The 57,671-nt window shown below is 36.7% G+C and carries 51 protein-coding genes and 1 rRNA gene; 22 read left to right on the top strand and 30 right to left on the bottom strand.

The genetic code is table 11. The features are described from left to right. Window positions 1–333: 333 nt before the first annotated feature. Genes ACQKNX_RS23430 through ACQKNX_RS23400 form a run of 7 tightly spaced genes read right to left on the bottom strand, consistent with a single transcriptional unit; the run spans window position 334 to window position 6,103 of the window. Window positions 334–696, bottom strand: coding sequence for a Na+/H+ antiporter subunit G (locus ACQKNX_RS23430; RefSeq protein WP_427430954.1), 363 nt, complete (start codon window positions 694–696; stop codon window positions 334–336). After that, on the bottom strand, window positions 674–958 hold the full coding sequence (locus ACQKNX_RS23425) for a Na(+)/H(+) antiporter subunit F1 (protein WP_427430953.1): 285 nt from the start codon (window positions 956–958) through the stop codon (window positions 674–676). Before ACQKNX_RS23425 ends, ACQKNX_RS23430 begins: the two co-directional genes overlap by 23 nt. Then, the gene (locus ACQKNX_RS23420) at window positions 958–1,440 is read right to left on the bottom strand and encodes a Na+/H+ antiporter subunit E (protein ID WP_340821373.1); all 483 of its coding nucleotides are present in this window, start codon (window positions 1,438–1,440) and stop codon (window positions 958–960) included. The genes ACQKNX_RS23425 and ACQKNX_RS23420 overlap by 1 nt, the downstream gene beginning before the upstream one ends. After that, window positions 1,440–2,945, bottom strand: coding sequence for a Na+/H+ antiporter subunit D (locus ACQKNX_RS23415; protein ID WP_427430952.1), 1,506 nt, complete (start codon window positions 2,943–2,945; stop codon window positions 1,440–1,442). Before ACQKNX_RS23415 ends, ACQKNX_RS23420 begins: the two co-directional genes overlap by 1 nt. Then, on the bottom strand, window positions 2,938–3,276 hold the full coding sequence (locus tag ACQKNX_RS23410; RefSeq protein WP_139860092.1) for a Na(+)/H(+) antiporter subunit C: 339 nt from the start codon (window positions 3,274–3,276) through the stop codon (window positions 2,938–2,940). The genes ACQKNX_RS23415 and ACQKNX_RS23410 overlap by 8 nt, the downstream gene beginning before the upstream one ends. Before the next feature lie 3 nt (window positions 3,277–3,279). Next, window positions 3,280–3,702: a Na(+)/H(+) antiporter subunit B gene (locus ACQKNX_RS23405; protein WP_340821375.1), complete on the bottom strand. Its 423-nt coding sequence runs from the start codon at window positions 3,700–3,702 to the stop codon at window positions 3,280–3,282. Beyond that, window positions 3,692–6,103, bottom strand: a complete 2,412-nt coding sequence (locus ACQKNX_RS23400; protein WP_427430951.1) for a Na+/H+ antiporter subunit A — start codon at window positions 6,101–6,103, stop codon at window positions 3,692–3,694. The genes ACQKNX_RS23405 and ACQKNX_RS23400 overlap by 11 nt, the downstream gene beginning before the upstream one ends. A 647-nt stretch (window positions 6,104–6,750) precedes the next feature. On the opposite strand from ACQKNX_RS23400, the gene ACQKNX_RS23395 reads away from it, so the two are divergent. Next, complete coding sequence (locus ACQKNX_RS23395; protein ID WP_427430950.1) at window positions 6,751–7,437, top strand: histidine kinase; 687 nt, start codon at window positions 6,751–6,753, stop codon at window positions 7,435–7,437. A 158-nt stretch (window positions 7,438–7,595) separates the two neighbouring features. On the opposite strand, the gene ACQKNX_RS23390 is transcribed toward ACQKNX_RS23395, so the two are convergent. Beyond that, window positions 7,596–8,801, bottom strand: a complete 1,206-nt coding sequence (locus tag ACQKNX_RS23390; RefSeq protein WP_427430949.1) for an MFS transporter — start codon at window positions 8,799–8,801, stop codon at window positions 7,596–7,598. Between the two features lie 117 nt (window positions 8,802–8,918). Between ACQKNX_RS23390 and ACQKNX_RS23385 the strand changes: the two genes are divergently transcribed. Then, complete coding sequence (locus ACQKNX_RS23385) at window positions 8,919–9,644, top strand: DUF421 domain-containing protein (RefSeq protein ID WP_427430948.1); 726 nt, start codon at window positions 8,919–8,921, stop codon at window positions 9,642–9,644. A gap of 18 nt (window positions 9,645–9,662) precedes the next feature. Here ACQKNX_RS23385 and ACQKNX_RS23380 read toward each other — a convergent pair whose 3' ends face one another. The 6 genes from ACQKNX_RS23380 to ACQKNX_RS23355 all read right to left on the bottom strand — a co-directional run bounded on the left by ACQKNX_RS23380 (window position 9,663) and on the right by ACQKNX_RS23355 (window position 14,560). Further along, window positions 9,663–10,376: a CBS domain-containing protein gene (locus ACQKNX_RS23380; RefSeq protein ID WP_427430947.1), complete on the bottom strand. Its 714-nt coding sequence runs from the start codon at window positions 10,374–10,376 to the stop codon at window positions 9,663–9,665. Between the two features lie 557 nt (window positions 10,377–10,933). Continuing rightward, window positions 10,934–11,716 (bottom strand): ABC transporter permease, encoded by a 783-nt coding sequence (locus ACQKNX_RS23375; protein WP_427430946.1) that lies wholly within the window; start codon window positions 11,714–11,716, stop codon window positions 10,934–10,936. Continuing rightward, window positions 11,713–12,606 (bottom strand): ATP-binding cassette domain-containing protein, encoded by an 894-nt coding sequence (locus ACQKNX_RS23370; protein WP_427430945.1) that lies wholly within the window; start codon window positions 12,604–12,606, stop codon window positions 11,713–11,715. The genes ACQKNX_RS23375 and ACQKNX_RS23370 overlap by 4 nt, the downstream gene beginning before the upstream one ends. Next, window positions 12,603–12,803 (bottom strand): PLD nuclease N-terminal domain-containing protein, encoded by a 201-nt coding sequence (locus tag ACQKNX_RS23365; RefSeq protein ID WP_340821383.1) that lies wholly within the window; start codon window positions 12,801–12,803, stop codon window positions 12,603–12,605. Before ACQKNX_RS23365 ends, ACQKNX_RS23370 begins: the two co-directional genes overlap by 4 nt. Window positions 12,804–13,154: 351 nt before the next feature. Then, complete coding sequence (locus ACQKNX_RS23360; RefSeq protein ID WP_427430944.1) at window positions 13,155–13,592, bottom strand: protein-tyrosine phosphatase family protein; 438 nt, start codon at window positions 13,590–13,592, stop codon at window positions 13,155–13,157. A gap of 17 nt (window positions 13,593–13,609) precedes the next feature. Continuing rightward, window positions 13,610–14,560, bottom strand: a complete 951-nt coding sequence (locus tag ACQKNX_RS23355; RefSeq protein WP_427430943.1) for a carbohydrate kinase family protein — start codon at window positions 14,558–14,560, stop codon at window positions 13,610–13,612. A gap of 507 nt (window positions 14,561–15,067) precedes the next feature. Between ACQKNX_RS23355 and ACQKNX_RS23350 the strand changes: the two genes are divergently transcribed. The 14 genes from ACQKNX_RS23350 to ACQKNX_RS23285 all read left to right on the top strand — a co-directional run bounded on the left by ACQKNX_RS23350 (window position 15,068) and on the right by ACQKNX_RS23285 (window position 33,487). Next, window positions 15,068–15,631, top strand: coding sequence for a GNAT family N-acetyltransferase (locus tag ACQKNX_RS23350; protein WP_427430942.1), 564 nt, complete (start codon window positions 15,068–15,070; stop codon window positions 15,629–15,631). An 18-nt stretch (window positions 15,632–15,649) separates the two neighbouring features. After that, window positions 15,650–16,546: an EamA family transporter gene (locus ACQKNX_RS23345; protein WP_427430941.1), complete on the top strand. Its 897-nt coding sequence runs from the start codon at window positions 15,650–15,652 to the stop codon at window positions 16,544–16,546. A gap of 182 nt (window positions 16,547–16,728) precedes the next feature. Further along, the gene (locus ACQKNX_RS23340; protein WP_427430940.1) at window positions 16,729–17,835 is read left to right on the top strand and encodes an extracellular solute-binding protein; all 1,107 of its coding nucleotides are present in this window, start codon (window positions 16,729–16,731) and stop codon (window positions 17,833–17,835) included. Window positions 17,836–18,133: 298 nt separating this feature from the next. After that, complete coding sequence (locus ACQKNX_RS23335) at window positions 18,134–18,799, top strand: hypothetical protein (protein WP_427430939.1); 666 nt, start codon at window positions 18,134–18,136, stop codon at window positions 18,797–18,799. A gap of 321 nt (window positions 18,800–19,120) precedes the next feature. After that, the gene (locus ACQKNX_RS23330; protein ID WP_427430938.1) at window positions 19,121–20,908 is read left to right on the top strand and encodes an ABC transporter ATP-binding protein; all 1,788 of its coding nucleotides are present in this window, start codon (window positions 19,121–19,123) and stop codon (window positions 20,906–20,908) included. A 67-nt stretch (window positions 20,909–20,975) separates the two neighbouring features. Then, complete coding sequence (locus ACQKNX_RS23325) at window positions 20,976–22,046, top strand: ABC transporter ATP-binding protein (protein WP_427430937.1); 1,071 nt, start codon at window positions 20,976–20,978, stop codon at window positions 22,044–22,046. A 12-nt stretch (window positions 22,047–22,058) separates the two neighbouring features. Next, on the top strand, window positions 22,059–23,780 hold the full coding sequence (locus ACQKNX_RS23320) for an ABC transporter permease (protein WP_427430936.1): 1,722 nt from the start codon (window positions 22,059–22,061) through the stop codon (window positions 23,778–23,780). A 26-nt stretch (window positions 23,781–23,806) separates the two neighbouring features. Then, complete coding sequence (gene argH, locus ACQKNX_RS23315) at window positions 23,807–25,321, top strand: argininosuccinate lyase (protein ID WP_427430935.1); 1,515 nt, start codon at window positions 23,807–23,809, stop codon at window positions 25,319–25,321. Further along, a complete protein-coding gene (locus tag ACQKNX_RS23310) occupies window positions 25,318–26,277 on the top strand; it encodes an N-acetylglucosamine kinase (RefSeq protein ID WP_427430934.1) in 960 nt (319 codons plus the stop codon). The genes argH and ACQKNX_RS23310 overlap by 4 nt, the downstream gene beginning before the upstream one ends. 132 nt (window positions 26,278–26,409) lie before the next feature. After that, window positions 26,410–27,897, top strand: coding sequence for a gamma-mobile-trio recombinase GmtY (gene gmtY / locus ACQKNX_RS23305; protein WP_427430933.1), 1,488 nt, complete (start codon window positions 26,410–26,412; stop codon window positions 27,895–27,897). Beyond that, window positions 27,898–30,612, top strand: coding sequence for a gamma-mobile-trio integrase GmtZ (gene gmtZ / locus ACQKNX_RS23300; RefSeq protein WP_427430932.1), 2,715 nt, complete (start codon window positions 27,898–27,900; stop codon window positions 30,610–30,612). Between the two features lie 47 nt (window positions 30,613–30,659). Beyond that, entirely contained in the window at window positions 30,660–31,304 is a 645-nt protein-coding gene (gene gmtX, locus ACQKNX_RS23295) for a gamma-mobile-trio protein GmtX (protein WP_427430931.1), read from the top strand. Window positions 31,305–31,596: 292 nt separating this feature from the next. Next, complete coding sequence (locus ACQKNX_RS23290; RefSeq protein WP_169778100.1) at window positions 31,597–31,770, top strand: hypothetical protein; 174 nt, start codon at window positions 31,597–31,599, stop codon at window positions 31,768–31,770. A gap of 436 nt (window positions 31,771–32,206) precedes the next feature. Beyond that, window positions 32,207–33,487, top strand: coding sequence for an oligosaccharide repeat unit polymerase (locus ACQKNX_RS23285; RefSeq protein WP_427430930.1), 1,281 nt, complete (start codon window positions 32,207–32,209; stop codon window positions 33,485–33,487). Between the two features lie 621 nt (window positions 33,488–34,108). Here the strand turns inward: ACQKNX_RS23285 and ACQKNX_RS23280 are convergent. Next, window positions 34,109–34,612: a GNAT family N-acetyltransferase gene (locus ACQKNX_RS23280; protein ID WP_427430929.1), complete on the bottom strand. Its 504-nt coding sequence runs from the start codon at window positions 34,610–34,612 to the stop codon at window positions 34,109–34,111. Between the two features lie 700 nt (window positions 34,613–35,312). Here ACQKNX_RS23280 and ACQKNX_RS23275 point away from each other — a divergent pair. Together ACQKNX_RS23275 and ACQKNX_RS23270 are read left to right on the top strand one after the other, a co-directional pair. Next, window positions 35,313–35,765, top strand: a complete 453-nt coding sequence (locus tag ACQKNX_RS23275) for a hypothetical protein (protein WP_427430928.1) — start codon at window positions 35,313–35,315, stop codon at window positions 35,763–35,765. Window positions 35,766–36,108: 343 nt separating this feature from the next. Continuing rightward, the gene (locus tag ACQKNX_RS23270; RefSeq protein ID WP_427430927.1) at window positions 36,109–36,996 is read left to right on the top strand and encodes a hypothetical protein; all 888 of its coding nucleotides are present in this window, start codon (window positions 36,109–36,111) and stop codon (window positions 36,994–36,996) included. A 517-nt stretch (window positions 36,997–37,513) separates the two neighbouring features. Here ACQKNX_RS23270 and ACQKNX_RS23265 read toward each other — a convergent pair. Both ACQKNX_RS23265 and ACQKNX_RS23260 read right to left on the bottom strand, forming a co-directional pair. Next, window positions 37,514–38,683: an MFS transporter gene (locus ACQKNX_RS23265; protein WP_427430926.1), complete on the bottom strand. Its 1,170-nt coding sequence runs from the start codon at window positions 38,681–38,683 to the stop codon at window positions 37,514–37,516. Window positions 38,684–38,757: 74 nt separating this feature from the next. Continuing rightward, complete coding sequence (locus ACQKNX_RS23260) at window positions 38,758–39,498, bottom strand: SDR family oxidoreductase (RefSeq protein ID WP_427430925.1); 741 nt, start codon at window positions 39,496–39,498, stop codon at window positions 38,758–38,760. 209 nt (window positions 39,499–39,707) lie between these two features. Between ACQKNX_RS23260 and ACQKNX_RS23255 the strand changes: the two genes are divergently transcribed. Then, the gene (locus ACQKNX_RS23255) at window positions 39,708–40,247 is read left to right on the top strand and encodes a TetR/AcrR family transcriptional regulator (RefSeq protein ID WP_427430924.1); all 540 of its coding nucleotides are present in this window, start codon (window positions 39,708–39,710) and stop codon (window positions 40,245–40,247) included. Between the two features lie 585 nt (window positions 40,248–40,832). Here ACQKNX_RS23255 and ACQKNX_RS23250 read toward each other — a convergent pair. From ACQKNX_RS23250 to ACQKNX_RS23235, 4 genes are all read right to left on the bottom strand, one after another. Further along, window positions 40,833–42,125, bottom strand: coding sequence for a transglutaminase domain-containing protein (locus tag ACQKNX_RS23250; protein WP_427430923.1), 1,293 nt, complete (start codon window positions 42,123–42,125; stop codon window positions 40,833–40,835). A gap of 141 nt (window positions 42,126–42,266) precedes the next feature. After that, the gene (locus ACQKNX_RS23245) at window positions 42,267–43,412 is read right to left on the bottom strand and encodes a transglutaminase domain-containing protein (RefSeq protein ID WP_427430922.1); all 1,146 of its coding nucleotides are present in this window, start codon (window positions 43,410–43,412) and stop codon (window positions 42,267–42,269) included. 366 nt (window positions 43,413–43,778) lie between these two features. Continuing rightward, window positions 43,779–44,039: a metal-sensitive transcriptional regulator gene (locus ACQKNX_RS23240; RefSeq protein ID WP_427430921.1), complete on the bottom strand. Its 261-nt coding sequence runs from the start codon at window positions 44,037–44,039 to the stop codon at window positions 43,779–43,781. Window positions 44,040–44,139: 100 nt separating this feature from the next. After that, window positions 44,140–44,838, bottom strand: coding sequence for a glycosyltransferase family 2 protein (locus ACQKNX_RS23235; protein ID WP_427430920.1), 699 nt, complete (start codon window positions 44,836–44,838; stop codon window positions 44,140–44,142). A 153-nt stretch (window positions 44,839–44,991) separates the two neighbouring features. On the opposite strand from ACQKNX_RS23235, the gene ACQKNX_RS23230 reads away from it, so the two are divergent. Beyond that, entirely contained in the window at window positions 44,992–46,929 is a 1,938-nt protein-coding gene (locus ACQKNX_RS23230; RefSeq protein ID WP_427430919.1) for an SEL1-like repeat protein, read from the top strand. A 154-nt stretch (window positions 46,930–47,083) separates the two neighbouring features. Here the strand turns inward: ACQKNX_RS23230 and ACQKNX_RS23225 are convergent, their stop codons facing one another. The 6 genes from ACQKNX_RS23225 to ACQKNX_RS23200 all read right to left on the bottom strand — a co-directional run bounded on the left by ACQKNX_RS23225 (window position 47,084) and on the right by ACQKNX_RS23200 (window position 52,430). After that, entirely contained in the window at window positions 47,084–47,488 is a 405-nt protein-coding gene (locus ACQKNX_RS23225; RefSeq protein ID WP_340821402.1) for a hypothetical protein, read from the bottom strand. Between the two features lie 72 nt (window positions 47,489–47,560). Beyond that, a complete protein-coding gene (locus ACQKNX_RS23220; protein WP_427430918.1) occupies window positions 47,561–48,931 on the bottom strand; it encodes an ATP-binding protein in 1,371 nt (456 codons plus the stop codon). Continuing rightward, a complete protein-coding gene (locus ACQKNX_RS23215) occupies window positions 48,928–49,602 on the bottom strand; it encodes a response regulator transcription factor (RefSeq protein ID WP_427430917.1) in 675 nt (224 codons plus the stop codon). The genes ACQKNX_RS23220 and ACQKNX_RS23215 overlap by 4 nt, the downstream gene beginning before the upstream one ends. Before the next feature lie 350 nt (window positions 49,603–49,952). Further along, window positions 49,953–51,050: a DUF1648 domain-containing protein gene (locus ACQKNX_RS23210; RefSeq protein ID WP_427430916.1), complete on the bottom strand. Its 1,098-nt coding sequence runs from the start codon at window positions 51,048–51,050 to the stop codon at window positions 49,953–49,955. 1 nt (window position 51,051) lies between these two features. Beyond that, window positions 51,052–51,447 (bottom strand): GntR family transcriptional regulator, encoded by a 396-nt coding sequence (locus ACQKNX_RS23205; protein ID WP_340821407.1) that lies wholly within the window; start codon window positions 51,445–51,447, stop codon window positions 51,052–51,054. Window positions 51,448–51,542: 95 nt separating this feature from the next. Beyond that, window positions 51,543–52,430 (bottom strand): LysR family transcriptional regulator, encoded by an 888-nt coding sequence (locus tag ACQKNX_RS23200; protein ID WP_427430915.1) that lies wholly within the window; start codon window positions 52,428–52,430, stop codon window positions 51,543–51,545. Between the two features lie 122 nt (window positions 52,431–52,552). Here ACQKNX_RS23200 and ACQKNX_RS23195 point away from each other — a divergent pair, with 122 nt between their 5' ends. Further along, window positions 52,553–53,218: an O-methyltransferase gene (locus tag ACQKNX_RS23195; RefSeq protein WP_427430914.1), complete on the top strand. Its 666-nt coding sequence runs from the start codon at window positions 52,553–52,555 to the stop codon at window positions 53,216–53,218. A gap of 291 nt (window positions 53,219–53,509) precedes the next feature. On the opposite strand, the gene aceB is transcribed toward ACQKNX_RS23195, so the two are convergent. Both aceB and aceA read right to left on the bottom strand, forming a co-directional pair. After that, complete coding sequence (aceB, locus tag ACQKNX_RS23190) at window positions 53,510–55,108, bottom strand: malate synthase A (protein ID WP_427430913.1); 1,599 nt, start codon at window positions 55,106–55,108, stop codon at window positions 53,510–53,512. 99 nt (window positions 55,109–55,207) lie between these two features. Beyond that, on the bottom strand, window positions 55,208–56,491 hold the full coding sequence (aceA, locus tag ACQKNX_RS23185; RefSeq protein WP_427430912.1) for an isocitrate lyase: 1,284 nt from the start codon (window positions 56,489–56,491) through the stop codon (window positions 55,208–55,210). A 215-nt stretch (window positions 56,492–56,706) separates the two neighbouring features. On the opposite strand from aceA, the gene ACQKNX_RS23180 reads away from it, so the two are divergent. Further along, window positions 56,707–57,378 (top strand): LytTR family DNA-binding domain-containing protein, encoded by a 672-nt coding sequence (locus tag ACQKNX_RS23180; RefSeq protein ID WP_427430911.1) that lies wholly within the window; start codon window positions 56,707–56,709, stop codon window positions 57,376–57,378. Between the two features lie 199 nt (window positions 57,379–57,577). On the opposite strand, the gene rrf is transcribed toward ACQKNX_RS23180, so the two are convergent. Further along, window positions 57,578–57,671 (bottom strand): 5S ribosomal RNA (gene rrf, locus ACQKNX_RS23175); the annotation flags it as partial.

Below are 57,671 nucleotides of genomic sequence, written 5' to 3'. Positions count from 1 at the left end.
CTGGAACGTGTTACTTTACTATTTTCATTCTTGTCATCATTTATGCCTGTAAAACATAGGACATCTGTCTAAATGAATACATATTGACAAAGAGGCTGGGCAACATAAAAAAGTGTTAGATTGATTGTAGTCAATCTAACACTTTTCACTTTGTCGTTGATGTCCTAAGGCATTTGCTTTCGCGGGAGTCACCGTCGTCATAACCATCAACTAATGTCATCTTCTTCATTTATCCAAATGAAAGAATAGCTAAGTTCTTCACCATAATTATTTGAAAGAATTACCCTGTTCCTAAAGTAACGTCTTAGCCACCTTACGAAACCGCTTCACTATTTATTCGTCTTTGTCGATAAATAGCTTTGCTTTTAATTCATCTTCTCCCGAGCCTTCTGCTAAAGGCACACGAGATCGATATGCAGCACGACATATTAAATGGCCAGCTACTGGTGCCGTTACAAATACAAAGAGAATCCCTAAAATTAATCGAACGCTCACATAGCCGTCGTGTATCCAAAAGTAGACAAATGCACCTAACAGGCAGCTTAATACAGACAATGTTGAACTTTTCGTCGCTGCATGTGACCGTGTATAGACATCAGGCAAGCGAATCATACCAAACGCACTAATAACACTAACGATAGAACCGACAAGTATTAGGATGACTGCCGCCCACTCAATCATTTGATTTACGTTCAACAATCACACCTCTTTCAATATATTTGGTAAAGGCAATTGTACCGATAAACGCCAATATACCCAAAATTAATATTGCTTCTAAATACGCCTTTGTTTTTAACACGATGGATACGATAGCTATTGCAGAAAGTAGATTGATACCTATCGTATCCAGCGCTATCGCACGATCAGGCATAGATGGGCCTTTTATGACACGATATAGCGACAACGCAATCGACATACTAAATAACGCAAGTGCTACTAGTAAAACTTTTTCTACCATTAGCGTGTCACCTCCATAATCGCTTTTTCAAATTTCCCTATGGAGCGAACTACGGCGTCTTTTGATTGCTCAATATCCATTGCATGGATATAAAACAAATCTCCATCCTCAGAAACCTCCATCACAACTGAACCAGGTGTCAGCGTTAACAATATTGCAAGCGCTGTAATTTCCCAATCTCCATTAAGTTCTGTTTTATACGTAAAAATACCCGGTGTAATATTCAACTTAGGTGTTGTTATTTGTTTTAACACATTGTAGCTGGAGAGTAATAGCTCCCAGTTAAAAAGCCATAGTAGTTTAATAATAGAGAAAACACGGCGCAAATAAAATTGAGTACCGTAAAAACGATGCATTGCATACAAAATTCCAATACCAACGATAAAGCCCATTAAAAATGTGGAAAACTGGGGTGTGATTTCATCCTGTAGCAATAACCATAAAGTGGCAATAAATAAATTTAATATAAACTGCATAGCCATTACTTATTCACCTCACCTTGCCATTGTTCGCCGTTCAACACTGCGTCAATATAAATAGAGGGTGTGTGAAGCGTTTCTGCCGCATCCTTAACATACGGTGACATCCACTCAGCACCAATGCCTAAACCGATTGTGCAAACTGTTAGTAAAGTCAATGGTAACACTACCCGCTTCGGTAGTGGTTTTTCATCCTCAATACTAATAATGGTTTCACCAAAAAAGGAAGAAAGGAAAATACGTAGTAGAGAGTAGAGAACTATTAAGCTAGATAGGAAACCTAATGCTAGTAGCACAAAATTCCCTCCTTCAATGGCCCCTTGTCCAATTAAAACTTTGCCTAAAAATCCACTTAATGGTGGAATTCCAGCGAGCGAACACATCATTATAAAGAATAGCCATCCGAAAAAGGGATAATTCCGTATAAGTCCACTCATTTTATCGATAATGGTTTCACCAGTTACGTAAATCATCATCCCTACAGCTAAAAACAGCATAGCTTTTACTACCATATCGTGCATTAAATAATACGTTACACCTTGCAGGGCAGATTCCGTACCGATAGCAAGTCCGGCAACAATAAAACCTACACCAATTAGGACATTGTATGACGCAATTGTCCTTACATCTCTTCCGGCAAGTGCACCCATGCAACCAGCAATTATAGTTAATCCTGCCATTACACTGAGGATTGTATGTGTTACTTCGGTATTCGTTGTAAATAATAATGTAAATGTGCGAACAAGTGCATATATGCCAACTTTAGTTAAGAGAGCGGCAAATAATGCAGCAATGGCTGTTGGTGGCGCACTATATGAACCTGGCAACCAGAAGAATAGAAGTAAACCTGCTTTTAAGCTAAAAACAATCAGGAACACAAGCCCTACTGTTGTAATGAGTGGGTCAGCTCCAGCTTCCATAACACGTAAGGAAATATGGGCCATATTTAACGTCCCGATAGTTCCATATAAAAATGCTAATGCCACTAAAAAGATCCATGAAGCAACAATATTAATAAGTACATATTTCAGCGCTTCTCGCAGCTGTATCTTCCCACCACCTAAGCTAATAAGTGCATAAGAGGCGAGTAGCATCACTTCAAAGCATACAAATAAATTAAAAATATCTCCTGTTAGAAACGACCCATTTACCCCCGCTACCATCAAGAGCACAAAAGGATAAAAATACATTTTTTCGTAGTGCTCGCCTATTGTGAAGATAGCGTATAATAAACAAATTGCTGCGACAATATTCGCTACTAAAACAAGTAATACCGCAAAAGAATCGGCAACAAATAATATCCCGAATGGCGGTAACCAGCCACTAAAATCAATACGCATCACACCTTGTTGATGAACCTCTAACAAAAGTACGACGCTTATGATTACAACGAAGCCAAACGTACACAGGCTAAGAATGCGTTGTAACAAAACATGTTCTCTTAAAAATACTAGCAAAATGGCCGTAATAACCGGCACGATTAATGGTAAAACGATTATATTACTCATCAGACGTACCTCTCAATTCATCAAATTCCCCGGTGCCATTAGTTTTATAGGCACGATAGCCGAGAACTAGCACAAATGCTGTCACTGCAAAGCTAATCACGATAGCCGTTAAAATTAATGCTTGTGGAAGCGCATCTGCGTATGGACCTGGCGATTCACCAATGAGTGGCACATCCCCTTTTTTCAGGCCCCCCATCGTTAAAATAAGTAAATGCGCAGCATGTGACAGTACTGCTGTTCCAAGAATCACACGTAATAATTGCTTTGAGAGGATTAGGTACGTCGCCACAGCAACTAACACACCAATTAATATTAGAATTAAAGACTCCATTGGCTATTCATCCTCACTTATACTTAAAATAATTGTCACAACAACACCAACAACCGTTAACGCCACGCCAGCTTCAAAAATAGTAACAGTCGAGAAGCCCATTTTTCCAAAAATCGGAACATCAATATACGTATATGCTTGTGATAAAAATGGTACATCAAAAAACAGGGAACCGATGGCCGTACCTGTCGCTAATAATACGCCCAGTGCTGCTACCTTTTTAAAATCAAACGGCATCCCTTTGTGCACTGTTTCAATATCGTAAGCTAAATATAGCAGTACTATTGCGGAAGCAAGCACGAGACCACCTATAAAACCTCCACCCGGAGCATGGTGTCCTGCAAAGAATAAGTAAATACCAAGCGTTAAAATAATGAATACGACAGCCTTCGTAATAGTACGTAAAATAACGTCATTAATTTTCATGGTCTGCCTCCTTCTTTCGTGGCTTGAGCTTTGTCAGCGTGTACACGCCTAAGCCAGCAATTAAAAGAACGACAACCTCTAACATCGTATCAAACGCACGAAAATCCCCTAAAATAGTGTTAACAATATTTGATCCGCCAGCTAAGTCATACGCATCATTAAAGTACAGCGCGACAGTCTCAAAGCGGTCATAGTGCACGACAGCTAAACCAACTAACGTTACCGTTGCACCTACAAAAATGGCGATAACAGCATTTGACAACTTCACTCTTTTGCGTGAGGTTTCAGGCATTAAATCCGGTAAAAATTTAAAACACAACAGAAACAATGCTGTTGTCACAGATTCAACAACTAGTTGCGTAAGTGCCAAATCAGGTGCTCGGAAAATTACGAAGAAGAATGCGATTGAATAGCCAAGAACACCGTTCAATAACATAGCCGTGATTCGTCCCTTTGCGAAAATCATCCATATTGCAGCAAACATCATAACAAACACTAAAATGAGCTCATAGGACTCTACTGGTGAATCCTTTGCAAAATCAAATACCATGGCATCAGACCATATAAAATATCCAGCAATAAGCGCGACAAAAAACACATAGATATAGACAAAATAATGCGTTAAATTGCCTGACATATAACGATTAGTGAACTTCATAGAGCCTTTTTCACTAAACTCTATAAAGCGATTATAGTAGGTGTTAAACGTATAGTTTTGTGAAAAAACACGATATAGAGGCTTCCAGCTTTTTAATGTTTTAAATAAAATAATGCCGATAATTATTACGCCAATGGTCATTAACAATTCAGGATTAACACCATGCCATGCATAAATATGTGGTGTTAATTCACTAGCAGATGGGAATGTTGGATAAATACTAGCCATTGCAGGCTCTAAAATATAATGGCCAAGGACGTTTGGAAAGAAGAAAATTGCAACTACTAATAAACAAAGTACTATTGGCGAAATGAGCATCCCAATCGGGGCTTCATGTGGTTTTTTATCCAATTTAGCGGGTTGCAATTTACCAAAAAATGTATTAACAATTAAAATCATGCTGTAAACAAACGTAAAAATACTTGCGACCCATGCCACGATAGGGAATATAACACCCCAACTATCCATAGAAAAGATATTGACCTCACGAATTTGTAACACTGCAGTGAAGAACATCTCCTTACTTAAGAAACCATTAAATGGAGGTAATCCAGCCATTGATAATCCGCCTATTACAGCTATCGTAAATGTCACCGGCATTAACGCCATTAAACCACCGAGACGACGTATATCACGTGTTCCAACTTCATGGTCAACAATACCGACCATCATGAATAACGCCCCTTTAAATGTGGAGTGATTAATAAGGTGGAACAATGCGGCAAAACTCGCTTGTGTGTATATTATTGAACTTTCAGCATATCCAAAATAATGCCCTACGGAACCAAGACCAAATAAACTCATAATTAACCCAAGCTGACTAACTGTTGAAAACGCTAGTAACGCTTTTAAGTCTGTTTGACGTACTGCATTGAACGAGCCCCAGAACAATGTTAAAAGGCCAATTCCACTAACTAACCAGAACCAAATAGCCTCACCACCAAATACTGGAGAAAAACGTGCAACTAAATAAATCCCAGCTTTCACCATAGTAGCCGAGTGGAGGTAGGCACTAACTGGAGTTGGGGCCTCCATCGCATCAGGCAACCAAATATGAAAAGGAAATTGTGCGGATTTAGTAAAAGCACCTACTAAAATTAGCAATAGCGCTGGAACAAATAGTGAATGTTCCCGTATTACCTCTACGTTAGCTACTATGTCGCGAATACTAAATGTTCCTGAAGCTACATATAGCATTAGGAAACCCGCAAGCATGGAAAGACCACCGAAAACAGTAATAGTCATTGCTTTTCGTGCACCGGCACGTGAAGCTTTACGATGATGCCAGAATGCAATTAACAAAAATGAAGACACACTTGTTAATTCCCAAAATGTATACAGCACCATTAAATTATCTGAAAAGACGACGCCGAGCATAGCGCCCATGAATAGTAATAAGTAGCAGTAAAAATGATGAAGAGATTCTTTCGTTGATAAATAAAAAATTGAATATAAAATAACTAAACTACCTACACCTGTAATCAGCAAACCAAAAATAATGCTGAGCCCGTCGAGATATGTCGTGAAGTTTATATCAAAAGAGGGAATCCACTCATATGTATGAATAAATGTTTTACCCTCGGCAATTTGAGGAATGTACCGTGCGAGTAAAATAAACAATATGATTGGAACGGATAAAACAAACCAGCCTAAATGTATAACACGCCTTAGTCGCCTATAGAGTAAAGGGATTAGAGCGGCACATATAAATGGTAAAAGTATCGCAATGAGAACTGTAACCAAATGAAAACCTCCTACAATCAATTTCGTCCAGCAATTTTGCGCCCGAGATTTTGTATTTTTAGGCCTGCAAGATACAGGTCAGTTAGCTGATAGTACATAAATGCATACTATAAAATAGCTCCTAAATTATTCCTTACAAAATCTTTGACATTCGCCGTTGCTTTAACGTTAATTAGCAGCGTTTGAATAACTACTGTAAAATACAAGCCTGCTATCCCCTTCTTAAAGAGGTACATAGTAGACAAAAAGTTGAATGAATATATCAGAACTCTTCTAAATTTGGATGTTTACCTGTACTAATCGATGTGGATACCGAACATGTATCGTACATTAGACACTTGATATATGTTTAATTTCATCAACACTTGACTATCTATTTAACTCACTGCATAATAATGTGGCATATGGAAGCTAATCATTTAAATGCACATTATGCATAAACAAAACAATCTTAGAACATGGATATAAGCCGAATTCCTTAAGGGTTTCCCGTATATCGTCATTAACTTTTATTCACTTTAAAGTATACAATATAAATAAGCATAATGCACTGTAACAGCCTTCATTTTAGCTGTTTTAGGATATTTTTTCAAAATTCGCAGTACAAATAACAAAATTACAATAGGATAAAGAGGTGTATATTTTTAATGAAGCATGTTAAAGGGAGATTAGACGAAAGTATTTTAGTTTGTGTCTACTATGGGCTAAATGGAGAGCGCTTAATTCGTCGAGGTCATAAAATGGCCATGATGCTCGATTGCCCACTCTATATTCTATCGGTCGATTCACAACCCCTCGATGCCTTTGATGCTGAGAAATCTGGTTACATCGAACAGTGGAAAGACCTATCCGAAGAACTTGATGTTGAAAAGTTCATTTTATTAGATAATGAAAAACGTCCTATTCAAAAGGTCATTGCTGAAGTAGCGAAAAATTACGGCATTTCTCAAATCATCGTTGGTCAAAGTGCACAAAGCCGTTGGGAGGAAATAACAAAAGGATCATTCCTGAATGTCCTATTAAAAGAGGTTCCTTTTGTAGATTTCCACATTGTAGCTGTCCAACGTCCAACTGAAGATGACACCTATGATACATACGAAAAAGGTGTACGTGCCTATTTGATTAAAGACCAGGACAATTTTAAAATAGCCTTTACTTGTCCACGGTATGTTTCAATTGAAGGTATCTTCTTCAAAGAAATTGGCACTGATTTTGATAATGGGATATTTAAATTTACTTACAACGATAAAATGCATGAAATCCATATTACTGAGGGCTTGGTGAATGATAAAGAAAAGTTACCGGTAGAATTTACATCCCCATTACGGCAATAGTTTGTAACCACGCATTTAAAATGACGTTTTTAGCAATGTTGATTTTATTGCAGCGGTGACTAGATTGAGGTGAAGGTAGGAAGCCGTTAAACCGGAATTCTTCCCTTTTTAATTATACACCTAGCTAACACGCCTCCAGTGTAGAGGCGTGTTTTTTCTTACAAAGCAGATGCAGGTTTATCTTTTGGTAAGAAAAATGCTACTAGTAATAATAATGGCAGTAATGAAACAATCAACATTGTGAAATCAATACCTTTATGATCCATTAATACTCCAATTACAATTGCTCCAATTGCCCCCATACCAAATGCAAAGCCAGTCGTTAATCCCGCCATTGTACCAATTTTAGATGGTACAAGTTCTTGTGCATAAACAACTGTTACAGAGAAGCTAATCATAATTAATGTGCCGATAATAACTAAAAATATTGCTGCTGTCCATAACGGTACATATGGCAATGCTAAACAGAATGGCATTGGTACAACGACTGAAAGTAAAATTACATTTTTTCTACCGATCCGGTCTGATAATGATCCCCCAAAAAACGTGCCAACAACACCAAAAGCCATAAAAGTAAAAATTAAAATTTGTCCAAGTCGCAGACTAACATGATAATGATCCATTAAATAAAAAACATAAAAACTTGTTATATTCGTTGTATAAAATGATCGTGCAAAAATAATAGTAAATAATAATGTTAAAGCGATTCCCACTTGTTTCTTTGTCAGTGGAGGCAAAGATGATACTAAAGTACGTTTTTTCTTTGATAGACGTTCTAGCTCCAATTGCTTTTTATACCATCCGGCAATCTTACTCAACAATATAATTCCTATCGTTGTCGCAATAAGCACAAAAGCTGCTCCACGTTGTCCAAAAATGTCCAAAATGTAAGCACTAATTAATGGCGCAAGCGCTTGTCCAGAGTTTCCCCCAACTTGGTAAATTGATTGTGAAAGCCCTCTTTTAGAGCCTGCTGCCATAAATGAAACGCGTGAACCTTCTGGGTGAAATATCGCTGAACCAAGGCCTAAAAATAATACGGCTATAATAATTACCCAGTATTGCGTTGTGAAAGCTAAAATGGCTATCCCAATAAATGAGCTAATCATTCCTATAGGTAAAGCATATGGCATTGGCTTTTTATCGCTGACATAGCCTACAACAGGTTGTAGAGCTGAAGCAAACATGTTTAATACAAATGAAATAAGCCCGATTTGCGTAAAGGTCAAACCGAGCTCACTCTTCAATATTGGAAACATTGCAGGTATAACAGATTGCATCGTATCATTGATAAGATGGGCAACGGCAATAGCAATCATAATCGGAAAGACAGGATTGTTAGAATTCTCTATTTGTTTGTTCATGCTACCACCACACTTCCTTATTTTTTCAACAACCTAATTTATAAATGATTGTCGCATACAATTCCTCTTTTTGCACAAGCTATTTCTCGATAGCAGTTCTAAGGAGTTGATTTTTGTATGACTGTAGATGAATTTTTCCACGCCAACGTTTGGGAAATGGTAATTAGAGCAACCCTTTCCTTTTTTGCATTACTCATTGTTACACGATTACTTGGTAAAAAACAGCTAGGCCAGCTTACATTTTTCCACTATACAACAGGTATTACATTTGGATCCATCGCTTCAGAAATTGCGGCACAATCTGAGACACCTTTTTTAGAAGGACTTATTGCATTAATATGGTGGAGCGTTTTAACGTATCTCATGACCGTTATTACTATCAAATCTAAAAAAGCACGTGTACTGGTTGACGATAAGCCAACCATACTTATTCAAAATGGCCTAATATTAGAATCAGGACTAAAGAAAAATCGCTTGCACATGGATGAGTTAACGATGATGTTACGCGAACAAGCAATATTTTCCGTTCAGGATGTCCAATACGCATTACTCGAGACAACAGGTAATTTAAGCGTATTGCTAAAACCAGCAGAACAGCCCTCAACGAAACAAGATATTAAAGCCGATGTCACTCCGCCTACTTATTTACCAACAGAAGTCATATCGGATGGACAGCTCATTAAAGAAAATATTGTGGAACTTGAATTGACTGAAGATTGGGTAATGAAAAAGCTGAAAAAACAAAATGTCCAATCCTATGAAGATGTCTACTTTGCACAAGTTCAAACGAATGGCTCCTTATACATTAGCCTAAAAGATAAAGCAAGACGATCAAGCCCTTAACAGCTTGTATCGTCTTGCCTATTCTATTTTCATAATATCTAATGGTGTAATTATGCCAATCAGTTTTTGGTGTGTTTTCCCATGCTCCGTAATCAATAACGCCTCAAAACGCTTTCCACTTTCCACGCCCTGTTTAAATATTTCTTCCGCCTCATAAATCGTTATGTATCTACTCACAAATTTGTAATTCACTCTATTTTTTTCGTGCAATAATATATCATGCAATGTAGGAACATGTTTCGGCACATGGTTACCCCCCATTACAGATGCAAGCCAATTCGTAATGCCAACAGTAGTCACAAGCCCTTTAAATTGGTCTTTATTATAAACAGGAAACTGGGTAAACTTGCGTTGACGAATAACCTTTAATACATGCTTTAATGAATCATTTTCTTGGAATACAAGCACCCTTTTTCGAAACATTTGTCCGACAAGTGTGGGCTTTGCAAGTGTAGCGTCCATATATTCAATGCGCTCTACTACATCTACGTGCGGTTCTGCAATTACATACTCCATAGATGTACGATGATGAACGATCGCATTGCGTAAATCTGCATAGGAGCGTAAATCATCTTCATATTTACGTACTAAAACGTCCTTTTTTTTCGCCTGGTCCACGAGACGGTAAAAAGGCATAAAATCTTTCGCACCGATAATATCCCTTAGTCGATGGTCAATTCGATTAAAGGCTGTGAGAAAGCGATCGGAATTTTGTGTAGCCAATCTTATCACCTACTCTCATAGCAAGATTTTATATTTTTCGAGTTATTTGATAAATCAGAAGTTATAGCTACATTATATTCCTAAGTTATGGATATTCCAAGAAGAGTTCGTACAATGGTTCACAATACAAAATATAAAAGTTGTTGCTTCAAAATATGTGACTTTCTATATTGTCAAAATCCATTCCACTTTCCGCAGAAATCGCCAACTCTTCACTCCAATCAACTAAAAATTATTTGAGTGCCTGGCACTTAGCATAGATACCTAGCATAGTATTTCCTTCTAAAGCGTAAAAATCCACTTCGCTTTCGCGGGCACGTTGTAAGCCGCAACCGTCGCTAATCGCGCCGCTTGTTGCGTCTTACGTTGCGTGCTTTCCCGCAGGAGTCTACGTGGATTTTTACTTAGAAATTTATCATATGCCCTACTAGCTGGGCGAAGGATTTAAAATAGTGACTGTTTCATTGGTATCTTTAATACATAATATTTGCTCCTAAAACGTAAAAATCCACTTCGCTTTCCGCGGGCACGTTGTAAGCCGCAGAGGTCAAAGTGGATTTTTCTTGTTATATTTTCGTCATTGATGCATTCTTCTTCATTGAAAAAACGCCTAAAGTAATACAAACAAATATAAGTACAACTGTAATAGCTAGGCTCCACCAATAATCAGACATCTCCATCGTTCCACGAATCAGCTGAACACCATAGAGTGGTAGCTTCCACGGCGAGATTGTCCAAAATGTACCTACAAGCCCATCAATAATTTGACCTCCAAAAATGAAAACAAATGCGCATGTTGTTGCAACTACTGTTTTAAACATCGCACTCATCATGAGTGTTACTGCTAAAACAAATAATACCCATATAAAATACGTACAAACACTTGCTAAAAGAGTCCCTATCTCAAATGTTCCGTACAGCACAACCGTATAATAAACACTTGCCGTAAATCCGGCTACTATACTTACAAAGCCTACTGTACTGACAACTAAAAACTTACTCATAAAAAATGCTCCAAAAGAAATAGGTCGTACATACAATAAGGTAGCCAAACCATTTGAGCGTTCCTTGCTAATAGAGCCTACAAAAGAAGCCATAAGCACGAGTAAGCCGATTAATTGAAACTGACTAATTGTAGCTAATATTAAATCAGCAGGTACTAATTCTGGCATCAGCATTGCAAAACCTTCAGGCATATTGCCTACAGCCTCTAGAATATCTTTCATATAATAATTGGTTAGCGGTTCACTCATACCTAAAAGTGCGAAAACAAGCGGAATCCATAAAAACTTTCTACTACGCCACGCGTCACGAAATTCTTTTTGAAGTAGTACGTTAAATCCATTCATACTCTTTTCGCCACCTTCATGAAAATATCCTCTAGCGACGCCGTTTGACGTGCTACGTTTCGCACTAAATATGGATAAGCAGTAAGGCGCTCAAGTACTTGTTGCATGCTCGGTTTTTCTTCTTGAATGGCTACTGTCACATAGCAACCGTTAACTGTACACTTAAATGTAGATTGACTTATAAAATGCTGTGCTTCTTCCACCGTGCTAAATTCTACGACATAGGCTGGCTCATCAAAACGTTGGCGCACTTCACGTAATGTTCCCTGTTCTACAAGTTTACCATTACGCAAAAATAATAGCTGGTCAGTCATTTCCTCAGCATCATTCAAAATATGTGTTGAATACAAAATTGTCGTCTCCTGCTGTAAACCTTTCAATAAATCAAGTACTTCTCTACGTCCAACGGGATCTAAAGCAGATACAGGTTCATCTAACAGCAGTAATTTAGGCTTATGAACAATTGCCTGGGAAATACCAAGACGTTGCTTCATCCCACCTGAAAACGTTGCAATCTTTTTATGAAGATCATTTCCTAAGCCTACAAATTCTAATGTTTTTTGAGCCTCTTGCTTCGCCTTTTTAGCAGGTACACCACTTAACTTTGCGGCCATTTCCGTAAACTCTAGCGCACTTAGCCAAGGCTGAAACTGCGGATATTGCGGTAAGAATCCAATATTTGTTCGTAAATCTCCACCCAACATTTTAACGCTCCCTAAAGATGGCTTTAATAAGCCTGTTAACATCGATAAGGTCGTTGTCTTCCCTGCACCATTTGGTCCAATTAATGCTGTGGATGTGTGTTCTTCTAACGTAAAATCAATTGCATCCACTACTGTTTTGTCGGCAAAACGCTTCGTCAAACCCGTCACTTGTAGTAATGTTGTCATGATTGTTTTCTCCCGACGATAAAATATGCAACTGGCCCTAATAGATTAATAAATAATATAATAAATACCCATAAAATTTTCGGTCCATTCGTTGCATGAATTTTTCGAAGATCAATTAAAGCAATAATCATTAAAATAATTTGTACTACGATTATTGGCGCTATAACCGCCCAAGGGATTTTTGCTAACTCCTCCATTTAAAACACCTCGCCTTTTTGTTCTAACTTTACTATAACAATTTTGTTCTAATATGTATAGAACAAAATTCAAATGCTAAATCATAACAAGTCAATTAGTTCCGTTCAAGTCGTTCTCCTTTTAGCAGTCACGGCGCAGCTCTTTTATTCGTGCTGTTCCTGTAGTAGTTCACATTTTCTGCAAAAACTACCTGTTCTAGCTGCTGCATAGTATGTACTAGGCTACGCCAGGAAACTGTTGTCCATACTCGTTCCCATAAATTCAAAAAAGCCCACCATTGGACATGGCAGGCTACATTTTTACATATAGATTTGTTTTTATTTATCATTTAGATACCAAGGTACCCGGCATTACTTTTCGTACAACTTCTTTAAAGCCGTTGCCATATTTGGACGAATTGTAACTTGTGAGCGTGCTTTTTTAACGGCTAATTGTGCTGACTCTAGCGAATTTGCTAAGCCTAGTTCCATTAACACAGCAGTTGCTGCTACTCCTGCTCGTCCACCCCCACTTCCACAGTGGAAATAAATCTTCTGTCCTGATTCATAAGCAGAGACTATTTTTTTCGCAACTTTGTCAATCGACTGAGCTACTTCTGCTTCTTCATCAGCGATCGGTATATGGTTGTAGTTATAGTGAGCTACTTCTTGTTCTTGTGCTGTTAATCCATTCACTCGAACATCAATTACAACATCTATCTTCTCATTTGCATAAGCTGCCTCTGCATCTTGCGCACCACCAAAAAATAATCGGTCTTTCACTAACACATCATAGTTTTTTTCCATCATATGCACGCCCCGAAATTTTATTTCTCTAATAAATGTTTAATATCATCATAATAAGGTAGCGCTGTTAGTGCTCCTGCTTTCGTCGCTGCAAGGGCACCTAATCGATTGCCAAAGCTTACACAGCGTACTAGCTCTTCTACAGTTGTCGGTAAACCGTTGTAATGGACATCGCGTAATACACCAGCCATAAATGCATCTCCTGCACCCGTAGTGTCTACTGGGACAACTTTTTCTGTTGGTACATGGAAAACTTCCCCGTTTAATACAGCATATGTGCCCTCTTCACCAACTGTTACTAAAATGATCGGTACTAAGTAACTATTTAACTGCTCAATGCCATCTTCTAAATTAGTTGTCTCTGTTAAGAAAAATAATTCATCATCAGTTACTTTCAAAATATCTACATTCTCAAAAAATGAAGTAATAGTCTCCCTACAAACTTCTTCACTGCTCCAACGTAATGGGCGAATATTGGCATCCATTGCGATAATGGCACCTTTTTCCTTTGCCTTTTCGACAGCAGCTCTCGTAGTTGCTAATGCAGTTGGATGAAACATTGTACCTGAGCACACAATTAATGCAGAAGCATGTTTAAAGGCAGCATCATCTAATTGTGTTGCATCAACTTGTAAATTTGGCGTCTCATCGACATAATCTTTGAAAATTCGCTCGCAAGCTTCAGTTAAATGCACGTAAACGCCACTTACACGTTTTGCAGGGTCAAATACCGCAAAGTCAAGGTTCACGCCTTCTTGTGCAAGACCATCTCGAACAAATTGCGAACCTTCGTCATCTCCAGTAATCGTAATGAGTGCAGATGGAGCACCGATACGGCTAATGCCAGCAGCGACATTTACCGTTGCGCCACCCATATATTTAGTAAAAGATGTATTCGTTACATCATCAGCAATATAGTCAATAAATGCATCTCCATAGACTAAAATAAAATCCTTATCTTCCTTTGTCATTGTTGTCCCCCCGAAAGTCTATTCATTATAGATTAACATGAAAGTTGATTTCCTATAAAGTTTTAAACTTTCGGAAAAATAACAAATGTATTAGCACACGCGGTTTTTTTCGACCTTAATCGCCAAATTTCGTTCAACAATTATTATTCATATCGCTTAATGAAATGGTCATCCTAAGAAGTGCCACAAAGAACGCGACTGCAAATGACGAATCAACGGCAATAGTCCTCTAATATTATTTTTAAAAAGTCATAAAAAATTATTTCTCTACCAACGTGAATAGTTAATTGGAGTAGAGGATGGCGACTACTGCTCAGAACGGACAAAACGCGCGCTAACGAGGTTGCAGCAAATAAAGTGCTGAGCAGAAGGCCCCTGCCCGTAGCAGAAATTAACCCCAATAGACTCTATACTTATTCTAAAAAAGTAAAGTAGTGAATATTTCAAAAGCTTGAGACATCATCTATCTTTGTTATACTTGCCTATAGAAAGGTAGGGATTTTGACAATGAGTATAACAATTCGACAAGCGCAACCTCAGGATGCTTATGCCGTTATTCCACTAATTATTGATGCGATTGGTGATATTGCCAACCGTTTAACAGGAGAACAAACAGCTTCAAAGGTTGAACAGGAACTGACAGTGCTCTTCAAACGTGAAGATAACAGACACTCTTATTTAAATACTTTTGTGGCGGTTGAAGGTGAACAAATATTAGGCACACTTGTTTACTACAATGGTGCACAGGCAATTCAAATGGATGCTAATCTCGTAAAATGGCTTGAAGAGAAAAATGCCCCTTCTATTACCATCGATAAAGAGGCTCATGAGGATGAATACTATATCGATACAGTTTGTGTTTCGCCAGCGGCTCGTGGTAAAGGAATCGGTACAATGTTAATTCAATTCGCTATCGAGCAAACGCAAAAACGAGGATTCACAAAATTATCATTAAATGTAGAAACAGAGAAAGAAGATGCTCGTCGCTTATATGAACGTATGGGCTTTGCCATTACTGAACCATGGTCCATCATAGACGAACCATTTCATCATATGGTGAAACAGATTTAGGATGTGGAATAATTAAGCATGAAAACAAATTTAATTTACCCTCTATTGATCGTCATCGCTTCAAGTAGCTATGGCATTTTATCGACAATTGTCAAAGTGGCTATGCAGCATGGCTTTACAACATCAGAGGCGGTATCAAGCCAATATATTATTGGCTTTATGCTAGTTGCAACAATCTTTATCATAACGCAAAGACAACTACCGAAACTTTCAAAGAATGGCTTACTTATTTTAGTCAGTGCAGGGATTTTCACAGGCATTACTGGTATTGTCTATGGGGAATCATTAAAATATTTACCTGCATCACTTGCCGTCGTCATGCTCTTTCAATTTACATGGATTGGTTTATTGTTAGACTGCATATTCCATAAACGACTGCCAAGTAGACCAGAAGTAATTTCGATTCTCGTATTATTTGCTGGTACTATTTTGGCGGCTGGTGTACTGAATGTCGATTTAAGCGGCATTGCAATACAAGGTTGGCTATTTGGGTTTGCTGCTGCATTTACCTTTGCATGCTTTATCCAATTTAACTCTCGCCCCGTTGAAGGGATTACAACGACATCAAGAGTTCTAATCGTTTCTTTTGTTGCACTTATTATGATCAGTATTTTCTTAAACCCTGAAATTGCATGGAACGGCAAATTGTTCACTGAAGGGCTATGGAAATTCGGACTAGCACTTGGACTTTTCGGTATTATCTTACCGATTTATTTATTTTCAATTGCAGTACCAAAGGTTGGTGGTGCACTGGCCTCTATTTTAAGCGCCATTGAACTACCTGTAGCTGTAACTGTTTCCGTTATTGTATTGCACGAATCACTCACTTTATTACAAGTTGTTGGCATAATTCTCGTTATACTAGGCATGTTGCTGCCTAATATGCTTGCTAACCGAAAAATAACAGCTCCTTAAAAATGGGTATAGCCATTTTTAAGGAGTTTTTATTTTTCACATATATGTTATTGATAATCGTCATTTTTTTGGATTATGATAATAATAGCGTTAGAATATTTTAATTATTCTAACATTAATACTTTATTTAAGTATTATACTTCAATATGTAAGTAACTCACTATAGGAAGGGGAAGATGATTATGAAAAAGACACGTATTTTCGGATTTTTTCTTGTACTGATGCTTATCGTTTTAGCTGCTTGTAGCAACACCGACGATAAAAATTCGACAAAAAATGCCACAAACGGCGACAAAGCAACTGATTCAGAAAAAGCAGATGAAAGCACAAATCCATCTGGCAAACTGGTCATTTATACAGGACGTGATGAGGAAATGGTGCAAGGCGTAATCGATCAGTTTAATGAGAAGTACCCGGACATTGAAGTGGAGTTTTTAACAATGGGTGCTCAGCAAATATTAGAGCGTCTACGCGGTGAAAAAGCAAATCCTCAGGCAGATTTCTGGTGGGGTGGTACACAATCTGCATTAATGGTTGGCGCTAACGAAGATTTACTGCATACGTGGCAACCGAGCTTTATTGAGACAATTGATGCAAACTATAAAGATAAAGAAGGTCGCTGGTTCGGTGAAATGCTTTTACCCGAAGTAATAATGATTAACAGCGACTTACTAACAAAAGAGACTGGCCCACAAGATTGGGATGATTTATTAGATCCAAAGTGGAAAGATCAAATTTTAATTCGCGGCGTATTAGCTTCGGGAACAATGCGAACTATTTATTCCTCAATGATTGTTCGTCAAGATGCAACTACACCTGATAAGGGCTACGATTGGCTATTAAAATTAGATGCGAACACGAAAGAATATACGCAAGATCCAAATGCACTTTATTTGAAGCTCACACGTCAAGAAGGCAGTGTTTCCTTATGGAATTTGCAAGATATTTTATTAAAGAAATATACAACTGATTATCCGTTCGATTACATTTATCCGAAGAGCGGTGCACCAATTTTAGTTGATGGTGTTGCAGTTGTTAACAATGCTAAAAACTTGGAGAACGCAAAATTGTTCGTAGAGTTTTTATTTGAAAAGGACATGGTGACGAAATTAGCGAATGATTACTACCAAATTCCTACACGCTCCGACATCGATCACGCGACAATGCCAGAATGGTATCAGGAATTAGACTTGAAAACATTTGATATTGATTGGCAGCTTATGGCGGAAAAAGAAGCAGAATGGATGGAGCACTGGGATACAAATATTAAAGGTAGGGGGAAAAAATAGTGCCAGGCACTCAAACAATTCTCAAACAATTTGAAGTCGATTATTATTACCTTTTCAGCTAATTGAATTGGAGGGCGACACCTCCTGCGGGAAAGCACGTAACGTGAGCCGCAACGAACCGCGAGATAGTGAGGATTGCGGCTTACGGTATGCCCGTGGAACACGCGGCACGCAACGGAAATCAACAGTAGTGTTTATCTATTATTAAAATTTTGTCCTTGTCTAATTTTATAACAAATTGTCTTTTCTGAGTATTCAGTTTATAATTATTATAATTAAACTCAAAGGAGGAATTCTTATGGTATTTAATAAAAGTATCTATCTGGAAGAAAGGGAGCATGAATCTCATATTCAAAAAAGAGAAAGCTCCTATTTACCTAAAGATACTTATAGAGTTACTAAGGTAAATATGCAAGGGGAAAAAGTAGCTGAAGTTTTAAGTGCTCATGGGAAATTACCATTATTAGAAGGTACTTTAATTGGGTTAAATGATTTAATTCTTACACATAACTGTTTAGTTGAGATTCGAGATAATAATGGATTAATTTTCAGACTCGGAGAACATTCTGAGTTTTCTTTAGAGTTAACAGTCATTGGAATCGCCCCTATTTTCTTCGGATCAGTATTTAAAACAAGGTTCAGTGGATATCCACCTATGATGTGTGCTGGAAAATATAGAACCAGTTGTTATCTCAAATGTCCAACAACTCTTCATACAGAAAATATTGAAGAAGGTTTAGATGTATTTTATTCTCTTTCTGAAGAGACTGAAATTTGGGAGTATGATGAAAAGGGAAAAAAATTTCCTATCATTAACGTAGAAGAAGGATATAAAGTTTACTTAAGATATATTAATAATAGACCTATGAGAGACCGTTATAGTATTGAAAAAATACAACCAATTTCTCATCAAGAATATGATCATATTGCCATGAATTATATGAATCCTAAGCACTGGATTTAAAATTAAGTAATTTGATATCCTCTTTTAGAACTTATAAATGTAAATATTACATAAGTTTTTATAATTTCTTAAAGGGGATTTTTTATTTTAATCTAGATTTTCTAGTATAACTGAATTTTATTTTGAAAATATTTAGCAAATCAAAAATTGCCTAAAATTATCTGTATTTACAGTCCCTTTTTTAAATGAAGCACATTTCATTTATTTGGACATAGAGACCCGTTTATTTTTTGTAGTCCCTTGTCTATTGATTAATAAGTGACCGTGTCATTTTAATCGGAATATAAGTAAAATATATACTATATAATTAGGTGAAGAATCATGAATACAATCTACTCTTATTTCAAACTTACCTTAAAAACCTTCCCTCTTTTTTGGGGAGCTTCAAAGTATTATTCTATTGTTTTGTTAATTATAATTCCATTTCAAGCAATACTACCCTCACTTACAATTTGGTTTTCAAAAGGTTTAATTGATGCCATTTCTACTACCGACACTATCATTTATTCTATAATTATTTTCTTTGTACTATCTTGGATAATAGTATCATTTATTAATGCTATATTAGGTCCCATCGAAATGACCTTTCAAGGCTTGATGACTGATAAATTAATTGCCAACTTAAACAAATCTTTAATGGAGAAATCTTCAGAAATAAAAGGACTATACTACTTTGAAAATCCAGAGTTTTATGATGATATACAAATACTTGAGCAAGAAGCTGCATGGAGACCCGTAAACCTTATCGTTTTTACTTCTGGCATGATTAGTAGTGTCATAACTGGTATTTCTATGTTGGTGCTATTGACGAACTTTAATATTTTGATTGCTTTCATTATTTTTGTTGCTATAGTTCCACAGGCTATCGTTACATATAAATTACAAAAAGAAGCATTTGAAACCCTTGTAATGAATAGTCCAGAATCTAGAAAAATGCAATATTATAGTTCAGTAATGCTGTCAAAAGAACACATTAAAGAAGTGAAAATATATAATACTGCTGCCTTTTTTATTAATAAATATATGGTGACGTTTAATAAAATTCATACAGAAGTAAAAAAAATCAGATATAAACAAGCTGTCTTCTCTGTTTTATTTGTAGGAATTGGAATTGCAGGGATTGGCCTAAGTTTTTGGTGGGTAGTCAAAGGCGTATTAAATAACACATTTACTGCAGGAGATATACTAATTTTCTCTTCATCTGTTTTACTTGCACGGCAAAGTTTGGCGGGTTTTATCGAAAATTCGAGCTTACTATATGACACATTACTTTATATGGAAAAATATTTTAAATTCACATCGTTACATTCAGATATAAAATCAGGCAAAGAGATTTTATCCTTAGAAAACGGTAATTTTACACTAGTTTTTAAAAATGTATCTTTTAAATACCCCAATTCTTCTAAATTCATACTTCATCAAGTTAATTTTACTATCAACATGGGAGAAAAAATCGCACTTGTCGGAGAAAATGGTGCTGGGAAATCTACCATCGTTAAGCTAATTTCAAGATTTTATGAACCGACTGAAGGAAAAATAGAATTAAACGGCATTGATATTGCAGAATATAATATTGATTCTTATCGTCAAATAATCGGTATTGTGTTTCAAGACTTTTCCCGTTATCAGTTATCTTTTAAAGAAAATATTATGATTAGTCATATGGAAAGTACTAATGATTATGAAAGGTTAGCTAGCGTGTCCGAGCAAAGCTCTCTTAATGATTTAGTTGCAAGTTTCGAGCAAGGGTATGAGCAAATTTTAAGTAAAAATTTTGATAATGGAACAGAACTATCCGGCGGTGAATGGCAGAAGGTAGCCATTGCAAGAGCTTACTTCCGAAATGCAGCATTTCTTATTTTAGATGAACCTTCGGCAGCTCTTGATGCAAGGAGTGAGCACCATATGATTGAAACATTAACTGACCTTTCAGCAGCAAAAACATTATTATTAATAACGCATAAACTATCTGCTTTAAAAATGGTTAATAGAATCCTTGTATTGCAACATGGGCAAATAGTTGAAGAAGGTTCAATGCAAGAATTATTGAATAAAAAAGGATATTTTTCAGAATTGTATCAATTACAGGCTAATAAGTATTCTACTTAGACTTTTATGTGCGGAAAGTGAATGCAATAGCATTCTTATCTTTTCAAAAAAGAAAGGAGCATTTCATTTGAAAAATGTCAAAATTGAAAATGTCTCTAAGCAATTTGGGAAAGTACATGGTGTGAAAGATTTAAATCTCGATATTAAAACAGGTGAATTTTTTACTTTCCTCGGGCCTAGTGGCTGTGGGAAAACGACTACATTACGAATGATTGCAGGATTTTATTACCCTACTGAAGGGAAAATCTATTTCGATGATCGTGATGTGACATTGCTTCAGCCAAACAAACGAAATATCGGTATGGTGTTTCAAAATTACGCCCTTTTTCCGCATATGACAGTAGACGAAAATATTGCCTTTGGTTTACAAGTACGAAAGTTCTCAAAATTTGACATCAAACAAAAAGTCGATCGGATTAGAGGTCTCGTGCATCTTACACAATACGGAAATAGAAAAATTAATGAATTATCTGGAGGCCAGCAGCAACGCGTTGCATTGGCAAGAGCACTTGTCATTGAGCCTGATATTTTATTACTTGATGAGCCTTTGTCGAATTTAGACGCGAAATTACGAGAGGAAACGCGCATAGAAATCAAAAGAATTCAATCGGAGTTAGGCGTCACAACCATTTATGTAACGCACGATCAAATGGAAGCGATGGCCATGTCGGACCGCATTATGGTGATGGATAATGGATATGTGAAACAAATTGGCACACCTCAGGAGATTTATAATCGTCCATTAAACCGCTTCGTCGCCGATTTTATTGGGGAAACCAATTTAATTGAAGCAACAACAATTGCTATTCATGAAGATGAAATACAAGTAAAAACGAAGAGCGGACTTGTTCTAACTGGGCGAAAGCAACACAGCTCCCCTAATTTAACGCATATGATTGGAGACAACGTGTTTATTTCGATTCGTCCAGAGACCGTCAATCAAGGTCCTGGTGAAAACACATTAACAGGAACCATTTCTTTTGTTGAATTTACAGGAATAAGCGTGAATTATATTGTCGATTTCATCGATTTCTCGTTGAAAGTCATGATAATTAATACAAACGCTCAGTTAAAAAATATTGGCGAAGACATTACATTAAATATAGCTCGTGAATCACTTTATTTTTTAGGAGAATAGGAGGCATACCATATGGAAAAACCACCTGTACAATCTTATCAAAATAATGCTTGGACACGGCTAACACAATCGAAATGGTTTGTTTATATTTTAATTTCACCATTGTTTTTAGTGTTGTTTGCCTATGTGATTTATCCTTTCTATCAAACTTTTCTTCAAAGCTTTTCAGAGGATAATGCACTTACGCATTATCAAAAGTTTTTTAGTCTCGCTAGCCCGGCGAATCTCGAGGCGCTCTGGACTAGTTTATATATCTCGATTATTAGTGTTATTTGCTGTGCAATTGTTGGCGTTACAATGGCCTTTTTATTGGAGCGCTATAATTTCCCAGGGAGACGGCTACTATCCATTTTAGTATTAGTACCAATGGCTCTTCCACCACTTGTTGGCGTACTTTCTTTTACTTTTCTTTACGGAGAAAGTGGAATTTTCCCACGTGCAATTCAACATTTGTTTGGACTAAATCAAGTACCCTTTTCTTTAAAAGGCATATGGGGTGTAATCGTTGTACATACATTTACGATGTACACATACTTCTATCTAACCGCTTCGGCTGCTATTAAAGGACTGGATCCATCATTAGAGGAAGCAGCAACTAGTTTAGGCGCAGGGCGTATTCGTGTATGGACAAAGGTTATATTACCAATGCTGACACCTTCTATCATTGCATCTGCATTACTTGTATTTATGATTTCTATGGCATCCTATACTGCGCCGTTAATGTTTGGTGTAGAACGAACAATGACCATGCAAATATATTTATCACGAACAAATGGTAATTTGGGAATGGCCGCTACACAGTCAATGATTTTATCGTTTGTATCCATTTCCTTTTTAATCATTATGCGCTGGTACCAAAATCGTAGAAACTATCAAAATTTGAGTAAAGGAATTAGCGTTCATCGCTCTGAAGTATCCTCAAAACGGATGAAAATGATTGCTACAATTGCGTCCTTTGGCGGTACACTTATTTTAATTTTACCAATATTAGTGCTTATTTTAATTTCTTTTTCAGTAGATGGTGCCTGGAAAACTCAAATTCTCCCCACGGACTACACACTCGATCATTATATAGCGCTATTTACGGATGAACGAACATGGAGACCAATTTGGAACTCAATACAAATGGGCATCGTCGCAACGTTCGGTAATGTAATTTTCGGTGTTGCAGCTGCCTATGCGATGGTTCGCCTAAATTTTAAAGGTAAAACATTGCTTGATATTTTAATTATGGTTCCTTGGGCATTGCCTGGTACTGTAGTTGCCGTCAATTTAATTGCAGCTTTCAGTACTGAAAACATTTTCGCCTTTAACCAAGTTCTTATCGGTACATTTTGGATTTTACCATTAGCTTATTTTATTAGACATTTACCCCTCGTTTTTCGTTCAACATCAGCTTCCCTCGTGCAATTAGATCAGTCTATCGAGGAGGCATCGCGAAGTCTAGGTGCAAATTGGTGGTATACGTTTAGACGTATCGTACTACCGCTTACTTTTTCGGGAATATTAGCAGGAACTTTGCTAGCACTTGTTCAAAGTTTAGGTGAGTTCGTAGCCTCTATTCTTATTTACAGTACTTCTACAATCCCGCTGTCTGTTGCTATATTTCAAAAATTATATGCCTTTAAATTTGGAACTGCATGTGCCTATGGCGTTTTACAGATTTTCTTAATTTTAATTGTGCTCATTATTTCCGAAAAGCTATCAAAGGGCAGTGCTGGCACAGCCATTTAACTGTCATCCTATAGGAGGCCATTCATATGTTTGAAGATTTCCGCAACAAAATCCAGCAGGAGGATGGAATGATCTTTCCTTCAAATATTTATCGAAAAATTGTTTTGCAACCAGCTTATGACGAAGCGAAGAAAAACTTTTTAACGATTATGCTTCAAATTAATATTGCTCACTTAAAAATGTTAGAAGAACAAGGACTAGTAAAAAAAGAAGAAGCGAAACAAATTGCTATGGCGCTAAAAAAACTAGACTTGAACTATTATCGAATAGAAGATTATAGCCCGCAATACGAGGATTTATTTTTCCGCATTGAAAATAAACTAATAGAACTTGCTGGTGACGTTGCTGGAAATCTCCATATTGGTAGAAGTCGTAATGATATGGGTATCGCTATTTATCGAATGACATTGCGCAAGAAGTTATTAATGCTTATGGGGGAATTGCTTAAATTACGAGGCGATTTAATTGCTTCAGCTGAGGAGCATATTGATACAATTATGATTGGCTATACACATACGCAACAAGCACAACCAACCACTTTTGCACATTATTTAAAAGCCGTAATCGATCAACTCGATCGAGATTTTGAGCGCATGCAGCATTGCTATCAAACAGTTAATCGTAGTAGCATGGGAGCAGCAGCCTTAACGACTACAGGCTTTAACATAAGCCGTGAGCGCATGCGAGACTTATTAGCTTTCGATGAAATTATCGAAAATGCCTGGGATGCGGTTGCTGGAGCTGACTATATCTCTGAAGCAGCAAGTATTGTACAGCTTGCCGCCCTTAACCTCGGACGTACATCTCAGGACTTTTTATTATGGGCTACACAAGAATTTAACGCATTTACTCTAGCTAGCCCATACGTTCAAATTAGCTCGATTATGCCACAAAAACGTAACCCTGTTTCCATTGAACATACACGCTCATTACTATCTGCAGTAGTCGGAGACGCTAGTACAGTTCTACAAATGGTACATAATACACCGTTTGGTGATATCGTAGATACAGAGGACGATATGCAACCATATTTATGGCGAGCTATAGATCGATTAATAGGTATTTACAAATTATTTGGCTCACTCGTTGTCACAATGGATGTAAACAAGAAGAAGCTCCGAAACCGCGCGGAAAACAGTTTTGCAAATGTAACAGAACTCGCGGATACATTGGTCCGCTCCGAAGGTATTTCATTCCGCCAAGCCCATAGTATCGTCAGTAAGTGCATTAAAGTATTGCTTGCTCACGGTGAAGAATCGCTCGCTAGCCTAACATGGGGGTTAGCTAATACACAATCCAAGTTGGTTACTGGCAAACCTTTAATTATTTCGGAAGATGATTTCTATCACACCTTAAAACCAGAGTTTTTTGTAAGTGTACGAACATTATTAGGTGGCCCTTCACCTGAAACAATGCGAGCATCAATTGAGCGAGCAAAGGTAATGGCAGATACCCTATTTGAATGGGTTCAGCAAAAGGAATCCGCCATTACGGAGGCGGAAAAGCAATTAATTTCGTTTATAGAGGAATGGGATCAATGAATGAATGGCTGCTAATTATTGATGGTGGTGCAACTAAAACGGCATGTGCAATCGTACATGCCGAGTCAGGTGAAATACAATATACAACATCATTAGGGGGGTCCAATTACCAGGCTATAGGTGTGGAGCCTGCTACGGATATATTACGAACATTATTAGCAAAAGCTCGTGTATTTTTACAAGCGCAAGCTAACTCAAAGATCGTTGTTGCCACGTTTGCTATGGCTGGTATTGATTCTCCAAATGATCATAAAAATGTTACGGAAATTGTCCATGATGCAATTACAGCGGCACAGCTACATATCCAGATGCTTATCATCGAAAATGATGCTGAAGCTACCTTATTAGGTGTTACTGCTGGACAGGCAGGGGCACTACTCATAGCAGGAACTGGTGCAATTGCATACGCATTCGATGGTATACATATCGCACGTTCTGGTGGCTGGGGCCATCGTGCAGGCGATGAAGGTAGTGGCTATTGGCTAGGGCAGGAAGTTTTACGAGCCATTTTTCGCATGGAGGATGGACGAGGCGAGGCGACGATATTAAAAGATGCCGTCTATAACTATTTACGTATTCAAGATGTCACGGAGCTAGCGGCATGGCTATTCCGCCCATCTTATACAAATGCACAATTAGCAAAAATGGGTGCATTTTTAGCCGATGCAGTTGCTAAAAAAGATGCTTGTGCTATTCATATCTCAATACAGGCTGCCCACGAGTTAGTGCTTCTCGCTTGTGCGGTATTAAAGAAAATTGGCTATCAAGGCGAGCCTTTTCACTTTTATTGTAATGGTGGCGCTCTAAAGCATAACCCGCTAATTTTAAAAACATTTTCCCAGGAAATGACCTCAATGTACCCACGAATTCAAGTTTCTTTGTGTCAGCATCAGCCTATACATTACATTATTAATCGGACAAAAAGGGCGTATGACAATCTTTATTATCTAGGGTAAAATATTTATAATCAAACTACTAAAAAGGTATTACATTTTAATGATGTAGTACCTTTTTATTGTAGTTGTATATAAATATCTATGGTATTATATGTAACATTATAATCAAACTATAGGTATAGGAGGATATATATGAGATATGTTCAGGTATCTTCAAAAACATATAGGGATAATACAGGAAGGAGCATAGACTTTCCTACTCTTCTAGTTGAGTATAATGGAGAGACAATGCTTTTTGAACAATTACATAGATATCAAATAAAGAATCGTAGTAAAAGCAGAACTTGGCATAAGAAGTTAGTACAAGCTGTTGGACTATTGCTTGATTATATGGAAGCTAATCAGGAATATTATTCTTCTCCAAAAGAATTCTTTGATACATTTACGGAGTCTGTTTATTCTGGAACAATAAATGAAGAAGGCTTAGACCCTTCGGGACTTTATTGGTTACCTAAAAGAGTTGAAACAGCGAACATGCTTTTATCTGCTTTAAATGGATTATCAGATTGGTTATATGAAGAATATGGAGCTGTTCAATTAAACCCTTGGAGAAAAGCCACAAGATATGAAGAACGACTTAACTGGATGGCACAGATAAATAAAAGTCAGAACTCATTTCTAGGGCATTTAAAAGATGTTCATGAAATCTCTGAAACTGCAAAATTAGCTCGCAATGCTGTTAGAAAAAGAAAACCATACTCATCAAAAGGAGATACAAAAGCCTTCCTCGAAAATAAAATACATAAGCTCCTATGGGAAGGGTTTAAGAATACAAGAAAGAACGTTGAATTAGACCTTGTTGACCGTTATAACTGGCGTGATATTGCCATCACTATACTGATGCATGGCGGTGGACTTAGGCATAGTGAAGTATTTCATTTATGGGTACAGGACGTCGCCCCTGACCCTGAAGACCCAAATCTTGCTGTGGTACGAATCTATCATCCAAGTGAAGGAAAAGCCCCGCAGGATTTCAAGAACCCTACTACTGGTAAATATATAACCGACAGAGAAAGCTATCTTCTGTTAAAATATGGTTTGCTTCCACGCAATATGTATTCCTCACAGGACAAACGATTTGCAGGGTGGAAAGAGCCAAGACTTGATAACGATGAAGATAAATACATGCATGTTTACTGGTTATCAAAGGAGTGGGGATACATCTTTATGTATGTATGGAAAATGTATATGGCAAAAAGGTTAAGAGATGGTATTAAGGATACTCACCCATTTGCCTTTGTCTCAAATTCGCCTAGAACACTAGGAGAAATGATGCCACTTAGGACTCAAAGGGAGTCTTACGAAAAAGCGGTTGAAAAGATTGGTTTGACAGTCGGAAAGAAAGATGGCACTACTCCACACGGACATAGACACGCATATGGTCAAAGACTTAAAAATACCAATATACCTGACCGCGTCAAACAAATTGCCATGCACCACAAGTCCATAGAGTCTCAGAAGGTATACACAGAACCAACAGTTGCAGATGTTACAGCTTCACTAAATAATGCCACTGCTTCTTTGGATAATGGTTGTGTACTTCCAATGCAGACTGAAATTGATGAATGGATGAATGAAGAAACTAAACAACAGAACAGATACAGATATAGGAGAAAATAAATGGGAAGAAAAGGTTATGAGAATGGTTTTAAGTATAAAATGATAGAAGAACTTTGCAAAGGCAAATCAGCAATGTATATTGAGCGAGAATATGGTGTTAAACATTGTACTGTTATGAGATGGCTCCGAGATTTCATTAAAAATGGAGCTTTTGGTGATAATAAATTATCGCCAAAAGAAAATCTGATGCTTGAACAGTTAAAGGAAAAAGCAAGGAAAAGAGAACTTGAATTAAGGCAACACGGAACGACTAGTAGTGAAAACCTCGAATGGCTTTTAGAATTTAATTCTGATTTACAGCAATGGAATGAATATGCGGCAGAATGGCTAAAAACGGTTGTAAGAGGCAAAAACACAGCACTTACTGCTCTATCAAGCTTCTTTAAGAAATATGTTATACCCTATAACATCACTAGGTCTGTGCAGGAGTTCATTTCAAAAGAATATGACACCCCAGATTTTTACGAGATTATGTATGCAGAAATGGGATCACAACAGAACGCTTTATCAAGAGCAAAAAAGGTTGTTGAATTTGTTGACTGGATTATTGAGGAAAAGTTTTCGGTTGAAGATGATTTAGGAAACAAACTTATTCCAGCAGAATTTGAAAATCCTCTAACAAAATACTTACCAGACTATGTAAAATCATCGCAATGTAATGAATCAGATAAGAATGTTCTGCCTTATAGGTACATAAAAGACCTTCGTAATATACTCTGCCCTCCAAATGCAACCTGTTTTAAAGACTTGATATTTGCACAAAGTGTAGGTGATTCAAATACAGGGGGTGATTGGTTCATTGTTGATGAGTCTGTTATTGATAAAAATGACCCAGACTGTGTTTACAAATTCAGAAAAACTTCCAAGTATGAACAGAGAAAAAAGGGACTTTCTGAAGAAGTATACGAGATGTGGTTTCCGGGGACTACTGTGTTGCTTTTGACAAAGCTCCTTCTACCTTTAAGAACTTATCAGGTGCGTATGCTTGACAGTGGAGAAATGGATACTTATAAGTATGTGCAGTCTATTCGAAATGTGGCTGGAGAATGGATCAAGAATGTTTCACATTTAAGTCAGGGAACAGAAAAAAATCCTTTCGAAAGAGGTGTTCTTCGTAAATTCAAAGACAAAACAACGCAGCTTGAAATGACAGGATTTTTTATCAACACGAATAAAACAGCAGACATCAACAAAGAGGAATCCGATAAAGGTTATGACATTCCTTGGCAGTACGAAGAAGCACAATACTGGCTTGCAAAGCTTAGGGATTGGCAGATGAAGTACAATTCTATTTCTCAACCTACAAAATGGACAGAACTGACAAGATACCACTTAGGATCCATAAAAGATGTGAGGATTTTAAAACAAATGGGGGAAAACACATTTCTTTTCAGAGATCCTACTTCAATTGGACAGGAACATTTACCAATAGCAGCACAAGGATTGAGTTATTTTTGGTATAAGACACTTAAACAGCTTGAGTTTCAACTTAAAGAAAATAGATCATCAGAAGTAGAAAGAACATTAAAATTTGTGCGTCCAGACAGTCCCCAAACAACTTATTATCCCCTGCATTCACTCAGAGTATCACTTATAACTGCCTATGCTCTTGAAGGTGGAGTTCCAATGCCTATTCTTTCAAAGGCTATTGCAGGTCACGCAAGACTCATTATGACTCTTTACTATACAAAAGCAGGTATTTCATACATTACAGATACACTGAATCAGGCTGAAAAGAGCATTCTTGAAAATGATAAACAAGCAGTTGATAGATTTATTAGAGATGCAAAGTATAAACAGTTAGAAACAAGTGTAGTTGCGAATGATCCAATAGCCTATCAGGCAGTAATCAATGCTCAAAAATCAGGTGCAAGTATTGTTATTAGTGATAAAGGAATTTGTCCTAAAGGCTGTTTTGGATGTGATTCAGGTGGCACATATGTTAACGATGATACGGATAAAGTCACTTATGGTGTTGTTCCGGGTTTTCCAGAGCAAAACTGTGTCAGATGTAGATGGTTCGTAACTAGTCCTGCTTTTCTTCCTGGCTTAGCGCATCACTTTAATACCATAGGCTACAATATGAGCGAAACAGGAAAACGAGTGAATAAACATCAGCGTGATATAGAACTTTTAGAAAATGAAAAATATGAATGTGAACTTAATGGAACCCTATTTACAAAACATCAAAAATTACTTAAATATGAGCAATTCTATGCACAGGAGATACAGAAGAACGATAAGCTAGCAAACGATTATAATGCCACTCTTCGTCTTATTGATAAGTGTATGAAGTTAATCAAAGAAAAATCATCTGAGAATGGATTTCAGCTTGTTACCGTCGGTTCTATATCGGATGTTGGAATTTCTATTAATAACGTTGAAAATGAACTTGAACAGCTTCAAATCATCTGTAACGGGGCGGAACTGTTTCCTGAAACAGATGCAAGCAAGGTAGTTTTACAAAGGTCTCAAATCATAGATTTAACATTAAAAAATAACAATGAAATGCCCGTTATGTTCTCATTAACAGAAGAAGAACAGCTCATTGCAGGAAATCAATTTATGAGGCTTTTGATTAATCGTGCAGGTAGTTTAAAAGAGGCTATACCTTATGCAATCGGGCGTAAGAAACTTGAAGAAATCGGTTTTAAGAATGAGTTAGTTGATGAACTTAAATCTGTGACTTTAAACAGAAATTTATTACCAATATAATAGTTCTACTAATGATTAAGAATAACTTATGTATAGGAGGAAATATAATGGAAATAAATCCAGATGAACTGTTCTCAAAGTTTTATGAGAACGCTTCTACAAGGAAAAAGAAAACATTAGAACTTATACATAACGCCTGTAAAAAACAGGCCGACTCTGACATAAAAGATTTTTCCATTGGTACTATAGCCAAACTGATAGCAGATGATGGCGGACCAAGTGAACAGGCTCTTAGAAACAAAAATGCCGAGGATTACAGAGTTTTGATAAGACAGTGGGCTGAATACTATAAAACTACCACTAAAAAGCCTAAAAAAGAAAAGAGAACAACCGTAAACGATGATATCTTAGCAAGTATCTCCGAACCAACAACAAAGGCATTGGTTGGTATGCTTGTGGCAGAGAATAAAAAGCTCAAAAGAGAAAACTCTCTGCTTAAAGAACAAACAACCTTCACGATTGATATGCGTCCTATAAATGATATAAGCAAAAATAAGGATGTCGTTATAGTCGAGCCTTCTTATAATCTGACAGATACCGAAATAGATGCACTGAGAAATGCCATATCAAACGAATTTATGAACTATCAGGGATGGACTACCGATAATTATGGCAGAGTAAAAGAAAACGGCATTCAGGTATATAAGGCAGGATATATAACTGCCATACAAAAAATTCTTAATGAAATATAAAAATATGGTCTTTAAATAAAGATTGATAATTTATAATTAAGTTCGTTCATTTATAATAAAGTTTTATATAAAACCTTATGGAATGCAGCTTTCTTATTCCACAATCGGGCCATATTGTTGAATAACATTCATTCTTTAACGACAGGTTCCTAACGACGCTTTGGGAATGTTATACTTCAACTAACGGGTGCAGTTGTTGAATAAGCGCTGTGCTTTAATCGGATTAGATTGAAAAAAAGTGTATGTGAAAATTCAAACAAAATAAATTTATATGTAGGGAGATGACTACTTTATGAAAAAGAGAATTTCTATAGTATTAACAACGATAGCTATCATTACTTTTGGTGTTTTTACTTATTATGGGTCTTTGACCGAGGCTAATAAGGAAACCGACAGTATTGTAATAGACAAAGATGGAGAAGTAGTAGAACCACTTAGTGGAAATAACGATAATATGGGTCATTAATACACATTAATATCGGTAGATATTTTTCTTGACGTTCTATTTGTACCAATGCTCTCCTAAGAAATCGGGCGCGATTCTGTAACAAGAATCAGCGCTCGTTTTCATTAAAGGGCCATATACTTAAACAACATTCTTGTTTACTGACTTCCCTAATAGTCAGTTGCATATGTAGCTTTTTATCTTTATTTTTAATTATTAATGGATTATTTGTTTATATTTGGAACCTGTTTTTGTTTCGTACGTTTTTAATATAAGGAGCAAGGGAGGGATTTAGTGAGAGTTTATAATCCGATTTTTATTTTGTTGCAACATAAGTAATGACCTACAACTAGAATTAAAGATTGGGCTGAAAAAATTAAATGGACAAATTAGAGCTGAATTACTACTAGTTCATCCTATGGGAGGGCAATAACATCTAATAAGATGTATGACATTTATGAAAATATTGAAAGAAACTTTAGCTAAGGTTAATAGGATTGATATGTTCTCACCATACTTCTTTTTACCTTTTATATTAGTACTTTATTTTTTTACAAGTTTATTTGATTTTCATCGGTATGAACAATTTAAAATAAGTGAGTCGATTTGGCCGGCTGTTATTTTAGCGCTTATATGCTATTACATAGGTGTGTATATTATTGATAAATTACAATGGACAATCCCCTCATTCGGATTATCATTATTTGGGAAATACGTAATTTACTTTGTTGTATTATTAACATCACTTGGATTAGCGTGCTATTTAATGATGATTTTTGGTGGTGGCTTAGGTATTTCTGATGAATCGAATCGTCGAAATCTTGATCCGAAATTAAACTTCTTTAGCCAATTATTATGGTTTGGCATTTTACTATTACTTTCATATAAAATGATTTTGGAAGAAAAAATGACCTGGAAAAAAGCATTCGTATATGGCTCTATTTTCGCTACCGTGATGTTCTTATTTTTATTAATGGGGTATCGTACGCCACTAATCATTATGCTATTTACAGGCATCATTATTTTCCACTACGTTGTAAAACGAGTAAAATTGACTTGGTTCCTATCTATATTACTCGTTATTGCTGTAGTATTTTCGATGTTCGGCTTCATACGTGTCCTTACAGAAGATTTAACGAAGGAGTCTAATTCTCGTGACCAACCAGATGTTGAATTGACAGTAGAGGAAAAAGAAAAGCTGTTAACTGCTGAGCAAAAGGTGAACTTGACGCCAAAGTGGATACTTGCAATAAATCAGGAAAGTGTAACAGGTCATATAGTGTTAAGTACAATTATTGAGTATACACAAAAGGAAGATTACTTAAAGGGTGAAATTCACCGTGGTATCTTTAATACCATATTGCCGGGAGAACAAATTTCGCCACGTATGAAGGTATCAGAGGTTGTAAACCCTATAAGTGTAGAAAAAGGTAAATGGATTACACGCCCTCCAAGAACAACAACACCAACATTTATTGGCCAATTATTCCTTGATGGTGGCTATTTATTAGTAGCGGTTGGCTTCTTATTGTATGGCGTATTAATTTCACTAATCTATAATAAGGTAAAACAAGCTGGTATACGCAGTTTTCACGCCGTTGCCTATGCGTTTGTAATTACAGTATTTACTGTGTCAATGCATACAGGTTTACTCGATTTGATCTTTATATTAATGTTAGGTTTTGTCATTGTAGCGTCATCTGTTATTAAAACTGATAAGAAAAATCTTCAATACTAAATGCGATGGGGCTGTCCTAATAGGATGGTCCATTTTAGTACTTTCATTTACTAAAACTATTCACTAATATCCACTGAATCACCCTCACATTCCAATAACTAGTTCTAGTCAAAGAAGCAGAAACACGCTTCTGATGACAGGGGTTGTGATTTTTGAAAGGAGTATAACTACTGTCATACTTACTTTGGGATTATCAGCGTTTTTAACAATCTTTATTTTTTGGAGTATTACTAAATTTTACCAATTAATAGAAGCTAAACGCTATTCCATTAAAGGGCCATATTGTTGAGTAACACTTTTGACGATAAAAAATGTTATTCAAGTTTTTATGCAAATTTATGAACAAGTTCTGTGAGTATAAACGCTGCTACTTCAACCGTTTATGCCATATGTATAGATAACTGTATAATTAATCGTTCAAGCTAAAGGGCACAAATGTTGATTTAACAACATTCGTGCCTTTTTAATGTGTCCCCAAACTTGCATTTGGGAACGTTATTTAGAATTAGTTTGTATACTTTATAAATCTTTAATATTCAACAATCACACCCGATTGTTGCAGAATATGTGATTACATATAAGCATCTGTAAAAATAAAGTAACATCCCCTATGTAATTCTGTTATTTTCCCTTTAAATTTTTAACCGCCAACATCGGATTATCCTGAATGATGCCTGTATCTACAAAACCAAATGAAGCGTATAATGTTTTCGCTATGACATTACTTTTATGATAAAAGAGGGCAATATATTCTGCTTCCCCATTAGGCATAGTTTCAATTTCCATCAATATTTTTTCAAAAGCCTGTTTACCGAATCCTTTCCCCTGGTGACTTTTATCAATCATATTATGCCAAATAAAATACGCCTTTTTACCATAAAAAGCTTCACTTTCAAATGATTCGTGATCCAACGTATCGTAGGTATACATCAAAAATCCAACCATTGTATCATCGGCATAAATAGCTAGCGGGGTAGCTGGTATACCATCTGCGTTCATCATATGTGCGTCTGCAAAGCATCTGAGGTTGGTAGTTTCTAATATAAATTCTTTCTGTTTTTCTCCAACATCAAGTGCTATTACTTCATCTATGTTATCCCCGGATATTTTTTGTAATTCAATCATTTTTATCTTCCCTCCTTAATATTCATTTAAATTTAACATATATGCCATTTTAAGTAAAATGTTATTCAGTTTTCTATCCTTAAATATAGTAAAGATGAAGTTTAAAATATTCCCATATATTTAATTATGTTACTCAACAATATGTCCCGATTGTCGAATAACAAAAAGCTCCCAAAGCGACGTTTGGGAGTATTGCTGATCATAACATCGTAATGGCATTCGTTATTCAACAATCGGGCGCTTTTCCTTAATAAGGAAAGGCGTTTTCTTCATGAAAGGGACCATTATTGGCATATTCAACAATCGGGCGCGATTCTGTAACAAGAATCAGCGCTCTTTTGCATTAAAGGGCCAGATTGTTGCATAAGGGGTCGAGCTCGATTTATACGGATTCACAACGGTAAGCAAAGAAATATTTCCAGACGAGAGGCTTGGTAACATTTTAAACAGTGACAAGCGCTGTTAAATCAGTGTTTGTTGCTGTTTCCATTAGAAAATAACACACGGAGACTGATGAGGGAAATAATTTTAAAAATGACTGTTCCTTCCACTTGTTCTGAATAGCTAAAACATAAAAATAGACTCTCAATGAAATGGTGATAAAGGACTCTTTGGGGACATTTTTAATCAAATGCAACTTTACATTGTCAATTACCGTCTATCTATATAATTTAGATAAAATTTAATATGGAGGATATAGATGGAAAATGGCAAGTTCAAAGAATATCGTCCTTTGCTATGTGTGAAAATTAATTTATTTACAGCCTTTATAATATTCGTATTATTTATTTGTTCAAAGTTGTTTATGGAAAAAATCCAAAATGATGCTTTAGTTACTGTAAATGATTTAGATAACGCTGCTGGAGCGATGGTGGCAATCGTTGTAATCGGTGGATTAGTAGGTATGTTATTAATTAGTTGCTCTATATTACTACCCTTAACAATTCCACTTTTCAGTAATTTTAGAAACAACTTAAAATCATTAATAGGTATAGTGATTTGTAACTTTGGTATTAGCTATTTTCTTTTATTGAATTTTACTTTGCAACTAGCATTATGTTATTTTATACCGACATTGGTAGGGGTATATTTTTCAATGTATTTCCGATATGAAAAAAAGAATAGTACGAAAATTAATAAATTTGTATATTAAATTTATAAAAATCCATACGAAGTAACGTTCCCAAATAAAAGTTTGGAGACATACAAAAAGACACGAATGAGGCATGTTGTAGTTTATATAGCTTTGCATAAAAAGTTTTATAAACAATAGCCCTTGTAAAAAGGCACGATGATAATTTGGTAACCGAAATTATTCAACTAAAGGGCGCGTTTATTTAGGAACGCGTCTTTTTCATTTAAAGGGCCAGATTATTTAGTGACTTTATTAATTATTTCGTTAAGATTGTGAAGAAATGTACTTATGCCAACGTGGCAGCTTAGTTTAACAGAAAATGTTATAATATTATCAAAATTTAGGAAATGGAGTTTAGGAAATGAAGAGTATTAAAAGATTGATTCAAGTTATCTTAGCAAGTACATCAATCCTAATTCTTAGTGGATGTTTCTCTAAAGATGATCTGAATCAACCAATACAAGAATATTTAGAAACAAACTATGGAATACAAGGTGAGTTTTCTGTTATTCAGGCAAGTAATAACTGGTTTGCAAGTATTGACCATCAAACATATATAGAAATGAAAGAGCCATATCGTGCTTATCCGCACCTAATGATTGATAGAGATACATTGAAGGTTATAGGAAAGGGCAGTCATGACGATATTTACCTTTCACAATTCAAGGGTGCATATATTGAGCAACATCCAAAGGTAGTTCAAGTAGTTGAACAGCTAATAACAAAATATGGTTTAGTGAAATACCCTAATGAATATGAACCAGTAAGAAATGGACCTGTTTCAATATTTCCCTACGACAATATTGAGATAGGTGTAGGTAATTATCAAGAGCTACTTGACGATTTTAAAATGACACAAAAGATAGATACTATTAAACTTTTACCTACATTGGTACCAAGCGACCCAAGAAATAATATTAGTGATGACAGGTATGGAAGGTATGCATCGAAAATAGGTGTGGTAAATTTCCAATTTAAGTTTGACATAAATGAAAATAAACACACTATTCCAAACGCCAAAGAATTAATTGATGACTTCAAAAAAAGTGAAGTATTAGAAAAGGGAATTTACAGCATCTATATGCTCGTAGATGACTCAAAACATTTTGTGGGAAGGGAACATAATAGTGTAGTTTTGTTTGAAGTTGACGAAAATGGGGAATATACAATAATTTCCACTCCTAAATATGGTGATTTTTGGGACACTTACTTTTATGGTGATTACGCAGCTAAAAAAAATATAGAATAGAATTTTAGGTTGAATTACTTAATTGGAATTGACTAAAAATACACATGGTGCTACCCCATTAGTAATATTTTGTAATTAGGATTAGCGCTTGTTTTCATTAAAGGGGAAGATTAATTTAATATAAAACTGAGTATGAAAACTGGAATTATATTCGTTATTCAACAATCGGGCGCATTTCTTTAATAAGGAATGCGCTTTTTACCATTAAAGGGCCATATTATGGAGCAATGCCCTTAAGAAAATTGGATTTTATTGATAATAATTTAGAAGAGACTGTGAAATTGTCCACTTAAAGTATTTCGGCAGTTTGGTTCAACAAGTGATGATTAAACTTTATTATAAAGAATTGATATTTAATCAAAAAAAACCGTCATTTTGATCAAACTTTTTTCAAAATGACGGTTTTCAATTTGTTGTATATGGATTGAAGGAAGATTCTTAACAATCTTTATTTTAAAGCTACAAATTGATGTCCACCTTTATATTCCAATTCAGTATGTTTAGTGTTGTTAATCCCTTAACTAGAATGTTGTTTTGTGGGACTACTCATGTTGTTTCTCACTAAAATAAATATTAAACTCAATATTAAGAATAGGAACCCGCCTAATACGATGTACTGTATACCCATTACTGATATAATTAATCCACCTACAGATGTACCCGTTGTTACCCCTAAGTTACCGGATGCTAGAAACAATCCATTCGAGAATTCAGGGGCTTCTGGAGCTGCAGACGTAATCCAATATTGACAAATATTATTTCCAATAGCAACTACTATTCCAAAAAACAAAACAATTAAAGCCATAGGTCCAGTGAACTGTCCCATTAAGAATAATAAGATGTAAACGACTCCTAATGCGAAAGGATAAGACACTACAGATTTGAGAGCATTTTTAGTAAGTAACTTCCCTGCCATAATGTTTCCAATAATACTTGCCCCACCGAATATGAATAACATTAAACTAATGGTTTTCCCGGATATATTCGTAATGATTCCAAGATACTCAGCAAGGTAACTATTAACTCCAAATATCGCTGCGTTTATTAAAAGGACAGCAACAATAGATAGCCAAGTAATTGGTTTTTTTAATACACTTAATTGAGATCCATAAGAAAGTCTTTCTTTAACAGGCATAGATGGTAAAAATAGTAATGTAGCAATGAATGCTATAGCATTCACGATAGTAAAGAATAACATGGCCATTTCAATCGAAGTTGTATCAGCAATAAAACTAGTGATTGGTACACCGAGTACCATACCGGCAGATACACCCATCATTACTTTAGAAACAGCCTTTGGAGCTTCTTCCTTACTAACTGAGGTAGCAGCTACTGTTAAAGCTATTGATACATAAACTGGATGTAAAAAAGCTGGAATCACACGAGCAATTAATGCAAATGTAAAGTTTGATGCAAATATGGAGACAATGTTACCCAGAACGAAAACACCAAGTACAAGTAACATTACCTTCTTGCGATTTATCCCCGAAAACAATAATGGCATCGTTGGACCTGATATTGCAACAGCAAGTGCAAAGAGGCTTACTAGCAACCCTGCTTTGGATATACTGACCTGAAAATGATCAGCAAGTAAAGGTAATATCCCAACGATACCCATTTCGGTATTTAAAATGCCAAATACTCCTATGGTCAATATGAATATAAACAAATGATTTTGTTTACCCAAAATAATCATCTCCTACTGGAATCTAAGAAATGAAAGAAGCCCAAAAAGTAGGGCTTCCTCATTGCAAAGAAATTTTAAAGTTGTTGTATTGTTGGACGAATGATCAACTCATTAATCGCTACATCTGATGGCTGTTCAATTGCGAATGCAATTGCGCGAGCAATGCTATTGGGATGAATTGCAATTTCACTTTGTTTTTTAATTGAATGTTTTAGATTAGCATCTGAAATATGGTCGGTTAATTCTGTATCAACGGAACCTGGACAAATAATAGTCGTACGAATATTATTGTTACACTCTTCTTGACGAAGACCTTCTGTAATGGCAAGTACAGCAAATTTTGTACCACTATATACAGAACTAGTAGGGAATACTAAATGTCCAGCTACCGATGATACGTTAATAATATGTCCTTCTTTTCTTTCTCTCATTGATGGAAGAACAGCCGCAATACCGTAAAGTACGCCCTTGATGTTAACATCAATCATCGTATCCCATTCATTCATTTTTTTCTCGTAAACAGTCGATAATGGCATTACTCCTGCATTGTTAATCATTACATCAATTTTCCCAAATTCTTTTAGAGCAAAATCAGCTAACTCTTCCATTTGTTCATGTGAGGAAACATCGGTAACTATATATAAAGCAAGTCCACCAGTGTTTTGAATCTCTTGTTGTAATTTTATTAATCGATCTTCTCGGCGGGCTGCTAGTACCAACTTTGCCCCTTTTGAAGCAAGTTCTTTTGCAGTAGCCTCTCCTATTCCACTAGAAACACCAGTGATAATGACAATTTTATCTTTAATATTAGACATATCATTTTTATCCTTTCACTTTTAGATTTGTTACGTAATAACACTTTGAAATTCCAACGATAAGATACATTGGTGTATTAGGTGACATCTGTGTATAATTATAAACGGATATGAAAAGCACGCAATTCCCAAACAGGCTAACTTTGTGTGTTAGTACTCAAATAAATGATATTGTGTATTATTTTTTAGAAAGATAGGTGATTTACTACATGACTAAAATGGATAGACGGATACTCAAATCTCAAAGCGCTATAAAAAAAGCTGTGATAGAATTGATGTCTGAAAAGGTGTTTGATCAGATAACAGTACAAAATATTGTTGACCGAGCTGATGTAAGTCGTAAAACCTTTTATCTTCATTATTTAGATAAATTTGATCTCCTTGATAAGCTCATAAAAGAACATCTTAATGAATTAAGGATAATCTGCGATTCTGCATCTGATACCAATGAGATAGCGAGCTGGTTCGATTACTTTGAAAAAAATTATGTTTTCTTTTCAAGGATGTTAGCCAGTAGAGGAGCTTCTTTCTTTCGGAGTCGGTTCCTAGAGTTTGTTATTGAAGATATAAAAAGTAATTGGGAGATAGAAACTGAAGGAAAAAATCGCGATTTAAGTGAAGATGTTATTCTGCAATTTTTTGGGGCTGCTTATGTACAAGTAGTGGAATGGTGGTTTACGAATAAAATGCCTTATCCTCCTCATGTTATGGAAAAACAAATCGAGATATTGTTAGAAAGGAATTTATAAGGTATAAGTGCAATCCATCATAAACAGCCTTTGATCTTCAACAATCGGGCGCTTTTATGGAGTGACGCTGTAGAAAATGATCAAGCTTTTTTATAAAAACTAAAATTAAAAATGCTAAAGAAGCATCCATTTTGATTATCTTTTTTCAAAATGGATGCTTCTTATTAATCTTAAAGTAAGGTTTTACGAGTGTTTTTGTTCAAACTTTATTTTAAAGCTACACCATTTTCTCAAAAAAGTCTGATTTAATGGATGTATTTTTAAATATAAATAAAAAGTTTGATTATAAAGTTTGATTATATATAATCAAACTCAAAATCTCTAAATATAAGGTCTGTTTTTAATTTATTATACTATTTACCCTATATTAATAATAAATGTCATACGCCCTTTTGAGGGTCTACCAACATGTTCAGTTGATTGGAGCGGAGGGCGGCGATTCCTGTGGGAACGCACAAAATGTAGGACGCAACAGACCGCGCGACAGCAAGGGTTGCGGCTTACGTTGTGCCCGCGGAAAGTGCCCGCCCATAGTGGAAATAAACGGTATTTATACGCCTTTCATCTACACTCAATTGGCAAAAATTATAGTTGCATTTTCTTCAGTTCATCTGTCATGAAATATAAATAGCCATCCTTAATAAATAAATCCTTCGTGTCTTCCCTATTTAACACCTGTTCACCGCTTCCATCAGGGCGAATTTTTGTTAAATAAGCGCCATGCGAATAATTACTAAAGTATAACCATCCATCAGCATAAACAATATATTGCGCACGCGTTTTAGTGACACGCTGAGCTTTTCCTGTAGTCATATCAAGTACGTACAATTTATTGTCATCAGAAATACTGCTATAAAATAACTGATTTCCTACTTGTGCAGGAAAATCGATATCTTGATAGTAGCTATAAATGGTACTTGTTGCTTTTGGATAATCATTTGCTATCCATGTATGATCACGCGCCATTGTACGATCATCTACTAAAAAATATTGATACCTTATGGCACCGTTCCGATCAGGCACAGGATCATTCCACGTTGTATCAAGATGATACCATTTACCGTCAAGTTTCACTAAATTCCAAGCATGCCCTTCCTTACCGACATATCCAACAATATATTGAGTCTCAAAGCCAAGTTTTTGTAACAATGTATGTGCTAATAACGCATAGCCCTGACAAACACCACCATGCTCAGCAAGCACTGTATAAGCACTATGTGGACTTGACTTCGTTTGTTCTGTATAAGCCGTATTCGCTACTATATAATCATTAACGGCTCTGACCTTGTCCACATCTGTTTTCGCGTTTTTCTCAATTGTGGCTACTATTTCTTGAGCGTTCATCTCAACATAAGCCGCTTGCTCTGGCGTCATTAAATAGCTTTGTTCCCCAAAAATCTTGGCAGTTTTTCTCCCATATTCAAAGCGTATGGAATGCTTACTAATATGCCCATACACGAAATCATCTCTTTTAATTGCACTGTCGTAGGCCTCTTCTACAATCTTCTCGATTCGCTCTGTACTTCCCTTATATTGAATCTCATAGGTTGGTGAAAAGCTACTATAATAGGCATACATCGCATCTGCCATTTCCTTGGCATTTGTAACAACAAGCTTTGTCTCAGGCTGCTGTACGACCGAAGAAGAAACGGCTAGCTTTTGTTCCTTCACATCTTCAGGGTTTGCTGTTTGTATCGAGGCATCTTCTGAAAATTTAGTGGTAACATCAACAATTTTCTCCTTTGTTGCTAGTAGCACCGTTTCAATGTCATCATTATTTACCCACGTAACGACCTGTTTTACTGTCGCTTTACCCGCTGTATAAATTGGTTCCAAGAAAATGATAAGTATTGCAATAATAGCTAGCTTTTTCCACAAAAATCTTCACCTCACACAGTTTCACTACTTTCATTATATACAAAAAAAACACAAAGAACTCAATTAGGAGCCCTTTTGTGCTTATAAATATATATGCATTGAACATGTGATATAGAAGCTTTCTGTTTATTACACTATAAATTAGTTAATTTTTAGCTTTTGCTCTTTACCATTAACTTTATATACTAAATATCCGCTGTTAATTAATAGATCAGATACAGATTGCTTAACAACTACACTCGTTTTTAATGTTTTCAAATTTAGTTTTGTTAAGTAACCGCTATTACTATAATCGCTATAATAAAGATTGTCTCCAGCACCTGTAATATAAAGTGCTCGCTTATCAATTACCTTAGTCTTCTTACCACTTACTAAGTCGAGTTTATACAATTTATCATTATCTGCTGTGTTGCTAAAAAATAAAGTATTATTGATTTGGTGTGCAAAATGTACATTTTGCATAAAATTATATGCTGTACTTGTTGCCGCAGGGTAATTTGAAGTAATCCAATTATGATCTTTCTTTAGCTGAGCATCAGTTACAAGGAAATAATCATAGGAAGATGCCCCTATGCGATTTGGTAACGGATCATTCCATGTTGTATCCAGATGATACCACTTGCCATCAACCTTCACCATATTCCAAGCATGTGCTTCATTGCCATTCACATAACCTACTACATATTTAGTTTCAATCCCTGCTTGCTCTAACATTTTATATGCTGATAAAGCATAGCCCTGACATACAGCTTGTCCTTCAAATAATAATGCGTAAGCGCTATGTGGACTCGCCTTTGTTTTTGTACCATAAGCAGTATTTGACACTATATAATCATTAACTGCTTTTACTTTTTGAAATTGTGTCATAGATGGCTTAATAATCGTTTTTAATATATCATCAATCTTTGTCTGAACCACAGATTCTTGTGCTGGAGTCGTAAAGTATTTCACTTTATAGGTCACGTTGCCTGTGGAATCCGCAGTCATAGTCATTCCTTGAAGATGACCGCTGGCATAGGTAGCCTTTTGCTGTGCCTCTTCAAATGCTTCCATTAACTTTTTGTCGAAACCTGTCATTGAACCATTATATGTAACTTTAATTTCTGTAGCAAAATCGTTAAGTTGCTTTGCTATTTCATTTGATAGTTGATCGAACGTTTCTATCTTTGCGCTTGTCACCACATTGTAAGCAATTGGTTCTTGCATGTTTAAAGGCTTGCTTTGTGCATTGGCTATGGTTGGGCTTAACATCAACAATGTTGCACTACTTAATATCCATTTTCTCAAAATAATTCACCTTCTCTTTTATAATATCTTTACCCTAATTATAAAAGAGAATATTACTTTAAATCTATCATACAAGTTCACTACATATGACCTTTTTCTAAATTTACAGAAGCAAGCATTTAGGTTTTTAAACCTATATAAATCATAAATCTAATAATTAAAAGTATTTTTTTGCATATTCATTAACTTTCACCTAAAGCATCTTATATGATAATAATAACGAAACAAGCCCCGCCCTAATAACTTCTATCGGAAACTGAGACAAATAAGCCTCTGTAAAAAGTGACTTACGATTCTCCGACAAAAACGAAAATAGGCGAGACTTGTATATAAGGTAAGAACTTAAATATGTTTTAACTTTGGATACTAACGGCTTTTGACAACTAAATTTACAGCCTCTTGAATAACTTCATTCATTTTCTCGCCGTCACCCTCAGCCTTTTGTACACATTCTAACAGATTTGTGCTAACAATTACGCCTACCGTACGATCTACCGCTGAGCGCACTGCGGATAATTGCGTGATAACGGCTTTGCAATCCTTTTCTTCTTCCATCATTTTTAAAATACCGCGTAGTTGACCTTCCATTCGCTTCACACGATTTTTCACTTGATCTGAATATTCCACATTCATTACCCCTTCTTTTATACTCGCTGCGTCAAGTTGAGTAATTATTATTCTTATCCTAGCACAAAATATTAGAAATACACGTGTTACATTACGCTTACTAAGGTTTCAAATATTTTATAAGCATCTTGGCCATTACTGTACCTGTATTTGTTAATTCATCGTATTGAATAATCGAATTCTTTTTTATGCGTAGCTGACCAATTTCTACTTCGAAAATTGGACATTTTCTTTTTAGTGCCACGACAAGCATATTTGTATCGTATTCAAAACGATCTCCTTGCACCTCTATAAGCCATGGTAATTCTTTGATTTCTATGTAACGCAAGCCTGTTTGTGTATCCATTAGCTTTTTATGAAACAGTAATTCAAACAATAAACTAGTTGCTCGGTTCCCCCAATACGAAAAGAACGTACTTTCGGAGGAATGGAAATTGCGTATTCCTAAGACAATGCCTTCTGAAAACACTTTTGTCATAGTCAATACTAATTTGATATCCTCTAACGTATGCTGTCCGTGTGCCCCTACTGTTAGAACACCCTGAAAACCCGCTCGTTTAGACCGAATATAGGAGAAAGCTGTTTTTAACGCTCCACCCTTCCCAATATTCTGTTCGTGTTGGAGAACTTTACATCTATCTATTTTCTTTAACTCGTCAAAAATATTTTCATATTTTTTATCGCTACCATCATTAACAATAACAACTTGAGTAATTGAGGTGGCTAATAATTGATGTACAAATGTAATAAATGATTGTTGTGGATTATATGTTGGAATAATTGCTGCAATTTTTTTCATCCATCAATCCCCCTAAAGACTATAAACTCACTCTTAAATCAAATAGTAACATACTAAAGACAATTCAACTGAGGAATTCAATGGAAAATGATCAATAACACTAATAATTTCCCGATATATGAAAAAAAGACTATTACCGTTATTTAAGAAGAGGTGAGTACAATCGTCATACAATACGATATCCTTCATGAACAATGTGAAAAATTACATATTTTATCGTTCACACATATAGCGCAAAGCTTACAGGATGCTAGTTACCACGCTATTACACAGCCATCAATTTCTTTACAAAAGTCACGCCTCGTCCTTGAGGAGATTGTCTATGACTTTTACGAGCTGGAAATGCAAGCAAAACCTAAACTAAAAAATATCCGAACACTATTAAATAATCGTAACTTTATCTCAAAAATTCATCCACGTCGGATTTATTTATTAATGGAGCTTGTCTTTAAAATGACAAGTACTAGCAACAATGACATCGTTGAAGCGAAAGCCGCTAAAATTGTCCTCGATTATGTTAGCGATATCGTTGAATGGTTTATTCACCGTTATGATCGTAGCCTGAAAGCATCTATTTCGACTCGGAAATTTCCTAAATTTGAAGATATATTGCCTCCATTTGATGCGAAGACGCTCGATCAATACTCAGCTAAAGACTATGAACATGCTGCTAGTTGGTTTGAAATTTCCGCAAAAAAGGGCAATGCAAGCGCACAATACAATTTAGGCTTCCTTTATAACCACGGTCGAGGTGTTCAAAAAGATTATGCAACAGCCAAGAAGTGGTATGAGAAAGCAGCCGCACAACATGATGCCAATGCACTTTATAGTCTAGGGGTGCTTTATCATTTAGGACAAGGTGTTGAGCAAAATTATCAAGAGGCCGCCCATTATTATAAGTCTGCAGCGGATTTAGGTAATGCCGACGCACAGTATAATCTTGGTGTACTTTACAATCAAGGGCTTGGCCTTGCTATTAATTTTGAAGAGGCAGCAAAATGGTATATTTCAGCAGCCAATCAAGGCAACACAAGTGCACAAAATAATCTTGGCTTTCTCTATCATCATGGAACTGGTGTGCAACAAAGCTTTGAGGAAGCTATAGCTTATTTTGAAATGGCAGCACTTGCTGGAGATGCAAGTGCACAGTATAACCTTGGCTATATGTATCTTAAAGGCCGTGGCATCTCACAAAATGTTGAGGAAGCTGCGAGATGGTTCCACCTAGCCGCACTTCAAGACCATACGAATGCAGAGTTTCAATTGGCCTTACTCTACAATACAGGACAGGGCATACAGCAAAATCATATTGAGGCAATAAAGTGGTTTAAACTTGCGGCTCATAAAGGACATACCAATGCCCAATATTGTCTCGGCCTACTTTACCAAAAAGAAAAAGATAGCACGCGATCTGAAAGATGGTTTCAGCTTGCCGCTGACAATGGACATATTAGTGCTGGCTATGAGCTTGGCCTTCTTTTCGTCTATCAGCTTCAACAGCCTGACAAAGCATTACAATATTTTATAATTGCCGCTGAGAAAGGCTATGCTGATGCTCAATTCGAACTTGGGTTGTTATATGCTAACGGTGTTGGTGTTGCATTGAATTATGCCAAAGCAGTTCAATGGTGGAGAGCTGCAACAGACCAATCGCATATTCAAGCTGAATATCAATTAGGATTATTATATGAACAAGGATTGGGCGTCTCCCAAGACTTAGATGAGGCTAGACGTTGCTATAGACTTGCTGCTATCCAAGGGCATTCAGGCGCACAATATCAACTTGGTAATTTATTTGATAAAGGCAAAGGAGTGAAGCAAGATTTCACGGAGGCAGCTAGATGGATTGAACAAGCAGCTTCTAAAGGACACGCTAAAGCTCAATACCAGTTAGCCCAAATGCATAGCAATGGACAAGGTGTCCCTAAAGATTTTGCGAGGGCTGCCCAACTTTACCGACTTGCTGCAAATCAGGGTCACCAAAAAGCTCAGTTTCAGCTTGGCATGCTTTATAAGAAAGGACAGGGCGTAGCTCAAGATTATAACGAGGCAACACGTTGGCTTAAAAAATCACTAGAGCATTTAAATTGATATATGCTTTGGCGACTACTGACTCTAGTTTAAATGTAATGGCAAGGCCACTTCTCGAACGAATTCAACGGTTACTCTAAAAAAATATAGGCAAACTCAAATTTTTTGAATTTGCCTACGCACTGACCGCGTCTAATACTGGCGCGGTTTTATTTTAATTTTTCATTCCCTCTTTTTGATTTACCATGAATGTCACAATAATAAATAATGCAAAACTAATTAACAAAGTGGTGCCACCTACAATAAAGAAAATTAAAGTAAACGTATGACCAAAGTTAAAAGGATTAATATTGTAGAACCACATACCAAGTGTTAAGCCAAAAACTCCAATTATTGCTGTCCAGCCATGTAATGCAACTAATTTTTGCGATTTCACTTTAAATGCACGGTAAAAAATGCCCCATGCAAACATACTTAACCAGCCAACGAGTAAAACGTGCGCGTGAATTGGTCGAAATTCATAACTACCTGACCCTGACATATGCGAACCTAAGTACGTACCCACTAAAGCGAAAATCGCTGCGAGTCGAATAAGACGTAAACTCCATTTTTGTTCCATACGATAACTCCTCCAAGTTTTAACTTACATAGAAGTTTATCGATTGAACATGAACTTTACATGAACTCTATATTACAATTTTGGTAGGTGTATACAAACGCTTGTCCCTACGTTAATTGCACTTTTCATTTGCACTTCCCCACCGTGCAATTCAACAATTTGTTTTACAATGGCAAGGCCGAGACCTGTCCCCTGTTTCGTTCTTGACTCGTCAGCTCGATAAAAACGGTCATATACCTTTTGCAATTGCTCCGCATTCATACCAATACCACTATCCTCTATTAACACTTCTACGAGAGTAGATTGTTCTTGAAGATGTATGTGAATTTCTCCCCCATTAACATTATATTTAATGGCGTTTGTTAATAAATTATCCCATACATTTTGTAGTAGCCCCGCATCACCTTTATATGTTACTGGCTCAATCTGATACGATAACTGCACATTAGCTTCCTCTAACTGCCAACGATATTTGCGCACAGTTTCCTTCAATTGTTCATCTAAATTGTACGGTTCTCTCTTTAGCATTCTAGTCGATTGATCGAGTGATGTCAGGAGTAACAGTTGCTTCGTCAATGTCGAAAGTCGCTTCGTTTCTAGCTCTATAATTGTCGCATATTCTTGTCGTTCTGGTTCAGAAAGCGTAGGGTTTTTCAGTAAATCTACATAGCCTTGAATATTCAATAAAGGCGATTGGAAGTCATGAGATACATTGCTTATAAATAGTTTACGAATTCTATCATTTTCCTGTAATTTTTCTGTCATCACATTAAAGCTATCTGCCAGTTGTCCAATTTCATCCGCTCGATCTATTTCAAGCAACGTATCAAACTTTTCATGTGCCAGTTGATGTGTTGCTTCTGTTAACTGTGTAATCGGTCTAATCAGTGCCTTTGCAAATAGCAGCATAGCAAGTAAACTTAGCACAGCCATTCCAAGGATAAGACCTCCTAATAGCGTATGCGCCTCAGAGAACAACAATCGAATATCTGGTCTAATAAACAGTGCGTACTGTTCGTTATTATACGTAAAGGGTACACCAATGGTATTAATGAGTTCATTCGCAAAAAAACCTGTCATAAAGGTCTCTTTTGGGAAATCACGCATCCCATGATAGACTTCTCCTTCTAAAACACGCTGGATTACATCTGCCGACAATGTTTTATCTCGATATTCGCCACCAAAAAAGCGATGATCCTCTCCCGTTGTAACATAAATTTGATAACCAATCTCTCCAAGTGTTGTTAAATAGCTATCTAAATCCATTTGCTTCGCTGATTCGATATAATCGACAATATCCTCTGCAATTGCAACATTCTTAGCATCATTTTTCCCTTTAGTCACTTGATGATAATACGTATTCGTCATTAAAAACCCAATGCATAAGCTGCCAATCATAATGAGCATCGTTGTGACAACAAACTTACTATATAACGTCTTCATGTCGCACTTACCTCAAGCTTATAACCGACGCCACGTACCGTTGTAATCTCAACATCTGTTTCGTAGCGATGCAAGCGCTCGCGAATCCGCTTCACATGTGTATTTAACGTTTGCTCGTCCCCTCCATAGTCGTAGCCCCATACTTGCTCCATAATAATGCTACGTGTAAAAACTTGATTTGGTCGAGAGGCAAGTAGCGCTAATAGCTCGAATTCCTTTAATGGCAAAATAAGTGTTTCTCCACCAATCGTAACCTCAAAGCTACGTCGATCAATTTCGAGCTTACCAACCTGTATTGTTACCTGATTCTTTTTATCAAGCCTACGTAAAATCGCTGCAATGCGAAACAGCAACTCCTTTGGCTCGAACGGTTTAACGACATAGTCATCTGAACCCGCTAAAAAGCCACGCTCCTTATCTTCTAGCTCTCCTTTTGCCGTTAATAACAGCACCGGAATATCGTAATCCTTACTTAAAATTTCAGTTAGCGTAAAGCCATCCATTCCTGGCATCATAACATCAACAACTGCCAAATCGGGCATATTTCCATCAAGCAATTGCAAAGCTTGCTCGCCATTCTCTGCTTGCAATACTTTATAGCCCTCTCGCGTTAAATAAATATTGACTAACTGTAAAATATGAACGTCATCATCGACAACTAAAATTTTCATTTATCCTTGCCCCCATTCAATATATTGCACTAGGAGTTCAGTTCCTAACTTACGCTTTATGTAAAAAGGGCTGTCCTATAAGTCAGTCTAACAATAATATGTACTTGATATCTCGTAAAAATCCACTGCTTGCATTGTAAATTGTGTGAGTGACTGGCACTTGCTATCGATTTCTTTCTGCGCAAAAATCCACTTCGCTTTCCGCGGGCACAACCGTAAGCCGCAACCCTCGCTACGCGCGGTTTGTTGCGTCTTACATCCTGTGCGTACCCGCAGGAGTCTTCGTGGATTTTTACTTGGTTAACCTATGCACTGCCATGAAAATTCAGAATTGTGTGAGTGACTGGCACTCACAATGAAAATATTGAAACCAACAGCAATATAAGTAATGGCAAGCCGATGACGATATAGCCTCTTGGGTTTGCAAAGTTCATTGTCCAACCTACACCAAAACGCTTCTCCACAAACACTGATGGATCCTGACGATTCATATAAATAAGACCGCCCTTCCAATAACGATCCTCATCAATATCCATTACCTCTGACACCACATTATCTTTATAATTCAATCGTAACTGTCGCTTTTTCCATGCATAAACAAGCACTGAACCTAATATTAAAACTAGGAAAGCAATAAACAATGGTAATAGTTTTTTTCCTTCAGCCATTGAAGGATAGATATTACTTAACTGTAGCATTGTAAATAATCCTGTTAAACTATAGCTGACCAACGCTATATTCCAGCTCATAAATTTCCGTGTTTTTAATTCGCTTTCCAAAGACTCCTGCTGATGGTTGATAGACAATCGAATTGCAGAGCGCTTAAGTGAATCCGCAATCCCCCACATCATACATTGCATCATTAACATGACTAGTGGTAGTGAAATCGCAGTAAAATACGTTTTTTCTTGCCACGCATCTGCCGCTCCGCTTGGTCCCCAATGTACCGCAACAGCATTTGGTATTTGTTCATAATGTAACAACGTAAATATGATGAGGAAAACAGTAACACCAATAGGTACCACATAAAAAGGCCAAGGTAGTATTTCATCACGACTACGGGCTGTTAAATCGACAGCTCTCACTTGTTTTATATTCATGCCCCAGTGTTCACGCATTTTCAGCTTCATCACTTTTTGGTGATTCAACCAGTATAACACCATACTGACCGCAAGCATCCCAAATAAACAGCTAAGTAAAAGAATGCCTTGAGCACTTTCAGCAGGAGCGAGCAACCAGTAAAACACAAACATGATTATTAAAATTATTGCTCCAAAAAACCCTACTGTTTGCGCATAGCGCTTTTTCGCAATCGCTAATGCAGGATGCTTTACATTTTGTTCCGGTACGGTAACTCCAAATACGATTGTCTCACGTACAATAAAAGGGACAAAAACTTGCATAGCTAATGTCATAATATACATAATTGTAAAAATACCTAGTAGCATGCTACACCCCTTCTACTGGCAGTTGCAAGTCAGCAAATACCTTTTTCATCATGTGCTCAATTTGATCAGCTGTTGCGCCGAGCACCATTCCTTCTGCCACAACAGGCTTTAAGTTTTTTTCAATCTGCTGCAACTGTTCGGGCGTTAATGCACGCTCCTCAGTTGAGCGAATAATTGCACCTGATTTAGCCCGAATTGTAATGATTCCTTTTGCCTCAAGCTCATGGTAACTCTTATTAACCGTATGCATATTAACACCTAAATCAGCCGCTAAACTACGCACAGATGGCAACATATCACCTGGTCCCATGTCTCCCCTTGCAATACCCTCTATAATTTGCCGTGTAACTTGTTCATAGATAGGCACATCCGATAAGGGCTCTATTTGAATAAACATCTATATCAGCTCCATGTTTGTTATACAGTTAGTATAACAAAATTTAAGTTTTATGCATAGAGAAATTGGGCTATCTCGAAAGGACTTAAATTTTTCTATAAAGAATTTTTTATCGTATCAATAAACTTATTTACAAGTAAACTTTGCTTCTCATTTTTCCTTGTACAAATAGCAACTTTATGTTTACTATGTATCCCCTGTACATATACTCTTGCCAATTGCCCATTATGAACATACTCTTTAACCGCAAGTGATGAAATAAAAATTGCGCCATATCCAGCCATAACCGATCGAATTGTTTCATTTATTCCACTAAATTGCAGTGCAATTTTTGGAGGATTTACTTGATGGGTTTCACAAAGTGAAAAGAGGTGATCTCTCATGGAGCTTCCTTCCTCGCGCATTATAAAAGGTTCCTTCATCATATCCGCTATAGAAATAATTTGATTTGCATATAGGTGTTCAGGTGCCACAACAAACCACAGCTCATCTTCAAAGAGCTCCTCCCATAATACTTCCTCAGGTCTCTCAGATATTCCACCACCATAAATAGCAATATCCGCTTTATAGTGGATAAGCTGCTCAAATGCTTCTTTCGTATTGGCCGTTGTAACAACTAAATTAACATCTTCGTTTAAGCCTTTAAAAGTAGCTGCCCATTTCGGAATTAAAAAATTAGCAGGTAAATAAGTAGCAACAATATGAATAGACCCTGTCTTAGCAAGGCGATAGTCTTCAATAAATGACTCAATGTGTTGCTCAAGAGAAATAAGATTTTGCGCCTTTTCCGCTAGTGCCTCACCAAACTCAGTCAATACTATGCCTCTGCCTTGCTGTTGAAATAATGAGACGCCTATTTCCTGCTCAAACCTTTTAATTTGGCTTGAAACTGCTGGCTGACTAATATGCAATATTTTAGCGGCCTTTGTAAAACTACCTGTTTTAGCTACTTGGTAAAATAATTTTAATGCGTGACTATTCATGCTCTCTCCTCACTCATAACTAAAAGTTATGAATTAGTAATTATTATATATTTTTATTATAGTTTATTTTATCATACACTTTAGTTGCAGTTTAAATCACTTTGGAAACGAGGAATTATACTATGTTAACTAACAATGTTTGGCATGACGTGGATGAATATTTTATTGATAAGATAATTCCATTTGATGAAACAATGGAGAATGTCCTACAAACAAATAAAAATGCTGGTATTCCTGAAATTGATGTATCACCCACACAAGGAAAATTACTTTACCTGCTAGCAAAAATAAAAGGTGCTCAAAATATTTTAGAAATCGGTACACTTGGTGGCTATAGTAGTATATGGCTTGCTCGTGCGCTCCCTGAATCAGGAAAGGTTTACACACTAGAGATTGAACCGACGTATGCAGAAGTGGCGAAGCAAAACATCCTAAAAGCAGGCTGTAGTAGCAAAGTCGAAGTGATGGTAGGAAATGCATTGCATTCATTGCCTACAATTAAAAATTCAGGCCTTTTATTCGACCTTATTTTCATTGATGCCGATAAACCGAATAATCCTCAATATTTAAAATGGGCTTTAGAATTAGCGAATAGTGGAGCACTTATCATTGCTGATAATGTAGTGCGAAACGGTGAAGTCATCGATGATAAAAGCGAAGATGAACGTGTGCAAGGTGTGCGTCAATTTATGGATTTATTAGAACAAGAACCACGTATCGAATCTACAGCCATTCAAACCGTTGGAATTAAAGGATATGACGGTTTCGTGCTAGCGATTGTTAAATAACGAAAAAGGAGATGTCTCACGCATTCGTGAGACATCCTCTTATGTGTATAGAAAAATGCCTTACAAGCCCCCCATCTAAGCTCGTAAGACATCTTGCACCCCATGTTTAAATCTCATTACTTACCATTAATATAAGTAGACCCCTTTTATTAAACAGTGCTCATTGTGTATAAGTAAAGAACAGGGGAACAGACCCCGCTCGTTACATTAGTGGAACTCGTGAGCTGCATTCGAGTTCAGCTCACTGTATTTTAGAAAAGTAGGATATGTTCGTTAGTAGATTGCTATTAATTAACTTAATTTTTCATAGCCTGGAAGTGTCAAGAATTCCACGAACTCATCTTGTTCAATTAAAGATTTAAACAGTTCAGCAGCTTCAATATAGCGACCACTGTTATAAGCCTGTTCCCCAACAGCCTCTTTAATTTTCACAAGCTCTTCTTCCAAAACTTCTAGCACGAATGCTAATGTAATACCTCTTCCATCATCTAAAATACCCTTTGGATGACGAATCCATTGCCATACTTGTGTACGGGAGATTTCTGCTGTTGCAGCATCCTCCATCAAGTTGTTAATCGGTGCAGCACCGTTGCCTCGTAACCAAGAAGCAATGTACTGAACCCCAACACTACAGTTAGTGCGAAGACCTTCAAGTGTAATTGTACCTTCTGGCACAGCCACTAAATCTTCAGCCTTAACATTCACTTCTTCGCGTTTTTTATGAATTTGATTTGGTGTCTCCATAATGGCATCAAACTGCTCCATAGCCGTTGCAACCATGCCAGGGTGTGCTACCCAAGTCCCATCATGACCATCAGTTGCCTCACGACGTTTGTCTTCAGCAACCTTTGCAAATGCTACTGCATTCGCTTCGTCATCGCCTTTAACAGGAATTTGCGCCGCCATACCGCCCATTGCAGGTGCGTTACGTTTATGACATGTTTGAATACATAAAGACGTATAAGCCTTCATAAATGGAACTGTCATCGTTACTTGACCGCGATCAGGTAAAATCACATCAGGTTGATTGCGCAGGCGTTTAATATAGCTGAAAATATAATCCCAACGGCCACAGTTCAGACCTGCTGAATGGTCGCGAAGCTCATATAAAATCTCATCCATTTCAAAAGCAGCCAATATTGTTTCAATTAAAACTGTAGCTCTAATTGTACCTTGTGGAATATCGATGTAATCTTGTGCAAAGACAAAAACATCATTCCACAAACGAGCCTCTAAATGGCTTTCTAACTTTGGCAGGTAGAAGTATGGACCCGTACCTTTTGCTAGTGCATTTTTAGCATTGTGGAATAAATATAGAGCAAAATCAAAGAAACTGCCTGATACAGGTTCCCCTTCCACTAGTACATGCTTTTCAAGTAAATGAAGACCACGTGGTCGTACTAATAATACAGCTGTTTCATTGTTTAATTTATATGTTTTACCATTTGACGCTTGTGTAAATTCAATTGTCTTATTAATGGCATCACGCATATTGATTTGACCAGAAATCATGTTTTCCCATGTCGGAGCAGATGCATCTTCAAAACAAGCCATGAACATTTTCGCACCAGAGTTCAACGCATTAATAACCATTTTGCGGTCTACTGGTCCAGTAATTTCTACTCGTCGATCTTGTAAATCTGCTGGCAGTGGCGCAATCGTCCAATCTCCCTCACGAATATGTTTTGTTTCTGGTAGGAAGTCGAGTTTCTCACCAGCATCAAGGCGTTTTTGACGTTCTTGTCGAGCCTCTAAAAGCTCTTTCCGACGATCATTAAACTTTTCATGCAGGGCAAGAACAAACTCAAGGGCTTCCGGTGTTAAAATTTCTTTTGTTTGCTCGTTTTGTTCCCCAACAATAGTAAGCTTACCTGTAGTTACCTGTTCCATTAGTAGTTCCCCCACCTCTCGTAATTTAAGTTTCCCCCGCTTAGGAGGTGCGAGGGAAACTTATCTATGATTATGAATTTAGGAATTAACGTAATTGAATTAAACGAATTGTTCTGTTTCTGTTGAACCAGCCATTGCAGTTGTTGAAGAAGTACCACCTGAAATAACTTGTGACACATCATCGAAGTAACCTGTACCTACTTCACGTTGGTGACGAGTAGCTGTATAGCCCTTAGACTCAGAAGCAAACTCAGCTTGTTGTAATTTAGAGTATGCAGCCATTCCGTTATCTTTGTAGTCATGAGCAAGCTCAAACATAGAGTGGTTTAATGCATGGAAGCCAGCTAATGTTACGAATTGGAATTTGTATCCTAGTTTACCAAGCTCGCGTTGGTATTCGGCGATTTCTTCTTCTGAAAGGTTTGCTTTCCAGTTAAATGAAGGTGAGCAGTTGTAAGCAAGCATTTTACCTGGGAATTCAGCATGAATCGCCGTTGCAAACTCACGAGCTTCTTCAAGTGATGGCTTAGACGTTTCACACCAGATTAAATCTGCATATGGTGCGTATGCTAAACCGCGAGCAATTGCTTGTTTGATACCTGGTTTTGTACGGAAGAAGCCTTCCGGTGTACGTTCACCAGTTATAAATTCTGCATCACGTGGATCGATATCTGAAGTTACCATATCTGCTGCATCAGCATCCGTACGTGCGATTAAAATTGTATCTACACCCATTACATCTGTAGCAAGACGAGCAGCAATTAAGTTACGAACAGCATTTTGTGTAGGAAGTAATACTTTCCCTCCTAAATGCCCGCATTTTTTCTCAGAAGCTAATTGGTCTTCTAAATGAACACCAGCAGCTCCCGCCTCAATCATACCTTTTACAAGTTCGAACACGTTTAGAGGGCCACCGAAACCTGCTTCAGCATCTGCAACGATAGGAGCAAACCAATCAAAGTCATCTACACGACCTTCAGCATGATCGATTTGATCAGCGCGTTGTAGTGCTTGATTAATACGTTTTACTACAGCTGGTACAGAGTTAGCTGGGTATAGTGATTGGTCAGGATACATTTGTCCCGAAAGGTTAGCATCAGCAGCTACTTGCCAGCCTGATAAGTAGATTGCTTGTAATCCTGCTTTTACTTGTTGAACCGCTTGATTACCAGTTAGTGCACCTAATGCATTAATGAATGGCTCTTCATGTAGGGATTTCCAAAGTCGTGTAGCACCTTTAGTTGCTATAGTTTGCTCAATTACAACAGACCCCTGTAATTTAACTACTTCTTCAGCTGTATATGCGCGCTCAATACCAGCCCAACGCGGGTTTTCTGCCCATTGTTTTTCTAAAACTTGGATTTTTTCTTGACGTGTTGACATATTAAAATTCCACCTTCCCCTTTGTATAAAATATACTCTGTTAAAAAAACTTTTTAAAATCTGTTCCATAACAGGTTTATTTGTTGTAAATTAATATATAACAGTACATCTGAATTTTCATTATTTTTAGATAAAATGCCGAATTTTAGTGATGAAAGTACCTTTTTTAACGACAAAATTTGGTAAACTGTTTACAAACAAGGGGGATAATCACAATGAATAATGAATTAGATTCTTTACAAAAAGATATTTCACAACAATTTATTACGATGCTACAAGACTGGATTCCAACAAATTCGTCCATCGCCATTGCTGTTCAAAACTCCTATATCTATTTTCACTCTGGTTCGCACAGTATTCATTTAGAAGCAGGGAGGCAAGTCGAGCCAGGCAGTATTGCAGAGCAAGTATTACAAACAAAAAAACGCACAGACGCAATCTTAGATAATACCTTATTTGGAACACCATATTACGGTATTGGCTATCCAATACATATACAGGACACTCTAGCTGCATTAGTAATTGTTTTACCTTCAACGTTTACAGCACTGAAATTAGAACCTTATCAATTTTTAACTGGTAAACGGGACGAAGAATGGAACCCTGTTGCCATTGAGAAAATTTCTTATATCGAAAGCCTACAGAAAAAAACATGGTTCTATGTAGAAAAGGAACAGTTTAAAACAAGTATTACACTCAAGGAGTTACAAATGCGCTTACCAACATTTTTCATTCGCATTCATCGATCTTATATTGTTAATATTCATTTCATAAAAAAGATGGCGCGTGATCTCACTTCCAATTTTATCGTTACATTAAAAGACGGGACAGAACTACCAGTCAGCCAATCCTATCTCAATAACTTGCGAAACGCCCTTGAATTTTAATAGACAAAGTAAAAACAGCTGTATAAACAGCTGCTTCAGATTGTAAAGAATAATTACTGAACGATTAGTGAATGGCATGGCATTTTATTTAGATACATTCAGTCTGTCGAATAGCCTCAATAAAATTTTAGCGGGGCTTATTCAGGCAGCATACTTTAAATACAAAAAAACCTGAGAATATATTCTCAGGTTTTTGTTTGCCTAGCGATGTCCTACTCTCACAGGGGGAAGCCCCCAACTACCATCGGCGCTAAAGAGCTTAACTTCCGTGTTCGGTATGGGAACGGGTGTGA

It is taken from the genome of Lysinibacillus sp. NPDC093712, from assembly GCF_050280025.1.
In the GTDB taxonomy this organism is placed as follows: domain Bacteria; phylum Bacillota; class Bacilli; order Bacillales_A; family Planococcaceae; genus Lysinibacillus.
This window is presented reverse-complemented; position numbering and strand designations above follow the sequence as displayed.

What these genes read in the sequence shown, in the direction of transcription:
- ACQKNX_RS23210 (WP_427430916.1), bottom strand. Translation starts at nt 51,050, where the DNA reads ATGCTACTAGGTATTTTTACAATTATGTATATTATGACATTAGCTATG.
- gmtZ (WP_427430932.1), top strand. Translation starts at nt 27,898, where the DNA reads ATGGGAAGAAAAGGTTATGAGAATGGTTTTAAGTATAAAATGATAGAA.
- ACQKNX_RS23345 (WP_427430941.1), top strand. Translation starts at nt 15,650, where the DNA reads ATGAAAACAAATTTAATTTACCCTCTATTGATCGTCATCGCTTCAAGT.
- aceA (WP_427430912.1), bottom strand. Translation starts at nt 56,491, where the DNA reads ATGTCAACACGTCAAGAAAAAATCCAAGTTTTAGAAAAACAATGGGCA.
- ACQKNX_RS23395 (WP_427430950.1), top strand. Translation starts at nt 6,751, where the DNA reads ATGAAGCATGTTAAAGGGAGATTAGACGAAAGTATTTTAGTTTGTGTC.
- ACQKNX_RS23390 (WP_427430949.1), bottom strand. Translation starts at nt 8,801, where the DNA reads ATGAACAAACAAATAGAGAATTCTAACAATCCTGTCTTTCCGATTATG.
- ACQKNX_RS23330 (WP_427430938.1), top strand. Translation starts at nt 19,121, where the DNA reads ATGAATACAATCTACTCTTATTTCAAACTTACCTTAAAAACCTTCCCT.
- aceB (WP_427430913.1), bottom strand. Translation starts at nt 55,108, where the DNA reads ATGGAACAGGTAACTACAGGTAAGCTTACTATTGTTGGGGAACAAAAC.
- ACQKNX_RS23320 (WP_427430936.1), top strand. Translation starts at nt 22,059, where the DNA reads ATGGAAAAACCACCTGTACAATCTTATCAAAATAATGCTTGGACACGG.
- argH (WP_427430935.1), top strand. Translation starts at nt 23,807, where the DNA reads ATGTTTGAAGATTTCCGCAACAAAATCCAGCAGGAGGATGGAATGATC.
- ACQKNX_RS23260 (WP_427430925.1), bottom strand. Translation starts at nt 39,498, where the DNA reads ATGTCTAATATTAAAGATAAAATTGTCATTATCACTGGTGTTTCTAGT.
- ACQKNX_RS23335 (WP_427430939.1), top strand. Translation starts at nt 18,134, where the DNA reads ATGGTATTTAATAAAAGTATCTATCTGGAAGAAAGGGAGCATGAATCT.
- ACQKNX_RS23385 (WP_427430948.1), top strand. Translation starts at nt 8,919, where the DNA reads ATGACTGTAGATGAATTTTTCCACGCCAACGTTTGGGAAATGGTAATT.
- ACQKNX_RS23285 (WP_427430930.1), top strand. Translation starts at nt 32,207, where the DNA reads ATGAAAATATTGAAAGAAACTTTAGCTAAGGTTAATAGGATTGATATG.
- ACQKNX_RS23235 (WP_427430920.1), bottom strand. Translation starts at nt 44,838, where the DNA reads ATGAAAAAAATTGCAGCAATTATTCCAACATATAATCCACAACAATCA.
- ACQKNX_RS23415 (WP_427430952.1), bottom strand. Translation starts at nt 2,945, where the DNA reads ATGAGTAATATAATCGTTTTACCATTAATCGTGCCGGTTATTACGGCC.
- ACQKNX_RS23275 (WP_427430928.1), top strand. Translation starts at nt 35,313, where the DNA reads ATGGAAAATGGCAAGTTCAAAGAATATCGTCCTTTGCTATGTGTGAAA.
- ACQKNX_RS23200 (WP_427430915.1), bottom strand. Translation starts at nt 52,430, where the DNA reads ATGAATAGTCACGCATTAAAATTATTTTACCAAGTAGCTAAAACAGGT.
- ACQKNX_RS23355 (WP_427430943.1), bottom strand. Translation starts at nt 14,560, where the DNA reads ATGACAAAGGAAGATAAGGATTTTATTTTAGTCTATGGAGATGCATTT.
- ACQKNX_RS23270 (WP_427430927.1), top strand. Translation starts at nt 36,109, where the DNA reads ATGAAGAGTATTAAAAGATTGATTCAAGTTATCTTAGCAAGTACATCA.
- ACQKNX_RS23360 (WP_427430944.1), bottom strand. Translation starts at nt 13,592, where the DNA reads ATGATGGAAAAAAACTATGATGTGTTAGTGAAAGACCGATTATTTTTT.
- ACQKNX_RS23280 (WP_427430929.1), bottom strand. Translation starts at nt 34,612, where the DNA reads ATGATTGAATTACAAAAAATATCCGGGGATAACATAGATGAAGTAATA.
- ACQKNX_RS23290 (WP_169778100.1), top strand. Translation starts at nt 31,597, where the DNA reads ATGAAAAAGAGAATTTCTATAGTATTAACAACGATAGCTATCATTACT.
- ACQKNX_RS23340 (WP_427430940.1), top strand. Translation starts at nt 16,729, where the DNA reads ATGAAAAAGACACGTATTTTCGGATTTTTTCTTGTACTGATGCTTATC.
- ACQKNX_RS23420 (WP_340821373.1), bottom strand. Translation starts at nt 1,440, where the DNA reads ATGGCTATGCAGTTTATATTAAATTTATTTATTGCCACTTTATGGTTA.
- ACQKNX_RS23350 (WP_427430942.1), top strand. Translation starts at nt 15,068, where the DNA reads ATGAGTATAACAATTCGACAAGCGCAACCTCAGGATGCTTATGCCGTT.
- ACQKNX_RS23220 (WP_427430918.1), bottom strand. Translation starts at nt 48,931, where the DNA reads ATGAAGACGTTATATAGTAAGTTTGTTGTCACAACGATGCTCATTATG.
- ACQKNX_RS23205 (WP_340821407.1), bottom strand. Translation starts at nt 51,447, where the DNA reads ATGTTTATTCAAATAGAGCCCTTATCGGATGTGCCTATCTATGAACAA.
- ACQKNX_RS23405 (WP_340821375.1), bottom strand. Translation starts at nt 3,702, where the DNA reads ATGAAAATTAATGACGTTATTTTACGTACTATTACGAAGGCTGTCGTA.
- ACQKNX_RS23195 (WP_427430914.1), top strand. Translation starts at nt 52,553, where the DNA reads ATGTTAACTAACAATGTTTGGCATGACGTGGATGAATATTTTATTGAT.
- ACQKNX_RS23370 (WP_427430945.1), bottom strand. Translation starts at nt 12,606, where the DNA reads ATGACAACATTACTACAAGTGACGGGTTTGACGAAGCGTTTTGCCGAC.
- ACQKNX_RS23425 (WP_427430953.1), bottom strand. Translation starts at nt 958, where the DNA reads ATGGTAGAAAAAGTTTTACTAGTAGCACTTGCGTTATTTAGTATGTCG.
- ACQKNX_RS23310 (WP_427430934.1), top strand. Translation starts at nt 25,318, where the DNA reads ATGAATGAATGGCTGCTAATTATTGATGGTGGTGCAACTAAAACGGCA.
- ACQKNX_RS23180 (WP_427430911.1), top strand. Translation starts at nt 56,707, where the DNA reads ATGAATAATGAATTAGATTCTTTACAAAAAGATATTTCACAACAATTT.
- gmtY (WP_427430933.1), top strand. Translation starts at nt 26,410, where the DNA reads ATGAGATATGTTCAGGTATCTTCAAAAACATATAGGGATAATACAGGA.
- ACQKNX_RS23255 (WP_427430924.1), top strand. Translation starts at nt 39,708, where the DNA reads ATGACTAAAATGGATAGACGGATACTCAAATCTCAAAGCGCTATAAAA.
- ACQKNX_RS23225 (WP_340821402.1), bottom strand. Translation starts at nt 47,488, where the DNA reads ATGGAACAAAAATGGAGTTTACGTCTTATTCGACTCGCAGCGATTTTC.
- gmtX (WP_427430931.1), top strand. Translation starts at nt 30,660, where the DNA reads ATGGAAATAAATCCAGATGAACTGTTCTCAAAGTTTTATGAGAACGCT.
- ACQKNX_RS23410 (WP_139860092.1), bottom strand. Translation starts at nt 3,276, where the DNA reads ATGGAGTCTTTAATTCTAATATTAATTGGTGTGTTAGTTGCTGTGGCG.
- ACQKNX_RS23215 (WP_427430917.1), bottom strand. Translation starts at nt 49,602, where the DNA reads ATGAAAATTTTAGTTGTCGATGATGACGTTCATATTTTACAGTTAGTC.
- ACQKNX_RS23365 (WP_340821383.1), bottom strand. Translation starts at nt 12,803, where the DNA reads ATGGAGGAGTTAGCAAAAATCCCTTGGGCGGTTATAGCGCCAATAATC.
- ACQKNX_RS23375 (WP_427430946.1), bottom strand. Translation starts at nt 11,716, where the DNA reads ATGAATGGATTTAACGTACTACTTCAAAAAGAATTTCGTGACGCGTGG.